Annotated in this window: 51 protein-coding genes, 1 tRNA gene and 1 pseudogene (1 of these 53 only partly in view); 24 read left to right on the forward strand and 29 right to left on the reverse strand. The window is 72.3% G+C overall.

Features of this window, described 5'->3' with window-relative positions:
* Positions 1-553: 553 nt before the first annotated feature.
* The 7 genes from AC1WTP_RS27590 (at position 554) to AC1WTP_RS27620 (ending at position 6640) form a co-directional block, all read left to right on the forward strand.
* A complete protein-coding gene (locus tag AC1WTP_RS27590) occupies positions 554-1138 on the forward strand; it encodes a hypothetical protein (protein WP_481652167.1) in 585 nt (194 codons plus the stop codon).
* A 184-nt stretch (positions 1139-1322) separates the two neighbouring features.
* Positions 1323-1559: a helix-turn-helix domain-containing protein gene (locus tag AC1WTP_RS27595; RefSeq protein WP_481652168.1), complete on the forward strand. Its 237-nt coding sequence runs from the start codon at positions 1323-1325 to the stop codon at positions 1557-1559.
* Positions 1559-2140: a Clp protease N-terminal domain-containing protein gene (locus AC1WTP_RS27600; protein ID WP_481652169.1), complete on the forward strand. Its 582-nt coding sequence runs from the start codon at positions 1559-1561 to the stop codon at positions 2138-2140. The genes AC1WTP_RS27595 and AC1WTP_RS27600 overlap by 1 nt, the downstream gene beginning before the upstream one ends.
* Before the next feature lie 127 nt (positions 2141-2267).
* Positions 2268-3272, forward strand: coding sequence for a diacylglycerol/lipid kinase family protein (locus tag AC1WTP_RS27605; protein ID WP_481652170.1), 1005 nt, complete (start codon positions 2268-2270; stop codon positions 3270-3272).
* A complete protein-coding gene (locus AC1WTP_RS27610; protein ID WP_481652171.1) occupies positions 3265-4266 on the forward strand; it encodes a YihY/virulence factor BrkB family protein in 1002 nt (333 codons plus the stop codon). Before AC1WTP_RS27605 ends, AC1WTP_RS27610 begins: the two co-directional genes overlap by 8 nt.
* Before the next feature lie 80 nt (positions 4267-4346).
* Complete coding sequence (locus AC1WTP_RS27615; RefSeq protein ID WP_481652172.1) at positions 4347-5837, forward strand: phosphatase PAP2 family protein; 1491 nt, start codon at positions 4347-4349, stop codon at positions 5835-5837.
* An 8-nt stretch (positions 5838-5845) separates the two neighbouring features.
* The gene (locus AC1WTP_RS27620; RefSeq protein WP_481652173.1) at positions 5846-6640 is read left to right on the forward strand and encodes an endonuclease/exonuclease/phosphatase family protein; all 795 of its coding nucleotides are present in this window, start codon (positions 5846-5848) and stop codon (positions 6638-6640) included.
* Between the two features lie 366 nt (positions 6641-7006).
* Here the strand turns inward: AC1WTP_RS27620 and AC1WTP_RS27625 are convergent, their stop codons facing one another.
* Both AC1WTP_RS27625 and AC1WTP_RS27630 read right to left on the reverse strand, forming a co-directional pair.
* Positions 7007-7900 carry an alpha/beta fold hydrolase gene (locus tag AC1WTP_RS27625; protein ID WP_481652174.1) on the reverse strand — a complete coding sequence of 298 codons (894 nt, stop codon included), beginning with the start codon at positions 7898-7900 and terminating at the stop codon, positions 7007-7009.
* An 89-nt stretch (positions 7901-7989) separates the two neighbouring features.
* On the reverse strand, positions 7990-8952 hold the full coding sequence (locus tag AC1WTP_RS27630; RefSeq protein ID WP_481652175.1) for a TIGR03557 family F420-dependent LLM class oxidoreductase: 963 nt from the start codon (positions 8950-8952) through the stop codon (positions 7990-7992).
* Positions 8953-9205: 253 nt separating this feature from the next.
* On the opposite strand from AC1WTP_RS27630, the gene AC1WTP_RS27635 reads away from it, so the two are divergent.
* Positions 9206-10576 carry a cellulase family glycosylhydrolase gene (locus tag AC1WTP_RS27635; RefSeq protein WP_481652176.1) on the forward strand — a complete coding sequence of 457 codons (1371 nt, stop codon included), beginning with the start codon at positions 9206-9208 and terminating at the stop codon, positions 10574-10576.
* A gap of 68 nt (positions 10577-10644) precedes the next feature.
* Here AC1WTP_RS27635 and AC1WTP_RS27640 read toward each other — a convergent pair whose 3' ends face one another.
* The 6 genes from AC1WTP_RS27640 to AC1WTP_RS27665 all read right to left on the reverse strand — a co-directional run bounded on the left by AC1WTP_RS27640 (position 10645) and on the right by AC1WTP_RS27665 (position 17771).
* Positions 10645-11913, reverse strand: coding sequence for an RNA polymerase sigma factor (locus tag AC1WTP_RS27640; protein WP_481652224.1), 1269 nt, complete (start codon positions 11911-11913; stop codon positions 10645-10647).
* A gap of 3 nt (positions 11914-11916) precedes the next feature.
* Positions 11917-12309 carry a YciI family protein gene (locus AC1WTP_RS27645; RefSeq protein WP_447139201.1) on the reverse strand — a complete coding sequence of 131 codons (393 nt, stop codon included), beginning with the start codon at positions 12307-12309 and terminating at the stop codon, positions 11917-11919.
* A gap of 114 nt (positions 12310-12423) precedes the next feature.
* Complete coding sequence (locus tag AC1WTP_RS27650) at positions 12424-14559, reverse strand: alpha-galactosidase (RefSeq protein WP_481652177.1); 2136 nt, start codon at positions 14557-14559, stop codon at positions 12424-12426.
* Positions 14556-15470 (reverse strand): carbohydrate ABC transporter permease, encoded by a 915-nt coding sequence (locus tag AC1WTP_RS27655; RefSeq protein ID WP_481652178.1) that lies wholly within the window; start codon positions 15468-15470, stop codon positions 14556-14558. The genes AC1WTP_RS27650 and AC1WTP_RS27655 overlap by 4 nt, the downstream gene beginning before the upstream one ends.
* Positions 15467-16420 carry a carbohydrate ABC transporter permease gene (locus AC1WTP_RS27660; RefSeq protein ID WP_481652179.1) on the reverse strand — a complete coding sequence of 318 codons (954 nt, stop codon included), beginning with the start codon at positions 16418-16420 and terminating at the stop codon, positions 15467-15469. The genes AC1WTP_RS27655 and AC1WTP_RS27660 overlap by 4 nt, the downstream gene beginning before the upstream one ends.
* 22 nt (positions 16421-16442) lie before the next feature.
* Entirely contained in the window at positions 16443-17771 is a 1329-nt protein-coding gene (locus AC1WTP_RS27665; RefSeq protein WP_481652180.1) for an ABC transporter substrate-binding protein, read from the reverse strand.
* Positions 17772-18051: 280 nt separating this feature from the next.
* Here AC1WTP_RS27665 and AC1WTP_RS27670 point away from each other — a divergent pair, with 280 nt between their 5' ends.
* From AC1WTP_RS27670 to AC1WTP_RS27680, 3 genes are all read left to right on the forward strand, one after another.
* A complete protein-coding gene (locus AC1WTP_RS27670) occupies positions 18052-20055 on the forward strand; it encodes a beta-galactosidase (protein WP_481652181.1) in 2004 nt (667 codons plus the stop codon).
* A 37-nt stretch (positions 20056-20092) separates the two neighbouring features.
* Entirely contained in the window at positions 20093-20869 is a 777-nt protein-coding gene (locus AC1WTP_RS27675; RefSeq protein WP_481652182.1) for a DeoR/GlpR family DNA-binding transcription regulator, read from the forward strand.
* Between the two features lie 102 nt (positions 20870-20971).
* The gene (locus tag AC1WTP_RS27680; protein ID WP_481652183.1) at positions 20972-21922 is read left to right on the forward strand and encodes a sporulation protein; all 951 of its coding nucleotides are present in this window, start codon (positions 20972-20974) and stop codon (positions 21920-21922) included.
* Positions 21923-21990: 68 nt separating this feature from the next.
* On the opposite strand, the gene AC1WTP_RS27685 is transcribed toward AC1WTP_RS27680, so the two are convergent.
* Positions 21991-22368: a hypothetical protein gene (locus AC1WTP_RS27685; RefSeq protein WP_481652184.1), complete on the reverse strand. Its 378-nt coding sequence runs from the start codon at positions 22366-22368 to the stop codon at positions 21991-21993.
* Positions 22369-22566: 198 nt separating this feature from the next.
* On the reverse strand, positions 22567-24609 hold the full coding sequence (locus AC1WTP_RS27690) for a glycerophosphodiester phosphodiesterase family protein (protein ID WP_481652185.1): 2043 nt from the start codon (positions 24607-24609) through the stop codon (positions 22567-22569).
* A 173-nt stretch (positions 24610-24782) separates the two neighbouring features.
* Here AC1WTP_RS27690 and AC1WTP_RS27695 point away from each other — a divergent pair, with 173 nt between their 5' ends.
* Positions 24783-25190, forward strand: coding sequence for a hypothetical protein (locus AC1WTP_RS27695; RefSeq protein ID WP_447139184.1), 408 nt, complete (start codon positions 24783-24785; stop codon positions 25188-25190).
* Between the two features lie 99 nt (positions 25191-25289).
* Here the strand turns inward: AC1WTP_RS27695 and AC1WTP_RS27700 are convergent, their stop codons facing one another.
* Together AC1WTP_RS27700 and AC1WTP_RS27705 are read right to left on the reverse strand one after the other, a co-directional pair.
* Positions 25290-27512 (reverse strand): HelD family protein, encoded by a 2223-nt coding sequence (locus tag AC1WTP_RS27700; RefSeq protein WP_481652225.1) that lies wholly within the window; start codon positions 27510-27512, stop codon positions 25290-25292.
* Positions 27513-27765: 253 nt separating this feature from the next.
* Positions 27766-28857, reverse strand: coding sequence for a LolA family protein (locus AC1WTP_RS27705; RefSeq protein WP_481652186.1), 1092 nt, complete (start codon positions 28855-28857; stop codon positions 27766-27768).
* Between the two features lie 96 nt (positions 28858-28953).
* Between AC1WTP_RS27705 and AC1WTP_RS27710 the strand changes: the two genes are divergently transcribed.
* Both AC1WTP_RS27710 and AC1WTP_RS27715 read left to right on the forward strand, forming a co-directional pair.
* Complete coding sequence (locus AC1WTP_RS27710; protein WP_481652187.1) at positions 28954-29610, forward strand: response regulator transcription factor; 657 nt, start codon at positions 28954-28956, stop codon at positions 29608-29610.
* 59 nt (positions 29611-29669) lie between these two features.
* On the forward strand, positions 29670-31079 hold the full coding sequence (locus tag AC1WTP_RS27715) for a sensor histidine kinase (RefSeq protein ID WP_481652226.1): 1410 nt from the start codon (positions 29670-29672) through the stop codon (positions 31077-31079).
* Between the two features lie 42 nt (positions 31080-31121).
* On the opposite strand, the gene AC1WTP_RS27720 is transcribed toward AC1WTP_RS27715, so the two are convergent.
* Complete coding sequence (locus tag AC1WTP_RS27720; protein ID WP_481652188.1) at positions 31122-32822, reverse strand: fibronectin type III domain-containing protein; 1701 nt, start codon at positions 32820-32822, stop codon at positions 31122-31124.
* A 57-nt stretch (positions 32823-32879) separates the two neighbouring features.
* The gene (locus AC1WTP_RS27725) at positions 32880-33341 is read right to left on the reverse strand and encodes a MarR family winged helix-turn-helix transcriptional regulator (protein WP_481652189.1); all 462 of its coding nucleotides are present in this window, start codon (positions 33339-33341) and stop codon (positions 32880-32882) included.
* A gap of 49 nt (positions 33342-33390) precedes the next feature.
* On the opposite strand from AC1WTP_RS27725, the gene AC1WTP_RS27730 reads away from it, so the two are divergent.
* Together AC1WTP_RS27730 and AC1WTP_RS27735 are read left to right on the forward strand one after the other, a co-directional pair.
* The gene (locus tag AC1WTP_RS27730) at positions 33391-33912 is read left to right on the forward strand and encodes a VOC family protein (RefSeq protein ID WP_481652190.1); all 522 of its coding nucleotides are present in this window, start codon (positions 33391-33393) and stop codon (positions 33910-33912) included.
* A 57-nt stretch (positions 33913-33969) separates the two neighbouring features.
* Complete coding sequence (locus tag AC1WTP_RS27735) at positions 33970-34857, forward strand: hypothetical protein (protein ID WP_481652191.1); 888 nt, start codon at positions 33970-33972, stop codon at positions 34855-34857.
* Between the two features lie 64 nt (positions 34858-34921).
* Here AC1WTP_RS27735 and AC1WTP_RS27740 read toward each other — a convergent pair whose 3' ends face one another.
* From AC1WTP_RS27740 to AC1WTP_RS27750, 3 genes are all read right to left on the reverse strand, one after another.
* Entirely contained in the window at positions 34922-35101 is a 180-nt protein-coding gene (locus AC1WTP_RS27740; protein ID WP_155333237.1) for a DUF4236 domain-containing protein, read from the reverse strand.
* A gap of 201 nt (positions 35102-35302) precedes the next feature.
* Complete coding sequence (locus tag AC1WTP_RS27745; protein WP_481652192.1) at positions 35303-35815, reverse strand: GNAT family N-acetyltransferase; 513 nt, start codon at positions 35813-35815, stop codon at positions 35303-35305.
* Positions 35816-35982: 167 nt separating this feature from the next.
* Complete coding sequence (locus AC1WTP_RS27750; RefSeq protein WP_481652193.1) at positions 35983-36885, reverse strand: helix-turn-helix transcriptional regulator; 903 nt, start codon at positions 36883-36885, stop codon at positions 35983-35985.
* A 197-nt stretch (positions 36886-37082) separates the two neighbouring features.
* On the opposite strand from AC1WTP_RS27750, the gene AC1WTP_RS27755 reads away from it, so the two are divergent.
* On the forward strand, positions 37083-37859 hold the full coding sequence (locus tag AC1WTP_RS27755; protein ID WP_481652194.1) for a RhlG family 3-oxoacyl-ACP reductase: 777 nt from the start codon (positions 37083-37085) through the stop codon (positions 37857-37859).
* A gap of 104 nt (positions 37860-37963) precedes the next feature.
* Here AC1WTP_RS27755 and AC1WTP_RS27760 read toward each other — a convergent pair whose 3' ends face one another.
* A complete protein-coding gene (locus tag AC1WTP_RS27760; RefSeq protein ID WP_007457244.1) occupies positions 37964-38395 on the reverse strand; it encodes an SsgA family sporulation/cell division regulator in 432 nt (143 codons plus the stop codon).
* Positions 38396-38669: 274 nt separating this feature from the next.
* Between AC1WTP_RS27760 and AC1WTP_RS27765 the strand changes: the two genes are divergently transcribed.
* From AC1WTP_RS27765 to AC1WTP_RS27775, 3 genes are all read left to right on the forward strand, one after another.
* Positions 38670-39254, forward strand: coding sequence for a TIGR02611 family protein (locus AC1WTP_RS27765; RefSeq protein WP_481652195.1), 585 nt, complete (start codon positions 38670-38672; stop codon positions 39252-39254).
* 50 nt (positions 39255-39304) lie between these two features.
* A tRNA-Val gene (locus AC1WTP_RS27770) sits at positions 39305-39376 on the forward strand.
* Positions 39377-39510: 134 nt separating this feature from the next.
* Positions 39511-40080 carry a hypothetical protein gene (locus AC1WTP_RS27775; protein WP_481652196.1) on the forward strand — a complete coding sequence of 190 codons (570 nt, stop codon included), beginning with the start codon at positions 39511-39513 and terminating at the stop codon, positions 40078-40080.
* A gap of 67 nt (positions 40081-40147) precedes the next feature.
* On the opposite strand, the gene AC1WTP_RS27780 is transcribed toward AC1WTP_RS27775, so the two are convergent.
* The 3 genes and pseudogenes from AC1WTP_RS27780 to AC1WTP_RS27790 all read right to left on the reverse strand — a co-directional run bounded on the left by AC1WTP_RS27780 (position 40148) and on the right by AC1WTP_RS27790 (position 43114).
* Entirely contained in the window at positions 40148-41365 is a 1218-nt protein-coding gene (locus AC1WTP_RS27780; protein ID WP_481652197.1) for a tyrosine-type recombinase/integrase, read from the reverse strand.
* Positions 41365-41562: an excisionase family DNA-binding protein gene (locus tag AC1WTP_RS27785; RefSeq protein WP_481652198.1), complete on the reverse strand. Its 198-nt coding sequence runs from the start codon at positions 41560-41562 to the stop codon at positions 41365-41367. Before AC1WTP_RS27785 ends, AC1WTP_RS27780 begins: the two co-directional genes overlap by 1 nt.
* Positions 41559-43114 (reverse strand): annotated as a pseudogene (locus AC1WTP_RS27790) (replication initiator). The gene AC1WTP_RS27785 and the pseudogene AC1WTP_RS27790 overlap by 4 nt, the downstream one beginning before the upstream one ends.
* Positions 43115-44281: 1167 nt before the next feature.
* Here AC1WTP_RS27790 and tcmP point away from each other — a divergent pair.
* Positions 44282-45406 carry a three-Cys-motif partner protein TcmP gene (tcmP, locus tag AC1WTP_RS27795; RefSeq protein WP_481652199.1) on the forward strand — a complete coding sequence of 375 codons (1125 nt, stop codon included), beginning with the start codon at positions 44282-44284 and terminating at the stop codon, positions 45404-45406.
* A gap of 12 nt (positions 45407-45418) precedes the next feature.
* On the opposite strand, the gene AC1WTP_RS27800 is transcribed toward tcmP, so the two are convergent.
* A complete protein-coding gene (locus AC1WTP_RS27800) occupies positions 45419-46183 on the reverse strand; it encodes a DUF5131 family protein (protein ID WP_481652200.1) in 765 nt (254 codons plus the stop codon).
* 723 nt (positions 46184-46906) lie between these two features.
* Here AC1WTP_RS27800 and AC1WTP_RS27805 point away from each other — a divergent pair.
* Positions 46907-47242, forward strand: coding sequence for a hypothetical protein (locus AC1WTP_RS27805; RefSeq protein ID WP_481652201.1), 336 nt, complete (start codon positions 46907-46909; stop codon positions 47240-47242).
* Positions 47243-47755: 513 nt separating this feature from the next.
* Complete coding sequence (locus AC1WTP_RS27810; protein WP_481652227.1) at positions 47756-47965, forward strand: tyrosine-type recombinase/integrase; 210 nt, start codon at positions 47756-47758, stop codon at positions 47963-47965.
* 325 nt (positions 47966-48290) lie between these two features.
* On the opposite strand, the gene AC1WTP_RS27815 is transcribed toward AC1WTP_RS27810, so the two are convergent.
* From AC1WTP_RS27815 to AC1WTP_RS27845, 7 genes are all read right to left on the reverse strand, one after another.
* Positions 48291-48860 carry a hypothetical protein gene (locus AC1WTP_RS27815; protein ID WP_481652202.1) on the reverse strand — a complete coding sequence of 190 codons (570 nt, stop codon included), beginning with the start codon at positions 48858-48860 and terminating at the stop codon, positions 48291-48293.
* Positions 48861-48868: 8 nt separating this feature from the next.
* Positions 48869-50080, reverse strand: coding sequence for an ABC transporter permease (locus AC1WTP_RS27820; RefSeq protein ID WP_481652203.1), 1212 nt, complete (start codon positions 50078-50080; stop codon positions 48869-48871).
* Entirely contained in the window at positions 50077-50799 is a 723-nt protein-coding gene (locus AC1WTP_RS27825; RefSeq protein WP_481652204.1) for an ABC transporter ATP-binding protein, read from the reverse strand. Before AC1WTP_RS27825 ends, AC1WTP_RS27820 begins: the two co-directional genes overlap by 4 nt.
* Positions 50796-52010, reverse strand: coding sequence for an efflux RND transporter periplasmic adaptor subunit (locus AC1WTP_RS27830; protein ID WP_481652205.1), 1215 nt, complete (start codon positions 52008-52010; stop codon positions 50796-50798). The genes AC1WTP_RS27825 and AC1WTP_RS27830 overlap by 4 nt, the downstream gene beginning before the upstream one ends.
* 67 nt (positions 52011-52077) lie before the next feature.
* Complete coding sequence (locus AC1WTP_RS27835) at positions 52078-53601, reverse strand: sensor histidine kinase (protein WP_481652206.1); 1524 nt, start codon at positions 53599-53601, stop codon at positions 52078-52080.
* A complete protein-coding gene (locus tag AC1WTP_RS27840) occupies positions 53598-54308 on the reverse strand; it encodes a response regulator transcription factor (protein ID WP_481652207.1) in 711 nt (236 codons plus the stop codon). The genes AC1WTP_RS27835 and AC1WTP_RS27840 overlap by 4 nt, the downstream gene beginning before the upstream one ends.
* A 106-nt stretch (positions 54309-54414) precedes the next feature.
* Positions 54415-55659 (reverse strand): efflux RND transporter periplasmic adaptor subunit, encoded by a 1245-nt coding sequence (locus AC1WTP_RS27845; protein WP_481652208.1) that lies wholly within the window; start codon positions 55657-55659, stop codon positions 54415-54417.
* Positions 55660-55825: 166 nt separating this feature from the next.
* On the opposite strand from AC1WTP_RS27845, the gene AC1WTP_RS27850 reads away from it, so the two are divergent.
* Positions 55826-55971: the start of a hypothetical protein gene (locus AC1WTP_RS27850; protein ID WP_481652209.1), read on the forward strand. The gene runs 412 nt beyond the window's last position; only the first 146 of its 558 coding nucleotides appear in the window; its start codon is at positions 55826-55828; its stop codon lies beyond the right edge, outside the window.

Consider the following 55971-nt stretch of genomic DNA (forward strand, 5'->3'; position numbering starts at 1 on the left):
ATGCTCAGCCTCGGCGGCCACCGACCCCAGCTACCCCACCGATGACCACCAACCCACACATCCGTCACAAGACCCATTTTTATGACTCTGAGGTATCACGCGTGTTCGTGGGGCCTACGTGGCGGAAGGCCGATGCCGTCTGGCCAGACCTGCTCAGAATCGGGCAGACACCCGAACCGGTGCGGTTTGCTGGCGCCGTATGTCCGGTACTGGGGTGGATGTCGGGTTTGTGGGTGTGACGCGGGGCATCCGGCTGGCGGAATCGGGGCCGGGCCGGGGGCGTTACATCATGCGGACGATCGAGCAAGAGCCCGCGCCGCCTGATCGGGTGCGGGGCCGAGCCGCGGAATGACGGTGGCCAGCCGGTCGTTACACACGGTCCCGGCGCCGCAAGGGCATCCCCGCCCCGCGGATATCGCGACCACGACGGGCGCCTCCTGCCCGCGGGCGTGTGCCGGACCTTTCCCCCCGAGTCATTGAGCGCCGGACGGTGCTTGCGCCGCCATGCCCTCCCCCTCCGGGCTGGTGGTGCCGACCCCCGAGGAGCTTTCTGATGAACACGATCATGCGTAAGAGCGTTCTCGGTATCGCTGGTCTGGCCTTCGCCGGTGGTGTGTTCGCCGGTCCGGCTACCGCGCAGGCTGCTCCGGTCGAGCAGGTCACGCCGGTCGCCGTGGTGCAGGCCGACAAGCCCGACAAGGCGAAGCTGATCCCGCACGGTGTGCAGGGCAAGCAGTCGCGGATCGACCTCTCCGACGAGCAGGTCCGCAACGTGAAGGCGATCATCGCGGCGACGAAGAAGTCCGACATGCGCGAGCGGGCCGCCGTGGTGGCCATCGCCACCGCGCTGCAGGAGTCGAAGCTGGAGAACCTGGGTCACCTGGGTGAGCGCAACGACCACGACTCGCTGGGCCTGTTCCAGCAGCGGCCGTCGAGCGGTTGGGGTACCCCGAAGCAGATCACCGACCCGGAGTACTCGACCAAGGCGTTCCTGAAGGGTCTCAAGCAGGTCGACGGGTGGCAGGACATGTCGCTGACCGAGGCCGCCCAGACGGTGCAGGTGTCGGCCTACCCGGACGCCTACGCCCAGTGGGAGAAGCAGGCCGCCGATCTGGTGGCCAAGTACTGGAACAGCTGACAACCGCACACGCACCTGACCGCTGGCCGGCACCCGTCACGGGTGCCGGCCAGCGGCGTATCCGCCACCGACCACGGCCGGGGTGGGCGGTCGGGGCGGCCGCAACACGGTGAGCAGTTCCAGCAGGCCGTCGCCGGTGTCAACGAGGGTTGACAGATCCGTGCTGTCAACGTAAGTTGACGACATGAGTCAGGCGACGGAACTCGCGGCGGCCGCCGGCAGCACCGACCCCCGGGTCGGCCTGCGTGCCGTCCACGCGCTGCGCCGGCTGCTCGAGCGGCTCGAGGTGGTCCAGGTGGACAACGCCCGTCGACAGGGCTGGTCCTGGCAGGAGATCGCCGACGCGCTCGAGGTCAGTCGGCAGGCGGTCCACAAGAAGCACGCCGGTCGACCGGCGGTCGGACGATCCTGGGAGGCGTGATGTTCGAGCGGTTCACCGACCGTGCCCGCACCGTGGTGCGGCAGGCCCGCGAGGAGGCCCGGACCGAGGGCCAGCGGCCGGTCGGCACCGAGCACCTGCTGCTCGCGCTGCTCGCCGACGGCGACAGCCTCGCCGCGCGGGTGCTCGCCGACGCCGGCGTCCGCGGCGACGACCTGCGGGAGCGGATCCACCGGCACACCGCGCACGGAGCCACCGGCCTCGCCGACGCCGACGCCGCCGCGCTGCGGGAGATCGGCATCGACCTGGCGGCCATCGTGGCCCGGATCGAGGCGTCGTTCGGCCCGGACGCGCTCCGCGAGGCGGTGCCGGCGCCGCGCCGCCGGTGGGGACGCCGCCGACGGTACGCGGGCGGCCCGTTCTCACCCCGGTCGAAGAAGGCGCTGGAGCTGTCGCTGCGCGAGGCGATCCGACTGCGGCACAACCACATCGGCACCGAGCACATCCTGCTCGGGCTGCTCCGCGAGGGGCAGGGGCTGGCCGCGCTGGTGCTGACCGAGGCCGGGCTCGACCTCGACGACCTGCGCCGCCGGGTGGAGGTCGCGCTGCGTACCGCGGCCTGACCCGCCGGGCGGCCGGGGTGCGGCCCGCGCGGGCCGTCCCGCCGCGTCCCCAAACCTGTCTGTGGCACTGCCAACGGCGGGTCCGTGTGGGCTCGCTGAACGCCCCCGGGTGCTGCACACTGGCGCCGTGGATGCTGGACAGGACAGCCGACCGGCGGCGGACGCCGGCGGGCTGCGCTCCGCCGTGGTGGTCAACCCGGTCAAGGTGGCCGACCTCGACGAGCTGCGCGGGACCGTCACCGACGCGCTCGCCGCCGCCGGCTGGCCGGAGCCGCTCTGGTACGAGACCACCGTCGAGGACCCGGGCCGGGGCCAGACCGAGCGGGCGGTCGAGGCGGGCGTCGAGGTGGTCTTCGCCTGCGGCGGCGACGGCACCGTGATGTCCTGCGTCCGCGGGCTGGTCGGCACCGACGTGGCCCTGGCGGTGCTGCCCCAGGGCACCGGCAACCTGCTCGCGGCCAACCTCGGCCTCTCCACCGACCTGGCCGCCGGCATCGAGGTCGCGGTCGAGCGTGGGCGGCGGCTGCTCGATGTCGGCGCGGTCGAGGACCACTACTTCACGGTGATGGCGGGCATGGGCTTCGACGCCCAGATGCTGGCCGCGACCAGCGAGACGACCAAGGCCCGGATCGGCTGGCCGGCGTACGTGGTGGGGGCCGTCCGGCACCTGCGGGACCGGCCGATGCGGGTCTCCATCAGCCTCGACGACCAGCCGCCGCTGCGACGGCGGGCCCGTTCGGTGCTGGTCGCCAACGTCGGCCGGCTCCAGGGTGGGCTGACCCTGCTGACCGAGGCCGAGCCGGACGACGGCTACCTCGACGTCGCCGTGCTCACCCCGAACACCCTGCGGCACTGGCTCGCGCTCGGCTGGGCCGTGCTGCGCCGGCAGGACCGCGTCCCGCGGATGGAGGTCTTCCGCTGCCGGCGGGTGGAGATCACCAGCAACCGGGCCCAGCCCCGGGAACTCGACGGCGACCTGATCACGCCCGGCCGCACGCTCAAGGCGGAGATCCGCCGGCGGGCGCTCTGGCTGTGCGTACCGCAGCCGGAGCGGGCGCGCGACCTGACCGTGGACGTGGACGCCGCGGCCGAGCGGGGCGAGCAGCTGATCGAGGAGGCCCGCCGTGAGTAGCACCCGGATCGTTCCGGAGACCCGGCTGATGGCCGACGAGGAACTATCCGCCGACGACGCCTGGCACACGCTGCGCCGGGAGGGCGGCTGGCACCTGCTGCGGGACGCCTTCATCCGGTTCCGCTACGGCGACGGGTTCAGCCACTCGCGCGCCTTCGCGCTGCAACTCTGCCTCGCCGTGGTGCCGTTCATGATCGCGCTGACCGGTCTGATCAGCGAGCTCGGCGTGGAGGAGGGCGGGCAGGTCGTCGCGGACACCGTGCTGGCGCTCACCCCCGGCGCCAGCGACCCGATGGTGGCCGAGCTGCTGGGGGAGCGGGAGAGCACCGAACGCGCCGGCGAGCTGGCGCTCACCCTCGGCCTGCTGACCGGGCTGGTGGCGCTGACCACCACGATGGCCCAGATCGAGCGCGGCGCCAACCGGATCTACGGCGTGGAGCGGGACCGCCCGGCGCTCTGGAAGTACCTGCGTGCGGCGATCCTCGCGTTGAGCGCGGGCGTGCCGGCGCTGGCCGGCTTCCTGATCCTCGTCGGTGGCGGCCCGATGGGCGACTCCGTGGAGCGGCACTACACCTGGGGCGGGTCCGTCCACGGCGTCTGGGACGTGGTCCGCTGGCCGCTCAGCCTCGGGCTGACGGTGCTGGCCGTGGCCGTGCTGTTCCGGCACGCCCCCCGGCGCAAGCAGCCGGGACTGTCCTGGCTGACCTTCGGAGCCGCCATCGCCACCGTGCTGTGGTGGCTGGCCAGCCTGCTGCTCGCCGGGTACGTGGCGTACAGCGACGAGTTCGGGCAGACCTACGGCGCGCTCACCGGGATGATGGCGTTGCTGCTCTGGGCCACCCTCACCGGGATGGCGCTCTTCGGCGGGCTGGCCTTCGCCGCCCAGCTGGAGGCGGTGCGGATCGGGGTGCAGGAGCCGGCCCAACCCGACCTCTGGGAGCCCGAGGCGGAGCGGGACGAGGCCTTCGACACCGGCGAGATGACCTCGCTGTAGCCCCGTCCCGGACCGCCCCGGTGTACGCGAACTCCCGATCGGGTACCAAGCGGCACGCCGGAGGCGAGAGGGAGGCTGCCGTGACCACGGTCAGAGAGGCGTTGCGACGACCCCTGGGTCACTTCACCGAACGCACCCTCGCCGGCCTGGCGCTGGTGCTCGGCGCCGGGGTGGGATTCGGGATCCTGCTCGTCCTGGTCCGGGTGCGGTGGACGCCGCTCTACGACGTCGACCACGGCGTGGCCGCCTGGCTCAACGATCTGGTCGCCCCGCACGGGCCGCTGGTGACCGTGCTCAACGCGCTCACCGACCTCGGCGGCCGGGCGGTGATCATCTGGCTGGTGTCGGTCGCCGTGATCGGCCTGCTGATCCGCCGGCAGGGCCGGCTCGCGGTCTTCCTGATCGTGACCGGCCTCGGCGCGCTGATCCTCGACCCGGCGCTGAAGACGCTGGTCGACCGGCTGCGTCCGGAGGTGGAGGTGCCGATCGGCAGCTACGCCGGGGACAGCTTCCCCAGCGGGCACGCGCTCGGCTCGATGGTCGCGTACGGGGCGCTGCTGCTGGTCTTCCTGCCGGCCATGTCGCGCCGTTGGCGCAAGCCCGCGATCGCCCTGGTCGCCGCCGTCGTCATCCTCATCGGCCTGACCCGGATCGCGCTCGGCGTGCACTTCGCCTCCGACGTGCTCGGCGCCTGGCTGCTCGGCGCCGCCTGGCTCGGCGTCACCGCATACGCCTTCCGGCTGTGGCGGCTGGAGCGCGGCCGGCCGGTGCCGCCGCTGACCGACGGGCTGGAGCCCGAGGCCGCGCACGACGTGGCGCCCGCCCCCGACGAGGCGCACCTGCTGCCGCACCCCCGGGCCGCCGTGTTCGAACTGATCGTCGGCTGGGTGCTGGTGCTCGGCGCGCTCTACGTCTTCGGCCTGTACGTCAGCTACCACGCCGGCGGGACCTTCTTCGCCACCCTCGACACCGACGTGCCGAGGTGGTTCGCCGAGCACCGCACCCCGGCCCGCGACGAGGTCAGCTGGTGGTGGAGCAAGGCCGGCGACACCCACGCCATCCTGCTCGTCTCGCTGGTCTTCTGCCCGCTGGTGCTGGCCGTGTGGCGGCGCTGGCGGCCGGTGCTCTTCGTGGCGCTGACCATGTTCGGCGAGCTGAGCCTCTTCCTCGCCTCGGCCGCCGCGGTGGACCGGCCGCGCCCGCCGGTGGGCAACCTGGACGGGCCGATGCCCACCTCGTCCTTCCCGTCCGGGCACATCGCGGCCACGCTCTGCGTCTGGATCGCGATCACGCTGATCGTCTTTCCGCGTACCGACCGCTGGTGGCGGTGGGTGTTCGTGGCGCTGGCGGTGATCATGCCGCTCGGTGTGGCGGTGTCCCGGATGTACCGCGGCATGCACCACCCGACCGACTTCATGGGCGCGATCCTGCTCACCACCGCGTGGATCGGGCTGCTCTACTGGGTCGTGCGCCCCAACGAGGACCTGCGCGAGGGCAACCGGCCGAGCATCGAGTCCGGGGACGTCCGCACCCTCGACGACGAGCTGGCCAAGGCCGCCCGGGTGGACTGACCGCGCCGATGCTGCGGGTGATGACCTGGAACATCCGTACCGGCGGTCGGGACCGGGGCGGTCCCGACCGGCGGGACCGGCTGGTCCGGGTCGTCACCGCGCAGCGGCCGGACGTGCTCGCCCTGCAGGAGCTGCGCGGTTTCGACGCCGGGGCGTTGGCCGGGTTCGCCGCGCGGCTCGGGATGCGCGGCCACCTGGCCCGCTCCTGCTTCGGCCAGCCGGTCGCGGTGCTGGTCCGCCCGCCGTGGCGCGTCGTCGGCGCCGCCCCGCTGCGCCGGCCGTTCCACCACGCCGCCCAGCGGGTGGTGCTGGCCACCGGCGCGGGCCCGCTCACCGTGCTGAGCACCCACCTGCATCCGTACTCGGGCACCCGGCGCCTGGTCGAGGCCGGCTGGGCGGCGACCGCGCTGCGCCGGGCGCCGGGGAAGCTGGCGTTGCTGGCCGGCGACCTCAACACCCTCGACCCGGGCGCCGACCACACCGACCGGATCGCCCGGCTCTCCCCGGCGTACCGCCGCCGGCACCTGCGCCGGGACGGGCGGACGGTGGACACCCGGGCGGTGGCCCGGCTGCTGGAAGCCGGCCTGGTCGACCTGTGCCCGGCCGAGCCGCCGGACGAGGGGTTGACCGTGCCCACCCGGCACGGCGGGGCCGAGTTCTCCGGGATGCGGCTGGACTACCTGCTCGGCACGCCCGACCTGGCCGCCCGGGTGCGGGACTGCCGGGTGCTCCGGGGCGGTGAGACGGAGTACGCCTCCGACCACTACCCGGTCGTCGCCGAGGTGGACCTGACCCCGGCCTGACCGGTCGGGAGATCCGGCCGCGACACCGTGCAACCCTTTCCGCTCCGGCGCTCATCGGTACGGGTGGAGTCGTGCGGACGGCAACGGGGAGTGGCCGGTGCAGGCGACGCAGCAGCAGGAGTACGTCGATATCCGGCGCACGCGCAGAGCGGATCGGATCTTGGTAAGAAACGGCCCCTACAGGGGCCATTTTCTACCAAGATCGCCCCGCGCCTCGCGCCCCGCGCCCCGCGTCACAGAGGGTCAGAGGAGCAGGTTGAGCAGGACGGTCAGCACGATCGAGGCGACCAGCGAGAAGAGGATCATCAGCAGGCAGCCGACGCCGCCGCCGGCCGGGCGGATCTCCACGTTTCCGAAGCGCATCGGTCACCTTTCCGTCGTCGAGGGGGTGAGGAAGTGGCGGATGGCGGTGGCGACCTGCACTGGCGCGGTGGTGGCGACGTTGTGCGCGGCGCCGGGCACCACCACTTCCCGGGCGTCCGGGACGAGCCGGGCCAGCTGGGTGCGCCAGGCGGCCGGCACGACCGGGTCCCGGGCGCCGGTGACCACCAGGGTCGGCGCGGCGATCCTCACCAGGTCCGCCTCGACCGCGTTGCGCACCGAGTGCGTCAGCGTGGCGGAGACCCGCCAGGGGCGGGCGTCCCAGACGTCGCGGAGCAGGATCGGCGCCTGCAGCGGAGCCTCCCGGAAGGTGTCGACCAGCCAGCGACCGAACTGGGCCCGCCGGGAGCGGGCGGTCGGGTCGGTGGTCGGCCCGGCGAGCACCACCGCGCGGACCGCGTCGGGGTGCCGGGCGGCGAGCGCGGCGGCGACCTCCGCGCCGAACGAGTGCCCGACCAGGCAGACCGGCGGCAGCCGGTACGTGGCCAGCCAGGCCGCCAGGTGCGCCGCGTGCCGGGGCACGTCGTACGCGGTGCCGGGGCGGGCGGAGAGGCCGAAGCCGGGCAGGTCCGGCACGTACACCGGATAGGTGGCGGCCAGGGCCAGCGCCAGCGGGGTGAGGTAGCGGTGCGACACGGCCAGCCCGTGCACCAGCACCACCGGTGCGGCGCCGGTGCCCGGGTCGCCGCCGCGGCGGGTGTGCGTGCGCAGCCCGTCGACCAGCCGCCACTCGCTGGTCAGCCCGGCCGCCGGGCGCGGCGCGGCGAACGCCAGGCGCAGGTCCGCCGGCCCGAACCGCCCCGCCGGCGCGCTCGCCGGTCGCCGCAACAGCTCGGTCGCCGGGTGGAGGGTGGTCGTGGGCCGTCGGGGTGAGCCCACCGCCCGCTGCGCCGGGCCGGGCTGCCCGCGTCCGCGACGCGAGCCCGTCGCGCTCCCGGCCGGGGTCGCCGCGGGGCGTCGGGCCGGTCTCACAGCTCGCGCAGCCGCGGCAGCAGCTGCTCCTGCGCCCAGTCCAGGAACATCGGCTGGCTGTCGGCGCCCACCTGCACGATCGCCACGTGGGTGAAGCCGGCGTCGACGAACTTCTTGAAAGCCTCGACGTGCCGGTCCACGTCCGGTCCGCAGGAGATGCCCGCCGCGACGTCCTCCTCGCGGACGAACTGGGTGGCCGCGGCGAACCCCTCCGGTCCGGGTAGTTCGGCGTTGACCTTCCAGCCCAGCCCGAACCAGCGGAACTGGTCGTGCACGATCTTGCGGCACTCGGCCTCGTCGGGGCCGTAGCAGATGGCCACCTGCCCGTACCGGGGCTGGCCGGCGCCGCCGGCCTCCTCGTACATCTCGACGATGTGCGGGTCCGGTTCGGTGGCGATGACGCCGTTGCCGTACTCGGCGGCGAGGGTGGCGGACTGCCGGCCGGAGGCGGCGACCGCCATCGGCACCGGCGTCTCCGGCCGGTCCCACAGGTACGCGTCCGGCACGTCGTAGTGGTTGCCGGAGAAGGTCAGCGTCTCCCCGTTGAGCAGCGGCCGGATGATCTGCAACGCCTCCTCGAACATCTCGTGCCGCTGCTGCACGTGCGGCCAGCCGCCCACCACGTGCTCGTTGAGGTTCTCCCCGGCGCCGAGGCCGAGGGTGAACCGGCCGTCCGAGAGCACCCCGACGGTGCTGGCCTTCTGCGCCACCACGGCCGGGTGGTAGCGGCGGATCGGGCAGGTGACGAAGGACATCAGCTCCGCCCGGGTGGTGGCGTGCGCGACCGCGCCGAGCACCGACCAGGCGTACGGGGAGTGCCCCTGGGAGTCCAGCCAGGGGTAGTAGTGGTCGGAGATGACGAGCTGGTCGAAGCCGGCCGCCTCGGCCCGTACCGCGTGGTCGACCAGTTGCTTGGGACCGGCCTGCTCGCACATCAGGGTGTATCCGACGCTGACCATGACGCCTCTCCTTCCGACCCGGGCGGATCATCCCCGGATACCCCGCCGGGCGTCGGCCAACCCTCCCGTCCGGTTCTCCGACTGCAGCCGGCGGAGCGCACCTTAACCGGTTCATTGCGTTCCCGAAGCCATCGGCCTACGCTGATCCCTGCGCCGCCGGGATCCGGGCGGCGGCTGTCGGGCTGCAGCCGCCTTCCCCTGTCAGTCCCCTCCCCACCCGGGCAGGTGGGGGTCCTCCCCTTTGAGGAAGGCCATGAAGACACGACTCATCGCCGCCGGCGCGGCCCTGCTCGCCCTCCTGGCCGCCGTGCTGGCGTTCGGGCAGCCGGCCCAGGCCGCGGCCGGCTTCACCGTCGCCAACGGCAAGCTCTACGACGCCAACGGCGCCGAGTTCGTCATGCGCGGCGTCAACCACCCGCACACCTGGTACCCGCAGCAGACCAGTTCGTTCGCCAACATCAAGGCGCTCGGCGCGAACACCGCCCGGGTGGTGCTGGCCAGCGGCGACCGGTGGACCCGCAACACCAACGCCGACGTCGCCAACGTCATCTCGCTGTGCAAGGCCAACCGGCTGATCTGCGTGCTGGAGGTGCACGACACCACCGGCTACGGCGAGCAGAGCGGTGCGGCGAGCCTGGACCGGGCGGTCGACTACTGGCTCGGCATCGCCGACGTGCTCACCGGCGAGGAGGAGTACGTCATCGTCAACATCGGCAACGAGCCGTACGGCAACCAGGGCTACGCCGCCTGGACCACCGACACGAGCAACGCCATCAGGCGGCTGCGCGCCGCCGGCTTCGACCACACGATCATGGTGGACGCCCCGAACTGGGGTCAGGACTGGTCGTTCACCATGCGCGACAACGCCGCGTCGGTGTTCGCCGCCGACCCGGACCGCAACACCGTCTTCTCGGTGCACATGTACGGCGTCTTCGACACGGCCGCCGAGATCAGCGACTACCTCGGCCGGTTCCGCACCGCCGGACTGCCCATCGTGGTCGGCGAGTTCGGGCACAACCACTCCGACGGCGACCCGGACGAGGAGGCCATCTTCTCCTACGCCCAGGCCAACGGGATCGGCTGGCTCGGCTGGTCGTGGAGCGGCAACGGCGGCGGTGTCGAGTACCTCGACATGGCCTCCAACTTCAACCCGGCCAGCCTGACCAGCTGGGGCCAGCGGATCTTCAACGGCGCCAACGGCATCCGGCAGACCGCCCGGGAGGCCACCGTCTTCGGCACCGCCCCGCCGACCACGCCGCCCCCGACCACGCCACCGCCCACCACGCCACCGCCCACCACGCCGCCGCCCACCACCCCGCCGCCGGGCGGGTGCACGGCCAGCTACACGGTGGTCAACCAGTGGCCGGGCGGCTTCCAGGGTGAGGTGAAGGTGACCGCCGGGACGGCCGCGATCACCGCCTGGACGACGAACTGGACGTTCGGCAACGGCCAGGCGGTCAGCCAGTCCTGGAACACCAGGCTGACCAGCAGCGGGTCGGCGGTCACCGCGCGCAACGTCGACTGGAACGGCCGGCTCGGCGCCGGCGCGAGCACCAGCTTCGGCTTCATCGCCAGCTGGAACGGCACCAACGCGGTGCCGGCGGTGAGCTGCACCGCGAGCTGACCGGCCACACCCCGACGCCGGGCCCGCTCCGCGCCCGGCGTCGGGGACGTCGTACCAGCGGGAGCGGATCAGGTCGGGGTGACGCCGCCGGCCGTGGCGATCCGGGCGGCCCGCATGGTGAGGTAGTGCTGCTCGGGCAGGCTGGTGGTCAGCCCGGCGGCGGCCCGGTAGTGGGCCACCGCGCGGTCCCGGTCGCCGGCCATCTCGTACAGGTGGGCGCGGGCCGCGTGCAGCCGGTGGTGCCCGGCCAGCCGCGGATCGTCGTCCAGGGCGGCGAGGGCGTCCAGCCCGGCGGCCGGGCCGTGCACCATGGCGGTGGCCACGGCCCGGTTCAGCGCGACCACCGGGCTGGCGGAGTGCCGCTCCAGCACCTGGTAGAGGGCGAGGATCTGCGGCCAGTCGGTCTGCTCGGCGGTGGGCGCCTCGTCGTGCAGCGCCGCGATGGCCGCCTGGAGCTGGTAGGGCCCGACCGGTCCGCGGGGCAGCGCCCGGGTGATCAGCTCGACGCCCTCGGCGATCGCCGCGGCGTTCCAGCGGCGCCGGTCCTGCTCGGCCAGGGAGATCAGCTCACCGGCGGGCCCGGTCCGGGCCGGGCTGCGGGCGTCGGTGAGCAGCATCAGCGCCAGCAGGCCGGTGACCTCGCTGTCGTCGGGCAGCAGCGCGTGCATCGCCCGGGTCAACCGGATGGCCTCCTCGGCCAGGTCCACCCGGCGCAGCTCGGCGCCGAGGCTGGCGGTGTGCCCCTCGGTGAAGATCAGGTAGAGCACGTGCAGCACGGCGGCCAGCCGGCGCTCCCGGTCCCGCTCGTCGGGCATCCGGAACGGCAGGCCGGAGCTGCGGATCCGCTGCTTGGCCCGGCTGATCCGCTGGGCCATGGTCGCCTCGGGCACGAGGAAGGCGCGGGCGATCTCGGCGGTGCTGAGCCCGCCCACCGCGCGCAGGGTCAGCGCGATCTGCGAGGCCGCCGAGAGGGCCGGGTGGCAGCAGAGGAAGAGCAGCACGAGGGTGTCGTCGCGGTCGGCCGTCAGCTGCTCGTCCGCCGCCGGCGCCAGCTGCCGCTCGTCCGGTTCGCGCCGGGCGGCGAGGTCCTCCCGGCGCCGCCGGGCCGCCTCGCCGCGGACCAGTTCGATCATCCGGCGGTACGCGACCTGGACCAGCCAGCCGCGCGGGTTGTCCGGCAGCCCGTCGACGGGCCACTGCGTCGCCGCCGCCAGCAGCGCCTCCTGCACCGCGTCCTCGGCGGTGGCGAAGTCGCCGAACCGGCGCGCGAGCACGCCGAGGACCTGCGGCGCCAGCTCGCGCAGCAGGTCCTCGACGGGTCCGTCCGGGGCGTCCAGCCGTCAGATCTCCTGTGGCGGTGCCGACATCACCGGGTGCACCTCGATCGGCATGTTCAGCGGGCGGCCGCCCGGGCCGGGCGCGGTGGAGATGTGCGCGGCGAGCTGCACGGCCCGCTCCGGGGTCTCGCAGTCCACGATCCAGTAGCCGGCGAGGAACTCCTTCGTCTCGGCGAACGGGCCCTCGGTGACCACCGGCGCCCCGCCCTCGCCGGCCCGGACGATCCGGGCCTGTGCCGGGCCGGCCAGGCCCTGGCCGTCGACCCATTCGCCGTCGGCGGTCAGCTTGGCGTTGACCTCCCCCATGAACGCGATGTGCGCCCGGATCTCCTCCGGGGTCCAGGTGTCGATCGTCGGGAAGTCCGTGCCCGCGGCGCTGAACTGCATCAGCAACATGTACTTCACGTCTCGCTCCTCACGCCTGCGCACCATCATCGGTGCTCTCACCCCGAGGTAGAAGCAGGCGCACCCGTCCTCGACATCCGCGTCGAAGAAATTTCCCGGCGATTCTCAGTCGAGCGCGGTGACCTCCAGCAGCAGCGCCTGCTCCGGGTGCAGCGCCGGCAGGTGCAGCCCCGCGGCGCCCAGCGCCGCCCCGGTCAGCGTCGCGCCGGCCGCCAGCCACGGCGGCGGCACCCGGTCCAGGGTGGCCGGCCCGGGCACCCCCGACGCCGCCCGGACGGTGTAGCGCCGCCGCCGGTCCAGCCCGGGCAGCCGGACCGGTCCGGGCACCTGGGCCACCGAGGTGGCCAGCCGGGCAACCGCGTACACCGCCTGCGAGCGGTCGTGGGCGACCACGCCGTGCGCCCAGACGGCCGGGTCCGGGTGGTCCACCCGGACCACCCGCCCGCTGTGCAGCAGCGGGCGGAGCCGCTTGTGCAGCGCCACCCAGGCGGCCAGCTCGGCCCGGTCGGCCGGGTCGATCGAGCCGATGTCCCACTCGATCCCGTGGTGGCCGAAGAGCGCGGTGGTGGCGCGGAAGCCGAGGTCGTGCACCCGGTTGGTGGTGTGCGAGCGGTCCGGCCCGATGTGGCTGCCGACCAGCTCGGGCGGGAGCAGCAGCCCGGTCCAGCGCTGGATGGCCAGCCGCTCCAGGGCGTCGTTGCAGTCGCTGGCCCAGACCCGGTCGGTGCGGGCCAGGATCTCCAGGTCGACCCGGGCGCCGCCGGAGGCGCAGCTCTCGATCTCCACGCCCGGGTGGCGGCGGCGCAGCTCGTCGAGGAGCCGGTAGACCGCCAGGGTCTGCTCGTGCACCCCGGGCCGACCGTGGTGGCCGGCGTCGGTGAGGTCCCGGTTGTGGTCCCACTTGAGGTAGCCGATCCCGGGATGCCCGGTGAGCAGCGCGTCGAGCCGGTCGAGCAGGTACCCGTACGCCTCCGGGTGGGCCAGGTCGAGCACCTGCTGGTGCCGCCACGGCGGGGGCAGCCGGCCGGGCACGCTGAGGACCCAGTCCGGGTGGGCGCGGAACAGGTCGGAGTCCGGGTTGACCATCTCCGGCTCGACCCAGAGCCCGAACTGCAGGCCGCGGGCGGTGACGTGCGCGATCAGCGGGTGCAGCCCGTCGGGCCAGACGCCGTCGTCGACGTACCAGTCGCCGAGCCCGGCGGTGTCGTCGCGCCGGCCGCGGAACCAGCCGTCGTCGAGCACGAACCGTTCCACCCCGACCTCGGCGGCGTGGTCGGCGAGCGCCTTCAGCCGGTCCAGGTCGTGGTCGAAGTAGACCGCCTCCCACACGTTGAGGGTCACCGGCCGGGGGGTGCGCGGGTGCTGCGGCCGGGCGCGCAGGTGGGTGTGCAGCACGTCGCTCAACCCGTCCAGGCCGGCGTCCGACCAGGCCGCGTAGAGCAGCGGGCTGGCGTACTCCGCGCCGGGGGCGAGCAGCACCTCGCCGGGGGCGAGCAGTTCGCCGCCGCCGAGGGTGGACTCCCCGGCCGGCCGGCGTTCGGCGTAGGTGACGTGGTCGCCGCTCCACGCGGTGTGCACCGCCCAGACCTCGCCGTGGCCGAAGCCGAACCCGGCCGTTCCGGCGACCAGCAGCAGCGTGGCGTCGTGCCCGGTCCGGCCGTGCCGGCCCTCGCGGACCCAGGCGCCCATCGGCCACGGGTGCCGCTGCGGGATGCGTTCCCGGCACCACCGGCCGGTCAGGTCGAGCAGCTCGGTGGCGACCGGTGGCACCGGCAGCACCGGGGTCAGCTCCCGCAGCTCGTACGGGGTGGCGCCGGTGTTGCGCAGCCGGTGCCGCAGCAGCAGCAGGCCGGTCGGATCCAGCTCGATCTCGACGGCCAGCGACAGCTCCGCGTCCGCGTCGACCGCGCGGACGGTGACCCGGGCGGCTCCCGCGCCGCTGTCGGCGACGTCGAGGCCGTCCAGCCGGAACGCGGTGGACCAGGCGGCCCGGTCCCGGTGCCCGGCCAGCGCCGGCCGGCCGCCCCAACCGGCGCTCGGCTCGGGCAGCAGGGACAGCACGGTGGGCGCGTCGAAGCTGCTCGGCACCACCGGCGCGACGGTCGCCGCGGCGAGGTGGCGCAGCCCGTCGTCGTCGAGGTCGCCCACGTCGCCGCCCCAGTGCACGACCCGGGGCAGCCCCGGGCCGCGCGCGTCGAGCACCAGGCTGGTCCGCGCACGGCGCAGGTGCAGGAGAGTCATCCCTTGCTCGCTCCCAACGTCAGGCCCCGGACGAAGTGCCGCTGGAGTAGGAAGAAGATCACCAGGGTCGGGACCGCGACCAGCACGCTGCCGGCCGAGACCAGGTTGTTGTCGGTGAAGAACTCGCCGCGCAGGTTGTTCAGCGAACTGGTCACCGGGAACTTGTCCCCGGTGCGCATCAGCACGGTGGCCCAGAAGAACTCGTTGTAGATCCAGGTCACCTCGAGGGTGGCCAGCGCGGCCAGGGCCGGCCGGCACAGCGGCATGGTGACCTGCCAGTACTGCCGCCAGATGCTCGCCCCGTCGACCATCGCCGCCTCGTACAGGTCGCGCGGCAGGGCCTTCATGTAGTTGCTCAGCACGAAGACGCAGAAGCCGCACTGGAAGGCGACGTTGATGAGGATCAGCCCCCAGTAGCTGTCGTACAGCAACTCCGAGTCGCTCATGAACGCCGGCAGCGGCACCTGGGTGAAGAGCCGGAACAGCGGGATGAGCAGGGCCTGCTGGGGCAGCAGGTTCGCCGCGGTGAACAGGCCGAGCAGCACCAGGTTGAGCTTCCAGCTGAACCGGGCTATCACGAACGCTACGCAGGAGGCGAGGAACAGCGTCAGCAGCACGGCCGGGACCGTGATGTAGACGGAGTTCAGGAAGTGCTTGCCGAACTCGGCGGTACGCCAGGCGGTGACGTAGTTGTCGATGGTCCAGCCACCGAACGAGACGTAGCCGTTGGTGGCGGTGTACTCGTAGGAGCGCAACGAGGTGAGCACCGCCCAGAGGATCGGGAAGAGCCAGCCGACCGCCACCGCGGCGAGGAAGACGTGCAGCGCCACCCGCTGCGGGGTGAGCCGGCGCTGGCGCCGCGGCGCCTCGTCGGTGGCCGGGGGGCGGTTCAGCGTCGCGGTGCCGGTCATCGGTCCTCCCGCATGACGGTGGCCAGGTAGACGGTGATGAAGACCAGCGAGACGACCAGCATGATGGTGGCCAGTGCCGAGCCGAAGCCGATCCGGCTGGCCTCGCCCACCACGTTCTGGGTGACCAGCGCGGAGAGCAGTTCGAGGCCGTTGCGTCCCTTGTTGACCACCCAGACGAGGTCGAACGCGCGCAGTGACTCGATGACCGTCACCACCAGCACGATGATGTTGATCGGGCGCATCACCGGGAACACCACCCGGAAGAACGCCTTCGGCTCCGAGGCGCCGTCGACGGCCGCGGCCTCCCGCAGCGCCGGGTCGACGCTCTTCAGCCCGGCCAGGTAGAGCAGCATGATGTAGCCGACGTGTCGCCAGCCGGAGGCGAGCATGACGGCCCAGATGTTCACGCCCGGGTCGCCGTACCAGTCGACGTTGCTGCCGAGGACGGCGTTGAGCAGGCCCTGGTCGCGGGAGTAGATGAGCTGCCAGACGAAGCCGATGAGCGCCAGCGAGAGCACCACGGGCAGGTAGAGCGCCGTCTGGTAGAACCGGCTGCCGCGCAGTTCCTTGTCGAGCAGGACGGCCAGGAACATGCCGAACGGCGTGGCCACCAGGAAGAGCACGGCGAGCCAGAGCAGGTTGTGCTGCACCGCGGGTACGAACGGCGGGTAGATGTTCACCACGTCGCTGTAGTTGCGGCCGCCGACGAAGTCGATGTCGGCCAGCGGCCCGATGCCGTCCCAGTTGGTCGTGGAGAGCACCACGGTGGTCAGGGCCGGCAGCCAGACGAGGCCGGTGACGAGCAGCAGCGGGACGAGCACCATCAGCGCGATCACCACGCGGTCGGTGCGGGACAGGAGCCGTAGCCGGCGGCCGCGGCCACCCGTCGGGGTGGCCGCGGCCGGCGACGGCACGGCGCGATCCGCTTGGATCAGGGGCAGGTCGGACACGGTTGTCCTCCCCCTCTCGCCGTCAGCTGGTGAAGATCGACTTTTTCTGGTTCTCGATGCTGGTCAGCAGGCCGCTGATGTCCTTCGGGTCCTTGATGAACTGCTGGAAGGCCGGAATGATCACCGTCGAGGCGAAGTCCGGGCGGGTGTCCCGGTCCAGGAACTGGGCGATCTCGGTGGCCGAGCCGACCAGCTCGGCCGCCTTCTTCTGCAGGGCGGTGTAGCCGCTGGTGTCCGCGCCGGTGTTGGCGACCAGGGTGCCGGGGTCGGTCTTCACGGCGATGTTCGCCGCGTCCACGCCGCCGATGTACTCCAGCAGCTTCTTGGCGTTGGCCTCGGACTTCGGCTTGCGGGCCAGCATGTAGCCGTCGATCGGCGCGTCGAGGGCCTTGGCCCCGATCGTCGAGTCGACCTCGGGGAAGGTGAAGAAGTCGATGTCGTCCTGCTCGTCGGCGTTGAACTGCTGCGCGACGAAGAGGCCGAGCAGGTACATGCCGCTCTTCTTCTGCTGCAGCGACTGGGCGGCCTCCTGCCAGGTGCGGCCCAGGGCGTCCGGCTGGTGCAGCGGCAGCAGCCCGGCCCAGGTGTCGAAGACCTTCTTCACCTTGTCCGAGGTCCACGCCTCCTTGCCGGCCATCAGGTCGACGTGGAACTGGTACCCGTTGATCCGCAGGTTGAGGATGTCGAAGGTGCCCATCGCCGGCCAGCCGTCCTTGTCGGCGAAGGCGATCGGGACCAGGCCGTCCTTCTTCATCTGCGCGCCGAGGTTGCTCAGGTCGTCCAGGGTCTTCGGCACCTGGTAGCCGTGCTGCTGCCAGACGGACTTGCGGTAGAAGACCGCCCACGGGTAGTAGGAGAACGGTACGAAGTACTGCTTGCCGTCGTCGCCGGTGGAGGCCTTCTTGAAGGCCTCGGAGAAGCCGGAGAGCTTGCCCCAGACGTCGGACACGTCGCCGGCCAGGCCGCGGGCGGCGAAGAACCGCATCCGGTAGCCGGCGAACCAGGTGAAGACGTCGTCCGGCTTGCCCTGCAGGTAGTTGTTGATGTTCTCCTGGAACGTGTTGTGGTCGACGGTGTTGATCGCGACCTCGACGCCCGAGGAGGTCTTGAAGGCCCCCGACACCTTGGCGAGGACGTCCTTCGGCGTCGGGTCGGACGCGTTCGAGCCCAGCGAGACCGTCTTGCCTCCGGACCCGCCGGAGTCGGAGTCGCCGCAGCCGGCGAGCAACCCCGTGCCGGCCAGCGCGCCCGCACCGGCCGCTCCGGCGAGCAGCGAGCGGCGGTTCAGGCCGGCGACCGAGGGCGGTACGAGACGGGCCAGGTACTCGGCGTGGGATCGGGGACGGGACATGGTGCCTCCTGCGGATGAGAAGGTGCGCTGCGCCCGAGGGCCGTCAGTGGTGGCGGGGGCCGGCCGTCGTGATCCCACATCCGGATCCACCGTGAATCCACATTGGCGAACACGAACTGCCAGTGGCGCCTCAAGCTACTCGCCGTTCCGGCCCTGTCAAGAGGGTGGTGAGGTGCCGATAACCCAGTCGTGACAAGCCCGTTACGAGGTAAACGTTGGAAATGCTGTCGATGTTGGAAACTGTTGACTTGGCGCCGCCACCGGGGCACGCTCTGCTCCCATGCGGCGATGGCAGGGTGACCACATCTATTTCGGCGCCGACTACAACCCCGAGCAGTGGCCCGAGCAGACCTGGGCCGAGGACGTCGAGCTGATGCGCCGCGCCGGGGTCAACCTGGTCTCGGTCGGCATCTTCTCCTGGGCCCTGCTGGAGCCGGAACCGGGCCGGTTCGAGTTCGGCTGGCTGGACCGGGCGCTGGACGCGCTGCACGCCGGCGGGATCCAGGTCGACCTGGCCACCGCCACCGCGAGCCCGCCGCCCTGGCTGGCCCACCGGCACCCGGAGACGCTGCCCCGCCGGGCCGACGGCGCGGTGCTCTGGCCGGGCGGCCGGCAGGCGTACTGCCCCAGCTCGCCGGTGTTCCGCGAGCGCTCGCTCGCGCTGGTCGAGGCCGTCGCCACCCGGTACGCCGAGCACCCGGCGGTGGTCATGTGGCACGTCTCCAACGAGCTGGGCTGCCACAACGTGCACTGCTACTGCGACGTCAGCGCCGAGGCGTTCCGCCGCTGGCTGCGCGAGCGCCACGGCGACCTGGACGGGCTCAACGACGCCTGGGCCACCGCCTTCTGGAGCCAGCGCTACGGCGACTGGGCCGAGGTGAACCCGCCGCGCGTCGCGCCCACCTTCGCCAACCCCACCCAGCAGCTGGACTTCCTGCGCTTCTCCTCCGACGAGCAGCGTGCCCAGCTGCGTGCCGAACGCGCCGTGCTGGGTCGGCTGGTGCGCCAGCCGGTCACCACCAACTTCATGATCGGCACCGGGGTGAAGTACCTCGACTACCACTCCTGGGCGTCCGACGTGGACGTGGTCGCCAACGACCACTACCTGACCGCCGCCGACCCGGACGCCCACGTCGGGCTGGCGCTCTCGGCCGACCACACCCGCGGGGTCGCCGGCGGCGAGCCGTGGCTGCTCATGGAGCACTCCACCAGCGCGGTCAACTGGCAGCCCCGCAACGTGGCCAAGACGCCGGGGCAGCTGCGCCGCAACAGCCTGGCGTACGTCGCCCGCGGCGCCGACGGGGTGCTGTTCTTCCAGTGGCGGGCCTCCCGGGCCGGCGCGGAGAAGTTCCACTCGGCGCTGGTCCCGCACGCCGGGCCGGAGACCAAGGTGTTCCGCGAGGTGTGCCGGCTCGGCGCCGACCTGGCGAACCTGGCCGAGGTACGCGGCAGCCGGGTGGACGCCGAGGTGGCGATCCTGTTCGACTACGAGGCGTGGTGGGGCGCCGAGCTGGACTCCCACCCCAGCGTCGACGTCAGCTACGCCGACCGGCTCCGCGCGCTCTACGACGCGCTCTGGCGGCAGGGGATCACCGCCGACATCGTGCACCCGTCGGCCGACCTGTCCGGCTACCGCCTGGTGCTGGTGCCCACGCTCTACCTGGTCCGCGACGCGCCCGCCGCGGCGCTGCGCGCCTTCGTCACCGGCGGCGGCACCGCCCTGGTCACCTACTTCAGCGGCATCGTCGACGAGCACGACCACATCCGGCTCGGCGGCTATCCCGGGGCGTTCCGGGACCTGCTCGGGGTGCGCACCGAGGAGTTCTTCCCGCTGCGCGAAGGCGAGCGGGTCCACCTGGACGACGGTTCGGTGGCCGACGTGTGGACCGAGTGGCTGCACGCCGAGCGGGCGGAGGTGCTCGCCGCGTACGCCGACGGGCCGCTGCCGGGGGTGCCGGCGCTGACCCGGCACCCGGTCGGCGCGGGGGCCGCCTGGTACCTGGGCACCCGGCTCGACCAGCCGGCCACCGACCGGCTGGTGGCCCGGCTGGTGGCCGAGTCCGGCGTCCGCCCGGCGGCGGTCGCCCCGGCCGGGGTGGAGGTGGTCCGCCGCCGCGACGGCGAGCGCAGCTGGCTCTTCGTGCTCAACCACACCGGCGTGGACGCCCGGCTCGACGCCACCGGCACCGAGCTGTTGACGGGCGGGCGGTGCGCCGGTGAGCTGGTCGTACCCGCCGGGGAGGTGGCCGTGGTGCGCGAGGACCGGGCCGCCCGGCCGGCGTGAGGGCCGTACAGTGACGGCCGCGAAGGAGGCTACCCAGATGCTGGCCCAACAGCGGCAGACCGCCATCCTGGAGCTGATCCGCCAGCGCGGCGGCGTACGGGTCAGCCACCTGGTGAGCCGGTTCGGCGTCTCGGACATGACCATCCGGCGCGACCTGGAGGTGCTGGCCGAGCGGGGCCTGGTCGACAAGGTGCACGGCGGGGCGACGCTGGCCGGCCCCGGCTCCGCCGAGGAGCCCGGCTTCGCCGCCAAGTCGATCCGCCAGCAGGCCGAGAAGCGAGCCATCGCCGAGCGGGCCGCCACCCTGGTCGAGCCCGGCATGGCGATCGCGCTCTCCGCCGGCACCACCACCGCCGCGCTGGCCACCCTGCTCGCCGACGTGCGCGGCCTGACCGTGGTGACCAACTCGATCCCAGTCGCCGACGCGCTCTACCAGAACCCCCGCGCCGACCAGACCGTCGTGCTGACCGGCGGCATCCGCACCCCGTCCGACGCGCTGACCGGCCCGGTCGCCGAGGCGGCGATCGGCGCCCTCAACGTCGACCTGCTCTTCCTCGGCGTGCACGGGATGAGCCCCCGCACCGGCTTCACCACCCCCAACCTGCTGGAGGCGGGGGTCAACCGGTGCCTGATCAACGCCTCGCGCCGGCTGGTGGTGCTGGCCGACCACACCAAGTGGGAGACCATCGGCATCGCCACCATCGCCCCGCTGGAGGACGCCGACGTGCTCATCACCGACGGCAGGCTGCCGCCGGAGGCGCGGGCCGCGATCGGTGAACAGGTCGGTGAGCTGGTCGTCGTCGAGGTGGACTGACCCGGGCGCGGCTCACAGGCACCTCACAGGGCCGGCGGCTAGGGTGCCCGCGTGAGCGTCCCGTTCCAGGGTGGAGCGGGGACCGGTCGCACGGGAGTTCCGATGGTCTTCAAGAAGATGTTGAGCGCGCTCGGCGTGGGCGGTCCCAGCGTGGACACCGTCCTGACGAACCCGAACACCCGTCCGGGCCTGACCCTGGAGGGTCAGGTGAACCTGCTCGGCGGGGACGCCCCGGCGAACATCGAGCAGGTCGTGATCGGGCTGGTCACCCGGGTCGAGATCGAGGGCGGCGACACCGAGTACGCCGGCATCATGGAGTTCCACCGGATGCCGGTCAGCGGGCCGCTCCAGCTGGCCCCGAAGCAGCAGCTCGCCATCCCGTTCCAGTTGCCGGTGCCGTGGGAGACCCCGATCACCGACGTCTACGGCCAGCGGCTGCGCGGCATGACGATGGGGCTGCGTACCGAGCTGGCGGTGGCCCGGGCGGTGGACAAGAGCGACCTGGACCAGGTCAACGTGCACCCGCTGCCGGTGCACGAGCGGATCCTGGAGGCGTTCCAGCGGCTCGGGTTCCGGTTCAAGCACGCCGACCTGGAGCGTGGCCGGATCCACGGGGTGCAGCAGACGCTCCCCTTCTACCAGGAGATCGAGTTCTTCGCCGCGCCGCAGTACGCGCGGACCGTCACCGAGGTGGAGCTGACCTTCGTCACCAGCCGGGACGGGGTGGACGTGATCCTGGAGTGCGACAAGCGCGGCGGCTTCCTCAGCGCCGGGCACGACGCCTTCGGCCGCTACCGGGTCCCGCACGCCGACGCCGACCGGGTCGACTGGGCGCAGGTGGTCGACGGCTGGCTGCGGGAGACCACCTCCCGCTACGGCAGCCTGCGCGGCCAGGGCTTCGGCGTGCCGCACGCGCGCGGTCGGGGGCACGGGATGGGCGGCATGGTCGCCGGGGCGGCGCTCGGCGTGGCCGGCGGCATGATCGCCGGCGAGATGATCGAGGACGCCGTCGAGGGCGACTTCGGCGCGGACTTCGGCGGTTTCGAGGAGTAGCACCACACACGACGGTGGCCTCCGGGACGGATCCCGGAGGCCACCGAGTGGTGTGACAAGGTACCCGGTCAGTGCCGGGCCTTGCGCTCCTCGGCGCTGCGCCAGTTGCTACCGGCCTTGGCCAGACCGCGGCTACCGAGGTAACCCAGGGTCAGCAGCGTGATCAGGAACCAGGCGTTGTCGGCCCGGAAGATGTCCACCCCGGCCGAGTTCTTCCCGGCCAGCTGCGAGGCGGCCAGCACACCGATCACCGCCGCGATGTAGACCCAGAACTCGGTGGTCCGCAGCGACGGCTTGGTCTCCGTGCCGGGCGCCTGCATGGCCTCCCGCCGTCCGTCCGGAATCGCCGGCATAGGACGGGTGGGCGTCTCCTGCATCGACGGGCGATTCTGCACGTCCGCCTGCGGCCGGTTCACCGGCCTGGTGGATGCAGCCTGCGTGCTCATCTTGTCCTCCTCGGATGCGATGAGTCGTTACCTGCATTCCCTCGCCCCGCTACCGCGTTTCGGCCACGGCACGGTTTCGCGTTCCTGGCGGGGGCACCCCCCGACTACCCGACCCTCCGGGGGCAGTAACACCGGGACATCGGCCGAAATCCGGGATCCGCCGGTGGCGCCGGGACCGGGCGCCACCGGCGGGGTAGGTCAGCGCAGGCCGTTGCGGATGGCCACGCCGACCAGCAGGTCCGGATCGTCGGTGATCACGCCGTCGACGCCGAGGTCGATCACCCGCTGCATCACCCGGGCGTCGTTGACGGTGTACGGGACCACCTTGAGGCCGTACCGGCTCTGCAGGGTCCGCACGTCCGGTCCGTGGAAGTATGCCGGGTTCTCCCGCAGGTACCAGTCGGCGTCCGCCACCGTGCCCTGAGCCGGGTCGTGCACCTGCCAGTTCGCCGACACGGTGCCGGCGCCCACCGCCCGGGTCAGCCGGCCCAGGTCCTGGTACCTCCACCAGTCCAGCCCGCCGGTCCACGGGCTGCGCACCGACGGGTCGCCGTACGCGGCCTGGAGCGAGCACTCGTCGGCGAGGCTGGCGCACTCGGCCGGGCCGTACTGCCAGACCAGGGCGACCGTGCCGATCCGCCGGTTCAGCTTCCGGGCGTAGGTGATGGTCCGCCAGTCGAAGGACTGGATGGTGGCGCGGTCGGTGAAGCCGGCCCGCTCGATCGCGGTGACCAGCTTGCGGGTGAAGCTGGCGTACGGCTCGGTGTCGTCGACCAGCGGGCTGAGCTTCGTCTCGATGTTCAGCCGGACGTCGTCCCGGCCGCTCGCCCTCACCAGCGCGAAGACCTCGTCCAGGGTCGGGATCCGGGCGCCCGGGGCGGGCACCTGCGCGGGCAGTTCGGGCAGGGTCCTGGTGCCGCAGTCGACGGTCCGCAGCTGCGCCAGGGTCAGCTGGTGCACCGGCCTGCCGACGTAGGGGAACTCGGGGTCACCCGGGCGCGCCGGGGCGGTGTCGACACAGTGCGAGCCGTTGACCGTCCGGTCGTGCAGCACCACCAGCGCGCCGTCCTCGGTCACCCCGGTGTCCAGCTCCAGAGTGGAGATCGCCCGGTTCTCCAGCGCGTGCCCGAAGGCGGGCAGGGTGTTCTCCGGCCGGGTCGCCCGGCCGCCCCGGTGCGCCTGGACGTCGAACGGCGAGGCGTACGCCTTCGGCAGCCGGTGGCCGCGCTGCGCGAGCAGGCCGCGCAGCCGGTCCGGGTAGTCGGTGATGATCCCGTCCACGCCGTCGTCGACGAGCTTCGCCATGGTCGGCACGTCGTCCACCGTCCACGGGATCACCTTGATGCCGTAGCGGTGCGCCCGCGCCACCAGCTCCCGGGTGACGTACGGACGGTAGCCGGGGTCGGTGACCGTGCCGTTCTGCGGGAAGCCGTGCACCGGGGAGAACGCGTCGGCGCCGAAGCTGCGGACCGCCCGGATCGGGTCGCCCCCGAAGTCGTCGATGTCCAGCCCGCCCAGCCACGGCGAGGCGCCCGCCCGGCCGGTCTGCAGGAAGTCGTAGTTGGTCAGCGCGACCAGCGGCAGCCGCGGCTCGACCTGGCGCATCCGCATCAGCGCGCCCCAGTCGAAGCTCTGCACGGTCACCTGCCGCAGCAGCCCGGCGCGCCGGATCTCGGCCGCGGTGACCTGCACGAACTGCTCCCGCGGGGCGGTCTCGGCCGGCGCGCCGGCCTCCACCTTGGTCTCCACGTTGAGCGTCACGTCGTCCGCCCGGTAGCGCTTGACCAGCGCGAAGACCTCGCGCAGCAGCGGCATCCGGGCGCCCGGCACGGCGAGCTGGCCGGGCTTGTCGGGCAGCGTCCTCGACCCGCAGTCCAGGGTCCGCACCTGGGCCAGGGTGAGCGTGTTGACGTACCTGCCGACGTACGGGAACTCCGGGTCGCCCGGCGTCACCGGTGCGGTGTCCAGGCACTTGGCGCCGCTGACCTTCCGGTCGTGGGTGACCACGGCCTGCCCGTCCTCGGTGATCTGCACGTCCAGTTCCAGGGTGCTCACCCCGAGCTGGAGGGCGTTGCCGAAGGAGGCGAGGGTGTTCTCCACCCGTAATCCCAGGCCGCCGCGGTGGGCCTGCACGTCGAATGTCCGGTCCGGTCGCGGTTTCGCCTCCGCGGGCACCGCGAGACCGGTCGCCACGGTCGCCGCCGCCAGGGCCGCGACGGCGGTACGGCGTACTGTGCGCACGCTGTCCTCTCTCCCTCCGGCGGGGATCTCCCGCCGGTCCGCCGGTCAGCATGGGCAGCCGGGACGGCCGGGAGGCGAGCGGCGGGAGACACCCCGGTGAACCGGCGGTGGGGGTTTGGCCGGCGGGTCGTCGGGCACGCAGAAAGACCGACGTTTCTGCGAGGTGATGGATCGTGCGTGAGGACGACATGCGACAGGACGCCGCCCGGCGGGCCGAGGAGCGGATCGCCGGCGGGGTGTACGGCGAGGGCGCTCTGGACGAGGTGACGGTGCCCCCCACCGACGTGCAGCGGGTGATCCAGGACGAGGACCCGGACGACCCGGCGCACGCGCCGGTGGACGCCAACGTGCTGCGCGACGGCGGTCCCACCCGCGGTCAGGGCGCGGTCACCACGACCGGCGGCACCGCCGGCCCGGCGAGCGTGCGACGGCTGGCCCGCCAGCCGGAGCGGCACCCGGGCAAGGTCGCCCCGACCACCACCGGCGACGCCACCACGGGCGGCCTGAGCACCCCGACCGGCGGCTCCACCAGCGACCAGTCCACCATCGCCACCGGGCCCGGCAACTCCACCACCGAATAGCCGCGGTAAGCCCGTTGATCATGAGGTTGGCGGCAGTGGACGAGATCCACATCGCCGCCAACCTCATGATCAACACGCCGGACGGGCCGGATGGCGAGGTTAGGGGGTGGGGCGGAGGATGTTTAGGCGTTGGGTGGCGCGGGTGAGGGCTACGTAGAGGTCGCTGCGGCCGCGGGGGGACTCGGCGACGATGCGGTCGGGGTCCACCACCAGGACGCAGTCGAACTCCAGGCCCTTGGCCTGGGCGACGGTCAGCACCACCACCCGGCTCTCCAGCTCCGGGTGCTCGCCCACGGCCGCCTCCGGCAGCGCGGCGGTGACCGCGGCGCCGAGTTCGGCCACCCGGCCGGCCGGCACGATCACCCCGAGCCGGCCGTCGGCCAGCCCGGCGGCCTCCCGGCCCGCCGCGTCGACCAGCTCCGCCGCCAGCCGCGCCGGCGGCACCGCCCGGTCCCACGGCGGGTGCCCGCTCTCCCGTACGGAGCGGGGTGGGCGCAGCGCCGGATCGATCTCGGCCAGCACGTCCGCGGCGACCGCCATGATCTCGGCCGGGGTGCGGTAGCTGACGGTCAGCTCCTCCAGCCGCCAGCGCTGCGCCACGTACGGCTCCAGCGCGTCGGCCCAGGACGGCGTGCCGGCCAGCGCGCCGGTCTGCGCCACGTCCCCGACGATGGTCATCGACCGGCTCGGGCAGCGACGCATCAGCAGCCGCCACGCCATCGGCGACAGCTCCTGCGCCTCGTCCACGATGACGTGCCCGAACGCCCAGCTCCGGTCGGCGGCGGCCCGCTGCGCGGTGGTCAGCCGGTCGACCTCCTCCTGCCGCTCCAGCAGCCGGTCGGCGTCCAGCAGGTCGGTCACGCCGAGGATCTCACCGCCCTCGGCCTCGTCCTCCACGTCGATCGACCGGGAACCCCGGGCGATCTCCAGCACGCCCTCGGCGTACTCGCGTTGCAGCGCCCGGATCCGCTCCCGGCGCGCCGTCGCGGCCCGCTCGTCCTCGCCGAGCAGCTCGGCCGCCTCGTCCAGCAGCGGCACGTCGGCCGGCGTCCAGCCGCCCGGCTCCCGGTGCAGCAGGGCCCGCTCGGCGTCGGTGAGCATCGGCGCGGCGGTGGCGATCCGCTCGGTCGAGGCGTACAGGTCGGCGAGCAGCCGCTGCGGGGTGAGCACCGGCCAGAGCCGGTCCAGCACGGCTCGCACCTCGGGCTCCTCGCGCAGCTCCCGGCGGATCTCCGCGACGTCGGCCTCGTCGAGCAGGTTCTCCCCGCCGAGCGGGTCGGCGCCGATCCGCTCGGCGACCTGGTCGGCCAGCGCGTGCACGATCTCGATGTCGAAGAGCGCCCGAGCCAGGTTGTGCGGCCGCCCGGAACGGCGGGCCCGCTCCCGGGCGGCGCGGACGGTCTCCGGGTCGAGCCGGAGGACCTCCTGCTGCGGAAGCTCGATCTCCAGCGGCTCGTCGGGCACCCACTGCCGGTCCCGCACCGCGGCGGCGAGCACCTCGGTCATCACCAGCCGGCCCTTGAGCGCGGCGGCCTCGGCGCTCTCGGCGCGCCGGGCGCTCACCCCGGGAAAGAGGTCGCCCTGGGTGCGCAGCAGCACGCCGGTCTCGGCCAACGCGGGCAGCACCTGGGAGATGTAGCGCAGGAACGTCGCGTTCGGGCCGACCAGCAGCACGCCGCGGGTGGAGAGTTCCCGGCGGTGGGTGTAGAGCAGGTACGCGGCCCGGTGCAGCGCGACCGCGGTCTTGCCGGTGCCCGGCCCGCCCTGGACCACCAGCACGCCGGGCAGGTCGGCCCGGATGATCCGGTCCTGCTCGGCCTGGATGGTCTCCACGATGTCGCGCATCCGCCCGGTCCGGCCGGCGTTGAGCGCGGCGAGCAGCGAGGCCTCCCCGGTCAGCTCCTCGTGCGCGGTGGGGGAGGCGGTGGCCAGGTCGAGCACCTCGTCGTTGAGCGCGGTCACCTTGCGCTCCCGGGTGCGCAGGTGCCGGCGCCGCCGTACGCCCTGGGGGTTGGCGGCGGTGGCGAGGTAGAAGGCGCGGGCGGCCGGCGCCCGCCAGTCCATCAGCAGCGGGTCGTAGTCACCGCTGGTGTCGAAGATGCCGATCCGGCCGATGTAGTGCCGGGCGCCGTCGTCGGTGTCCAGCCGGCCGAAGCAGAGGCCGTTCTCCACCGCGGAGAACTGCTCCACCTGTTCGGCGTACATCCGCACCGCGCCGTCGCGCTGGGAACGGGCCTGCAACGTGCCGCCGGTCGCGCGCAGTTCCTCGGTCAGCCGCCGGGAGGCCTGCTCGCGCAGCCCGTCCAGCCGGCGGTAGAGCATCGAGACGTACTCCTGCTCGCGACCGATCTCGTCGTCGGGCTGCAATTCACCGGAATCGCCGGAGTGCCTTGACAAGCCGTCTCCCAATTAGTTAGTATCTTCCCCGGAACGGCTTTCTGAGCCGTTCTTTTTGTGTTTGAACTGAGAAAGATACCGCGCGCCGGTCCGCCGGACCAAGCGCTTCGGGCCCGCGCCGCCGTTCCGGTCAGGCCGGTCGGGGGCCCGCGACCGCGAGCCCCCGACCGGCGCCGGTTCAGCCCTTCGCCACCTGGTAGAGCCGTTCCGGGGTGACCGCGCCGGCGAGCAGCCGGCCGTCGTCGGTGAGCAGCACGCTGAACAGCTTCCCGGTCAGCAGCCGCCCGCTGCCCCAGTCGCCGCTGACCTTCTCCAGCGCGTCCAGCACGCCGGCGACCTCGCCCGCCGGGGCCGCGTCCGGCTTGCCGGCGCCGCCCCTGGCCGGGCCGTCGAGCCGGGCGACCACCACGGTGGTCCAGCCCTCGCCGACCGTACGCACCTGCGGCCGCTCGCCCGCGGGCCGCTCGTCCCGGTGCGCGCCCTTCGGCCGCTCCGCCGACTCCTCGGTGACCTTCACCCCGGGCGGCGGGTTGAACGCGAACTGGTCCGGGTCGGGCCGGGCGTAGTCCACCTGGGTGAACGCCATCTCGAACGCCGGCTGGTCGCTGCCGTCGGCGAAGACCTCGAAGCGCAGCGGCACGTGCTCCCGGGCGTCGATGGCGATCCGCACCTGGTGCACCAGCGACGCCGCGTCCCGCGGCGCGAGCACCAGCTCGTACGCGTCCCGCCCGGCCACCGTGGCGGAGCGGCCGACGCTCACCTCGGTGCTCGGGTCGATCGCCGCCAGGGCCCGGTCGGCCGCCTCCTGCGGGGTGGCCGGCAGCTCGGGCGCCGCCGGCTCGTCGGTGCCCTCGGGCAGGGTCCGGTGGGTGGCGGTGTTGCTCCGGCTGTCCCAGGTCCAGACGTCCCGGCCGTTGCGGATGACGTCCTTCTCGCCGAGGGTGTCCAGCAGCGCGACCCGCTGCCGGTCCGGCCCGGAGTGCCAGACCCGCAGCGTGTGGGTGCCGGTCAGCAGGCTGCCCAGCTCGCCGCCGGCCAGGCCGGCCAGCGCGGGCAGGCCCAGGTCGGCGCGCTGCACCACCGTGCCGGACAGCCCCTCCAGGCGGGAGGTCTGCAGGTCGACGAGGAGTTCGGCGGCCGTGCGCGGCGGCAGGCTCGGCTCGGCCTGGGCGGCGAACGTGCCGATCGCGGCACCGCCGCCGATGACGGTCGCGGCGGCGGTCACCGGGACCAGCCAGCGCAGAACGGGACGGCTCTTCAGGACGGACATGTGTGGCACCTCCTGGGCACATCCTGCCCGGTCGACGCTGAGAGGGCGCTGAGGACGGCGGTACGGCCCCTCGTGCGAGGGTGGCACCCTTGACCCGTGCGGTTGCTGGTGGTGGAGGACGAGTCGCGGCTGGCCTCCGCGCTGCAACGGGGGTTGCAGGCCGAGGGGTTCGTGGTGGACGTGGCGGCGACCGGCCCGGCCGGGCTGGACGCGGCGCGGCACGGCGGCTACGACGCGATGATCCTCGACGTCATGCTGCCCGGCCTCTCCGGCTACGAGGTGGTCCGCCGGCTGCGTGCCGAGGAGCGGTGGCTGCCGGTGCTCATGCTCTCGGCCAAGGACGGCGAGTACGACCAGGCCGACGGGCTGGACTGCGGCGCCGACGACTACCTCACCAAGCCGTTCTCGTACGTCGTGCTGCTGGCCCGGCTGCGGGCGCTTCTGCGCCGCGGCGCCCCGGAACGCCCGACGGTGCTCGCGGTGGGCGACCTCACCCTCGACCCGGCCCGGCGCCGGGTGACCCGGGCCGACGCCGAGGTGGAGCTGACCGCCCGGGAGTTCGCGCTGCTGGCCTACCTGATGCGCCGCCCCGGCGAGGTGGTCTCCAAGACCGAACTGCTCGACCACGTCTGGGACGCCGGCATGGAGACCGCGCCGAACGTGGTCGAGGTCTACGTCGGCTACCTGCGGCGCAAGATCGGGCGGGAGCGGCTGGAGACCGTCCGCGGCGCCGGCTACCGGCTCGCCACGTGAGCGACCCCGGACGGCTGCGCGGCCGGCTGCGGGCGGCGTTCGGGCTGCGCGGCCGGCTCATGGTGATCGGCGTGCTCGGCCTCTCGGTCGGGCTGGCGATCGGCGGGCTGGTCCTGCTCGGGGTGCTCCGCTTCGTCCTGCAACGCTCCGTCGACGCCGAGGCGTTCCGCACCGCCGACGCGGTCGCGCTGCTCGCCGCGGAGGACGCGCTGCCCGACCCGCTGCCGGTGGCCGCCGGTCAGACCCGGGTGCAGGTGGTCGACGCCGACGGCCGGGTCCGGGCCGCCTCGATCGACGCCGACCGGCTGGTGCCGATGCTCCGGCCGGAGCGGATCGACCGGGACGCCCGGCAGCGGCTGACCGTGCCGGGGGACCGGGTCGGGCTGCCCGGGCCGGTCCGGGTGGTGGCCGTGCCGGCCGGCACCGCCGCCGACCCGCGCACCGTGCTGGTCGCCCGGTCGATGGCGGACGTGCGGCACAGCACGCACGTGGTCCGCACCATCCTGCTGATCGGCTTCCCGCTGCTGGTGGGCGGCCTCGCCGTGGTCGCCTGGCGGGTGGTCGGCGCGACCCTGCGGCCGGTGGAGGCGCTGCGCCGGGGCGCCGAGGAGATCACCGGACGCGACGGCGGCGGCCGGCTGCCCGTGCCCGCGTCCCGGGACGAGATCCACCGGCTCGCGGTCACCCTCAACGGCATGCTCGGCCGGCTGGAGTCGGCCCGGAACCGGCAGCGCGCCTTCGTCGCGGACGCGGCGCACGAGCTGCGCAGCCCGCTGGCCAACATCCGCACCGAACTGGAGGTGGCGCAACGGCTGGCCGGGCGCACCGACTGGACGGCGGTGTCGACGAACCTGCTCGCCGACACCGAGCGGCTCAGCCGGCTCGTCGACGACCTGCTGCTGCTGGCCCGGCTGGACGAGGCGCCACCGGCGCGGGCCACCGGGCCGGTGGAGCTGGGCGCGCTGCTGGCCGCGGTGGCCGCCCGGTACCCGTTTCCGCCGGTGCGGGTGGCCGCGCCGGCGGCGCCGGTCTGGACGGTCGGCGACCCGGACGAGCTGCACCGGATCCTGGCCAACCTGGTCGACAACGCCGTCCGGCACGCCCGCGCCGAGGTGGTGCTCGCCGCCGGCCCCGCCCCGCCGGCCGACCGGTCCGCGCCGGGCCGCCCGGTGCCGACCCCGGGACTGGACCGGGCCGGCGCGGTCTCCGCGTCGGGCGCGTACCACCTGGTCACGGTGACCGACGACGGGCCGGGCATCCCGGTCGCGGACCGGGAGCGGGTCTTCGACCGGTTCACCCGGCTCGACGACGCCCGGGCCCGCGACGCCGGCGGCACCGGGCTGGGGCTGGCCATCGTCCGCGAACTGGTCCGCCGGGCCGGCGGCACGGTCGAGCTGGCCGACGCCGAGCCGGGGCCCGGGCTGTGCGTGCGGCTGCGGCTACCCGCCCTGCCGGACGAGCCGGCCTGAGCCGGTGCGCGCGGGACCCGGCCGGCCGGAGCCGGAGCGCCGTCAGCGGCGGCGGGTGCAGACCTGTTCGGCCCGGGCCACCGTGTCGGTGGACCAGACCACCGCGACCGTGAAGCAGTAGTCGGTGCTGCGGTTCAGGCCGTAGACGACGAAGGTGGTGGTGCCGGCGGGCAGGTCGGCGAAGGCGGTCTGGGCCTGGCCGGCCCGGCCACCGGAGATCACCACCGGTCCCTCCCCGCCGGCCGGGTAGGTCCAGCTCAACGCGACGTTGTCCCGGTTGTCCCGCAGGGTCACCGCGCCGGGCGGGGTGCCCGGCGGGGCCGCCGCGACCGGGGACGGCGCGGTGGCGGCCGGCGCGGCTCCGGTGGTGGGCGGGGCGGTCGACCCGCCGGTGGCGGCCGGGGGAGCGGGGTCGCCGCCGCCGTCCACCCGGGACACCCCGGCGATGACCGCCGCCGTGCCGAGCAGCACCACGACCACGCCCGCGACGACGAGCAGCAGCAGCCGGTCGGTGCGCCGGCCCGGTTGCCGGTGCACCGGCACGGGCAGCAACCGTGACGGCGGGTACGCCGGATCGGGCCCGGTGTGCCGGGGCACCCGGTGCACCCCGTCGGCCTCGTCGGCCTCGTCGACCTCGTCGACCGGACCGTCGGCCAGCGAGACCACCGACGGGGGCACCGCGCTGCCCGGCCCGTCGTCCAGGGTCTGCTCGGGCGGCCACCAGCCCTGGTCCGCCGCGGCGGTCGGGCCGTCCACCGGCTGCCGGGGCGTCGGCACCGGCGGGTCGGCGGCGTCCGCCGGCGGGGTGGGCCCCTCCGCCGGGTGGTGGCCCGTCGACGGGTGGTAGCCGGTGGAGGGGTGGTAGCCGGTCGAGGGGTGGTAGCCCTCGGGCGGGTGGTAGCCGGTCGAGGGGTGCCAGTCCTCCGGCGGATGCTGGTCGGACGGGTGCCAGTCCTCCGGCGGGTGCGGTTCGGCCGGCCCGTCGCCGGGCGGCGGGGTGCGCGCCGACGGCACCACCGGCCCCTCCCGGCTCACCGGGGCCGCCTCGGCGCAGACGTGGTCGGGGTTCGCCGCCGCCCGGGCCAGCGTGGCCACCTGCGCGGCCAGCGGATCGTCCGCGGGCAGGTGCTGCCGGCACAGCTCCCGGGCCAGCGCCAGGTTGTCGTGCGCCTCGGCGAACTGCCCGCAGTCGCGCTGCATGGCGCCGAGCCGGGCGAGCATCTTGATGCCGCTGGGGTGCCCGTCGCCGTACACCTCGCGGTGCAGCTCCCAGGCGTCCTGGAGCCGGTCCCGGGCCACCTGGCACTGGCCGCGGGCGTACTCCACCGTGGCCAGGTCGGCGTGCGCGGCGAGCACCCGCAGCGACTCCGGCCCGTCCAGGGCGGTCAGCTCGATGATGACCTCCTGGTAGAGCCGGGCGGCCCGGGACCAGCTGCCGACCCGGTGCAGCACCGCCGCCAGGGTCGCCGCCGCGGCCACCGTGCGCTGGTCGGAGCGGCCGTGCAGCCGGGTGGTGGCGGCGTACGCGAAGGCGGCCCAGCCCCGGGCGGAGCGCGGCTCGCCGAGGGCGACCAGCACGCGGGCCTGCAGGCTGGCCGCCTCGGCCAGCTCGGGCGTGGCGTTGGCCGGTCGCGGGTCGGCGTCGGTCAGCGCGTCGGCGAGCAGCCGCTGGGCGCCGGCGAGGTCGCCGGCGGACACCAGGTGGTGCGCCTGATCAGTCAGTTCACCGAAGCCGGAGGGCACGCCCCATCGTGCTCAACCGACGACGGTAAGTACAAGTCCCGCGCCGGAGCGGTTCGGTCAGGATCCGGTCAGGTTCTCGACCAGCGTCTCGCTGATCCGGCGCAGCTGGTCGACCTGGGCCGGGGTCAGCGCGTCGAACAGGTGCTGGCGCACCCCCTCGACGTGCCCGGGCGCGGCGGCGGCGAGGGTGGCGAAGCCCTCCTCGGTGAGCAACGCGACCTGCCCGCGCCGGTCGGTCGGGCACTCCTCGCGGCGGACCCAACCGGCGGCCTCCATCCGGGAGACCGCGTGCGAGAGCCGGCTGCGCGACGAGCCGCTGGCCTCGGCCAGCTCGCTCATCCGCAGCCGCCGCTGGGGCGCCTCGGAGAGCCGGACCAGGATCTCGTAGTACGCGTGCGGCATCCCGGCGTCGCGTTGCAGCTCGCGGTCGAGGGTCTCCATCAGCGCCCGGGAGGCGGTCAGGAAGGCACGCCAGGTGCGCTGCTCGTCCGGGTGCAGCCAGCGGGTCATGGCGGCCATCATACCCCGTTTAGTTGAACGCTCAACCAAATCGCGCTAGCGTCGGGGCATGGGAATCCACCGGCTCAACCACGCCGTCCTCTACGTCAGTGACCTGGCCCGCAGCGTCGCCTTCTACCGCGACGTGCTGGGCTTCCGCCCGGTGGCGATGACCCCGGACGGCTTCCGGGGCGCCACCTTCCTCCAGGCGCCCGACTCCACCAACGACCACGACCTCGGCCTGTTCGAGATCGGCGCCGGCGCCGGCCGCTCCGCCGCGGGCCGCGGCACCGTCGGCCTCTACCACCTGGCCTGGGAGGTGGACACGCTCGACGAGCTGGCCGCCACCGCGCAGCGGCTCGCCGCCGCCGGCGCCCTGGTCGGCAGCTCCGACCACGGCACCACCAAGAGCCTCTACGGGCAGGACCCGGACGGCCTGGAGTTCGAGATCGTCTGGCTGGTGCCGGCCGACCGGCTCGACGACGCCGCGCTGGCCGCCCGGAAGCGGATCGGCCGGCTCGACCTGGACGCCGAGCGGCAGCGCTACGGCGGCCAGACCCGCGGCGGGGTGGGCATCTCCGTCCCCGCCTGAGGTCACCCGGTGGCCCACCGGCCGCGCCGGCCCGCCCCGGTGCGGTAGAACGTCAGCATGCCGACCGACGCCGTCCTGCGCGAGCTGCTCGTCCGACACCTGGAGCACTGGCTGCCGGGGGCGCTGCACCGCGCCCGCCGGGCCACCGTCGCGTACGCGGCGGACGACGCGGGAGGCGCCGAGGCCGCGCTGCGGGTGGTCGCCGAGTACGCCGACCGGCTGCGCGGCCGCCGGCTCACCGTGCTGGTGCTGGCCGCGGGGAGCGGGGACCTGCCGGCCCGGCTCGGCGCCGCCGAGGCGGAGCTGCCGGCCGAGGTGGCCGTGCACCTGGTGCCCGGCACACCCGACCGGCTGCCGGTCGCGCTGAAGGCGGCCGGGGCGGCCGGCGCGCCGACGCTGTCGTTCGTGGACGACCCCACCCCGCCGGATCCGGCCGTGCTGGCCGCCGCGGCGCTCGGACGCCCGGCCGAGCTGCTGCTGCGTACCGCCGCCGACGCCCCGACCCGGGCCGCGCTCGGCGCCGCCGGGTTCCCGCTGGTGACCGAGGTGGACCTGGTCCCGGCCGACGGCTCACCGGCGCGGCGGCTGGCCTTCGCCACCGGTTCGGACAAGAGCCTGGAGGCGTTCAAGGAGGCGCTCTGGGCGGTCGACGAGTACGCCGGGGTCCGCTACCGCGACCCGGCCGACCCCGCCGGGCGGCTGCTGGACATCGCGCTGGACCCCGAGCCCGGCCCGCTGCGCCGGGAACTGCTGGCCGAGCTGCACCGCGCCGGCCCCCGTACGGTCACCGAACTGCGCCGGCACGCGCTCACCTCGACCGTCTACCGCTCCGCCGACGCCGTCCGGGCGCTGACCGGCCTGCTCCACTCCGGAGCGGTCCGCCGCGACCCGGAACACGGCCGGCTCGGCGGCGACGTGGTCGTCACCGCCGTCGAGCCGGCCTGAACCGGCCCTGGACGCCGAGCGGGGTGCCGGTGGTCGCACCGGCACCCCGCTCGACGCCCGGACGTCAGGTCCGGGACTTGTCCTGCTTCCAGGACAGCGGGCCCGGCAGGTCGACGCGGTGCGCCCTGGCCCGCGAGTTCCAGGACCAGCGACCGATCTTGATGCTCCAGGACGAGAAGCCGTTCTCGGTGAAGTTGAGGATGATCGGCCCGTACTTCTTGCGCTTGCGGAACATCAGACCCATCGCGGCGCTCCCTTCGTCACCATTCCCTGCCGTGTCGGAACCGAACATGCCCGCAAGGGCGATTCGCAAAACCCGGCCCGGACGCGGCCGGAGGGCCGGGACCGTCCCTGTTCGACAGAGCCGGACGCGGACGGTTCACCCGTGGGCGAGGCGGGCGGAGGCGGCGGAGGTGACCAGCCCGCCGCGACGGGCGCCGGTGGGTCAGCCGGCCGGGCGGTCGAGCGCCAGGACCCGGGTGACGCTGCCGTCGTCCTCGGCGATGTCCCGCTCGTGGGTGAAGCCGAGCTTGGCCAGCAGCGCCAGCGAGGCGTGGTTGGCGTCGGCGACCGTCGCGTACACCCGGGACAGGCCGAGGGTGTCGAAGCCGTACCCGACCAGGGCCCGGGCCACCTCGGTGCCGAGGCCCGCCCCCCACGCCGGCCTGGCCAGCGCGTAGATGATCTCGTGCCCCGCCACCTGGTCGGTCCGCTTGATCTCGGCGTGCCCGACGTAGCGGCCGTCGCGGCGCACCGCCCAGACGTCGAACAGGTCCGCGGCGTACACCTTGCTGAACACCCGGCCGAAGAGCGCGCCGGCCTCGTCGGCGGTGAGCGGGCCGTCGCCCATGAACCGGGCCGCCTCCGGGTCGGTGAACAGGGCGACGAAGGCCGCGGCGTCGTCGGGTCGGTAGCGCTCCAGCAGCAGCCGGTCGGTGTGCAGGGTGGCGGTGGGCATCAGCGTGGCTCCCGGGCGTCGGGCGGGGCGCTCAACCTACGAACGTGGGCGGGAAGCGGCCACCGGTTATCCCGGGCCGGGACACCTCGTGAACCGTCCGGTGCACCGCGGCGGCGAGGCTCAGCGCCGCCGGGTGGTCGCCGCGTGCGGAGATCCGCACCCGGACATCATGCCCGGCGGGTGCTCGTGAGCGGGTCGGCGGGCGGGCGGGGCCGCACGACCGGCCCGGGGACGGGCTGCTCGCGGGCGGCCCGGAAGGCGCCCGGGCTCACCCCGACCTCGCGGGTGAAGAAGCGGCCGAAGTTCGTCGGCTCGGAGAAGCCGAGGCGGCGGCCGATCCGGGCGATCGGCTCGTCGGTGGCGGCCAGCAGCCGGCTGGCCTGCAGGGCCACCCGCTCGTCGACCACCTGCTTGGCGCTGCGCCCGGTGACCGCGAGGCAGGCCCGGGTGAGCGTCCGCACCGAGCAGCCGACCCGGGCGGCGTAGTCCTCGACCCGGCGGGTGTGCTGGTAGCCGCGCTCGATCTCCCGACAGAGCCGGTGGAAGGTGGCGGTCTCGGCGCGCGGCGCCGGTCGGCCGCCGCTGGGCAGCAGCGCCAGCCGGAGCAGCAGTACGGCGAGCTCGTGGCGGAGCAGGGCGCGGGCGGCCGGCACCCCGCAGTGCCGCTGGCAGTCCACCATGAGCTGGCTGACCTCGGTGATCACCGCGTCCTCGTCCTCGCCGGCCAGTTGCAGCCAGGTCGGCACCGCGTCCGGGTCGATGTCCAGCCCGCGCAGCGCGTCGGCCTCCCAGCGCACCACCGTGGCGTCCAGGTGCGGGCCGGCGCAGCGCAGCACCTGCCCGGCGTGTATCCGCAGCAGGGTGCCGGGCCGGCAGGGCAGCGCCCGGAAGTCCACCTCCGCGGTGCCGTGTCCGCCTGTGGTCAGCACGAGCAGCTCCCGCTCGAGCAGCACCGGGCGCCGCCAGCCGGGGCCCGGGGCGAGGTCACCCAGGGTGAGGGTGTCGATCTCGGCGGGATCGGACGCGCCGGTGGGGTACGACGCCGGGGAGAGCTGACCGGAAGGGACCATCGCCTGCGACGGTAGCCCGAGGCGCCGGCCGGCGCACCTCGACAGCGTCGAGTGCCGTCACACCCGTCGGGTCCCCGACATTCCCCGCGTGAGATCCGTGCCGTGCGGTCAGCCGTGCGAGGTGGGGCGGGGGTTGTCCGGATCCCGGGGGCGGGCTACGTTACCGAGCGGTAGGGCCGACTCGCGATGGGATGGGCATGACGGATCTGTTCTCGGTCGAAGGCAAGACGGTCCTGGTCACCGGTGGCTCGCGGGGGATCGGCCTGATGATCGCCCAGGGCTTCGTCCGGGCCGGCGCACGGGTGATCATCTCGTCCCGCAAGGCCGACGTCTGCGAGCAGGTGGCCAAGGAGCTCTCCGCCGAGGGGCGTTGCGAGGCGATCCCCGCCGACCTGGGCCACGACGCCGGCGCCGAGGGCCTCGCCGCGGCCGTCCGGGACCGGGTCGACCGGCTCGACGTGCTGGTCAACAACGCCGGGGCGACCTGGGGCGCGCCGCTGGAGTCGTACCCGGAGAGCGCGTTCGACAAGCTCTGGGCGGTCAACGTGAAGGCCGTCTTCCGGCTCACCACCGCGCTGCTGCCCGCGCTGCGCGCGTCGGCCAGTGCCGACGACCCGGCCCGGGTGATCAACATCGGCTCGATCGACGGCATCCGGGTGCCCTGGATGGAGGTGTACGCGTACTCCGCCACCAAGGCGGCCGTGCACATGCTCACCCGCAGCCTGGCCCACCAGCTGGCCGGCGAGCAGATCACCGTCAACGCGATCGCGCCGGGGCCGTTCGAGAGCAAGATGATGGCGTTCGCGCTGGACGACCCGGAGTCGCGGGCCGCCATCGAGTCGCAGGTGCCGCTGGGCCGCATCGGCCGGCCGGAGGACATGGCGGGCACCGCGATCTACCTGTCGTCCCGGGCCGGCGCGTACCTGACCGGCGCGGTGATCCCGGTCGACGGCGGCATCACCACCCACGGCTGAGCCCGGCCCGCGGCGGGAGGCCGCCCGCGTACGGCCGGGTGAGCCGGAGCCGCGCGGACTCGGCAGATCCGCGCGGCCCCGTCTGGCCGGTTTGCTCCGGTTTGTCAGCGGCCGGCGAGCAGCCGGTTCACCGCCGTGTCGACGTCCAGGTGCTCGGCCTCCCGGCCGCGCGGGACGACGACGTAGGTCCGCCGCAGGAAGCGCACCAGGACGCTGCGCGGCACCTCGAAGAGGGCGTTGCCGTCGGGTGACGACAGCGCCAGCGCGACGAAGTCCCCGCGCGGGGTGGCCCACGGCCAAACCCGCACGTCGCCGATGCCGGCCGGCTCGTCGAGGCCGGTGACCAGCAGTTCGCGGGCGAAGGACCAGCTCACCGCCTCGCCGCCGGCCGATTCGGCGTGGAACAGGACATGGACCGCATACGGGTCAGCAGGGTCGTAGCGCAGGCTGGCACGCACCGGCAAGGCGGTGGCGTCAGGCGCGACGAGCCTTAGCGACGTCTCGACCTCTACGGTCGTCGGTCGGATGACACTCATGGACGTTCTCCCCCCGGCACCGCTGCGGAACGCGCGTGTCCCGCTTTTTCCCATACTCAGGTGCTACTCCTGGCTACGCTCCGCCATACGCTGACTTCACCCAGTGGTGGGAAGGGGGTCGGAAAGGCCGCCAGAATGTGAGAATTCATGTAGGATTTCCGGTTCTGCCCAGTGCGTGATCCCGCCCGGCATCGGGTGGTTCAGTCGTCGACTTACTCCGGTAACGTCCAGTCGTCGGAAGGGGTGACGGTTCCGCGCGACACTGGGGGTGGAAATGGTCACGAAACGATCCTCAGTGGATCCGATGGCCGCGTCGCGGCCGCCGAACGTCGCGGTCCGAGCAGCCGAAAAGCGGGGGTACGGGGTGCCGATGGAACAGCACGACCGGCACGGTCGGCCGGAGGCCGGGCGCGGGGCGTCCGAGCGCGCCGGCGGCACCGCCGTGGCCGACCGCCGGCCCCGGCCGGGTTGGCGGCAGCGGGTCAGCATGACGCTGGACCTGATCCGCGCGAACCCGACCGGCCGGGTCGCCCTCAAGATCTTCATCGCCGTCGCCGGCGCCCTCGTGGTCACCATCGGCATCGCCCTCATCCCGCTGCCCGGGCCCGGCTGGCTGCTGGTGATCGCCGGGCTGGGCATCTGGGCCGTGGAGTTCCACTGGGCCCGCCGGCTGCTCGGCTTCACCCGGCGACACGTGCACAACTGGACGCAGTGGGTGAAGGACCGGTCACTGGGCGTGCGCTTCCTGCTCGGCTCGGTGGGCCTGGTCTTCGTCGCCACGGTGGTCTGGCTGTCGCTCAAGTACAGCCTCGGCATCGACCTCGTCGCTCGGGCGCTGCACTACCTCGCGACGCACTGACCCCGGATTCGCGGCAGGGGGAGAGGATCAGGTACAGTCATCCGCGCTGAGGGCGATTAGCTCAGCGGGAGAGCGCTTCGTTCACACCGAAGAGGTCACTGGTTCGATCCCAGTATCGCCCACGCAGGTCAAAGGCCATTCCCGGTCGTCGGGGATGGCCTTTTTGCTGCCCGTACAGCAGCGAGGTACAGCAGCGGTCAGCGGGCGGTGACGACCAGGCGAGGTGATGTCGGCCTGTGCTGTTACTTTGCCGGCCGTGAACGATCAGCTGTCGTGGATCGACCGGATCATCGACGTGACCGGATGGCACCACGAGCCTGAGGGCGGGGCCGGCTGGGAGCAGGCGGAGGCCGAGCTCGGCGTCACGCTGCCTAGCGACTTCAAGGAGTTGTGCCGGCGGTTCGTGCCGGGCCTGTTCATGGGGGTCCTTGACCTGCTGCGACCGACCGACGATCACGATTCGACTTCGCTGCTCGGGTGGTGGAACTCCAGCCGGCGTTGGGTGAGCGAGCAGGACGATCCTGCCGCGCGCTTGTACGCCCCGCACGATCTGTACGGGCCCGACAAGGGGTCCGGGCTGATCGAATGGGGTCACGACTCGTCCGGGGGTCAGTACTTCTGGCTGGCGGACCGTTCGGTGGAGTCTGATCGTTGGCCCGTGGTCGCCCGGCACGACCCGCCCCACCCGTGGCACCGGTTCGACATGTCCATGACGGAGTTCGTATACCGCATGCTCGCGGACCCGGAGCTGGAGTCCTTTTCGATGGCCACTTCGACGTGGCGACCGTTCTATCTGCCGTACTGGCAGCCGTTTCCCAGCACCTGAGGAGTGGGACGTTCTCGGCGACCCGAACCGCGAGAACTGAACCAGTACCCGTCTCTGTCCGTCTCGGTCAGATGCCGAGCGAGTCGCCGAGGCGCTTGAGGGCATCCCGCGTCGCCTTGGACGAGACCTGGGTGTAGATCTCCATCGTTACCGAGAAGCGGGCGTGCCGGAGGACCTGCATGGCGACTCTCGGATGCACGTCCAGGTCGGCCAGGAGAGTCGCGCAGGTGCGCCTTGCGTCGTGGACGGTAATCGGGCGGACCCCTGCTCTGTCGCACCGCGTTTGCCAGGACCGCTGGAAGTTGCGCGGCTCGATCGGTGTGCCGTAGCGCGTGGTGAATACGAGATCGTTTTCGTGCCATGCCCCGGCGGCTGCTCGTGCCTCGTCGCGTTGTTCGCTGCGTAGCTTGAGGGCCGTCAGGCAGATGTCGGGCAGGGGAAGGGTGGCGTCGGACGCCTGAGTCTTGGTGTCGCGGTGAAGGAGCTGCCCGCGGACGCGTTGCAGTTGGCGGCCGACGGTCAGCTCTCCGGCGTCGAGGTCGATGTCCTCCCAGGTGAGTCCCAGCGCCTCGCCCTTGCGTAGCCCGACGACGAGGACCAGGGCGTAGGCCGCGTAGAGCGGGTCCTCGTCGGCCCGGGCCGATTCGAGGAACTTGCGGGCCTCGTCACTTGACCACGACCTGCCCCGGCGGCGACGGACCGTGGCCAGGGTGACCGGCACGGCCGGGTTCTTGGCGATGAGGTCTTCGGCCTGGGCATGGGTGAGGGCGGCTCTCAGCGCGGCCCGGATGTCGCTGACCGTGCGCGTCGACGGGATCGCATGGCAGCAGCGACCGACAGCGCAGCAGCGCCTCTTGTCCTTCGGCCGGGCCGCGTCCTTGCCCTGGGCGCAGCACTGGCAGGTCCGGGCCACCTGGTTGATCCACGTCTGCACGTCCCGCGACTGGAGCCGGTCGAGTCGCTTGGCCCCGAGGCCGGGGGCGATGTACCGCCGGACGAACGTCTCATAGGTGGCGTAGGTCAACGGTGCCCGGTTCGGCTGAATGATCTCGGCCAGCCACCAGTCGAGGAAGCTGCCGACCGTGGGGACGCTGGTCGCCACCGGTCCCTGCTTCGCCTGCTGGTGCAGCTTGATCCACTTGTCGTGGACCGCATCCCGGGTCTTGCCGTAGACGTACTTACGGGTGCGCTTGCCGTCCGGCTTGGTGACCCAGACGTAGCCGGCGAAGCCGTTGCGGTAGGGGAAGATGGAGCCTTCGCCGTTGGCTCGTGCGCGTCCGGGCATCAGGCGGCCTCCTCACGTTCGATCTGGTCGCGGATGTAGTCGTCGACCCATTCGGGGAGGATGCGGCGGTACTTGCCGTCCTTGATGGAGCGCAGCTCACCGGTGGCGATCTTCATCTTGACCTTGGAGATGCCGAAGCCGAGCAGCACGGCGACCTCTGCGGGCGAGTACCAGCGGGGGCGGAGGTCGTGGGTCATGCGGCGGCTCCGGTGAGCCAGGCTTCATGGGCCAGTTCTTCCCGGCCGATGCGTCTGCTCTCGCGTCGCTGCCGGGCGGCGGTGTTGGCGAGCAGGGCGTCGCCGCCCGTGAGCCAGCCGGACCCGATGTAGGTGAGGGTGCCGACGGTGATCGTGTCGGCCTGGTCGTCCTCGGTACGGCGGTGGGTGGCGCGGGTGTCCCGGAGCAGGCCGAAGGTGACGGAGTAGCGGCGGGCTTTGGTGAGGAAGTGGCCGCCGAAGCCGAGCATGTGTGCCCAGCGGCGCAGGCCGCCGTAGACGTTGGGTTTGACGTCAAGGCTGTCTTGACGGTCGTTGGCGGTTGCGGCGCCTCTACTGGTGTCGGTGGGGGCGGGGCGGCCGAGGTGCCAGCAGGCGCCGATGAGGCGGGCGAGGTGGTCACCTTCGGGATCGGCGTTGTCGTCGATCGTGGCAGGGGTGAGCCGGGCGGACGAGTGGCCCGTGGCTTCGGTGGCCTTGGTGGCGTACTTGGCGAGGTAGGCGGCCACCTTGCCTCACCGCCAGCGGTGTTGATGCGCCGCACGTCGACCTGCTCACCCCAGGCGATCAGCCAGCCTTCGGGCTGGTCGGGGTGCGGGGACGTGGTGACGGTGATCTGCCGGGCGGCGACGTGGATCGCGTCTTCCAGGTCGTCGACGGTGATTCCGGCCGGTGGCGGCACGAGCGCGTCCGGGTCGTCGGGGTCGACGCCGTCGAGGCGCAGCAGGACGTGGAAGTGCACGGCGGCCCGGCGCTGCATCTCGGCGACCTTGCCGTGCGACACCCGCACGGGCGGCACCCAGCGGACGTTGCCCGAGGCGGTGACGACCTGGACGAAGGGGATGCCGCGCTTGCGGCAGACGGCGGCGAGGCGGCGGTCGGCGGCCTGTTTGGTGCGCCGCCACAGCTCGCCGGAGAAGTAGTTCCAGACGACCTGGTGGGCGTGGTCGTAGCAGTCGAGGCACAACGGGCGGCCGAGCCGCGGATCGTCGGCGTCGTGACGGGCGAAGCACCCTGCGGGCTGCCCGTGCGGGCAGGTGCCGGCGTTGCTGCGGGCGCGGCAGGGCGCGGGGCGGCAGTCGCAGCGCTGCCGGTTGCGGCAGGTGTGGCGCGGGATGTGCCGGTGGTGGACCGGGCCGAAGGACGGGGCGGTGAAGGTGGCAAAAACAACGGGGTGTCGGCCGACCGAGGCGGGGACGCCCTTGCCGCCGGTCAGACCGCGACAGACGACTTGGTAGGCGTCGCCCTGGTAGACCCAGGCGCAGTCCGTGCACACCGATTCGCGGCGGTTGCCACACGCCTTGTACAGCGTGCGGTCGGGCAGCTCGTCGGTGTGCAGCCGCCCGGTGATGCGGCCGGTGTTCCGGTCGACGGCGGCGATGGTGCCGGTGAGGCGGATCGGGCGAGCACAGCCGCCGGCGGGGCGGGTGTGCTCCAGCCAGCCGGAGAACTCCGGCGAGGCAGCGCGGTACAGGACCTGGGCGTCACGGCCGACGGCGAGACCGGGGCGGTACAGGTCGAGCGGGGTGGACAGGACTTCCTCCTCAGCAGGTGGCAGGGACGGAAGACGAAGCACCACCAGCCGTGGACGCATGTCCGCTGGTGGTGTTCGTCGTGTCTCCTGGCACCGCCGAGAGGGCGGCTGACGCCGGAGGGCGGAGTCGTGGTCGTGCCACTTCCCGCCGATGGGTCATGTCCTTTCGCACTCGTGGACTCATGGGGCCGGCACGGGTGGGGAGCCTGGAATATCGGCGTCCGGCGGGTTGCCGCAGGCTGCCCCCACCCGTGGAGGTAGGCGAATCCGGGCCATCGTGGACGGCAGGGAAGGCCGTACTGGGCCGCTCAGCGGATTCGGAAGACCGGCATGGTGACCGGTGCGAGTGAGAGCCGGCGGGACGGGGCCCGCATCAGCGACAGGAAGGCCGCTCGACATCTCTGAAGCCGAGTCCAGCGATCCGGCAGGAAGGCAGCGCTGGCGTGCTCGACGAGCGCCAGAGTAGCACCGCGCACCGACACGTCAACCCGCCGTGACCCGCGAGGCTGTGACGGGACGGCCGGCTGCCGGCCGGTGTGGGAGGACTTTCTGTACGTCTATCAAGGCGGCCCTGAGCGGGCCGCACGCGCCGCCGCCTGGGCGCGTGTCCGTCGCTCCGCTGGCGCTCCGACTCCGGCCACGCAACACGCCCGGCGGCTGGCGCGGAAAGCGGGGAGCCCGGAGGGCCGCCGCAGAACGACAGACCGTTGACCGGTGGTGGGTGGAGCCGGCAGCCGGCGGGGCCGCGCGGCCACGAGCCCGCGCGGCGTAGGGGAGCGCACGCCGGCCGCGTCGGCGAGGTGCGGCGGGTCGAGGGGTTGCGGTTACTGCGCCTCCAGCGGGGGCGCTCCGGCTCCAGGATGGCCGGGGCTCCGTCGGCGGGTCGCGGTCCGTGGGTGGTTGCGGTAGGCCATCCCGCCTGCCTTCGACCCGGGCGAGCCGAGCAGACCACCGCCCGGCCCGCCAGCGTCCGTACGAGCCGTCAAGGTCCGCTTGACGTGGCGGGCCGGGCGGCGGCCCGCTCCCCATGCGGGCGGGTCGATGGCAGACGGGATGGCTAAGCGGGTCCATGTCTCCGGCAGTCGAGCAGTTGGTCAACTTACTGATTCCGAAAACTTTCTGTAACGAGTAGGCTGCGCTCTGCCGACAAAGGATGGGAGCAGGTAGATGGCCTTCTTCAACTCCAAGAAGTCAGCAGCGATCTTGAAGCACGCAATCCTTTCGCGGTACCTCGTCCCGTTCGCTGCGAAGACGGGATCCACGTCCCCGCAGGGACGGGTGGTCTTCGTCGATGGGTATGCGGGCGAAGGGCGGTACGAAGACGGCACCGCCGGTTCTCCTGCCTTGGTACTCCAAACCGCGAAAGACTTGCAGCGGATGCCGCGTCGCCTTGACTCCTTCTTTGTCGAGAAGGATGAGAATGCCTTCCAGAGGCTTAAGGCAATGGTTGAGGCGGAAGCAGGAGGTGCGGAGGCGCAAGCTATACGTGGAGAGATTGAGCAGCATTTGGACTACGTATTGGACGCAGCGAAAATTGTGCCCCTGCTCATTTTCCTCGACCCGTACGGCTTGATGATTCCGTTCGAGTCTGCCAAGAAGCCATGGGCGCGCCCTGGTGGGATCGGCGCGGCGGCAACGGAAGTGCTAATCAACTTCAACGCTGGAGCCATCCGTCGCATTGGTGGAATGCTTGTCAGTGGCAACGGGCCGGACGCAACTCTGAGGCGAATGGATGCCGTCTGCGGCGGCACTTGGTGGCGTGACCTGTGGCAGCAGCTGATGCCGGACAGGGACGCTGCCGAGGAAGCGGTGGTCGAAGAGTACGCGCGACGCCTAGCAAGGGAAGGAGGGTGCGGTTTTTGGATCACCGAGGTGCGGAACAAGCCTCACCTCAAGCCCGTCTACTATCTGATCTTCCTGACGCGGCACCCTGCTGGGATGTACGTATACGGCGAGGCCGCGTCAAAGGGTCTCGAAGAATGGCGCCACGTGGTCACGCTTGCGGACTATGACGAGACGATGCTTTTCGACCCCGAAGAAATCTTTAAGAACGATGAGAAGGCCCTGAAGCAAGCTTGGGTCAAGGAGATCGAAGCGAACCTGGCTGCATTGCTACTCGAAGGTTCCTCCTTCCGCGTCATCGACAAGTACTCGGAGGTCTTCGGTAGTACGGTCGGCTTGGCCCGTGAGCTGCACCTCCGCCAAGCATGGAAGAACCTCTACAAGGATGGCAAAACGAAAACGCCGTCTACCGGTTCGCCGCTTATCCAGAAGCTGATCGAGCCCGCTTAGCTGCCGCGTACCTTATATCCCCGCAGTTACGAGCCCCGATCTCAGCGCTGGCATTTCATCCCAGGTGCGTCCGTCAAGTGTTCTGCCGCCTGCCTTTGGCGTGCGGCCACCCCATTGCTTGAAAAAGAACGCCGTTCCGGCGGATACGCACTGATCTCGAAGAGTCCTAACCCATTGTGGGTCCATTGGGCGACTGCCCTGGCCCGACTCGCCGCCGGCAATAACCCAGTCAACATTGTGAAGGTTTAATTCGCCGAGGGGTCCGAGCAAGGGTTCTGCCGAGACGAACCGCACTGCGGCGGGCACCTTGCGTAGGTGGTCGATCCTATCTGTATGGTCTCGGTCTTCGACGGAGACTCCCATCCATACATTGTCCGGCCAACTGAGGTTAGGTGCCAACCTAGCCAAACGTGAGGCCCGCTTAGTAAGGAGCTGATAGGTGTGCCGGGGAGTGTCGGCCATCACCTGGAACACTTGCTGGACATATTCGAGCGGGATGCGCGCGTGGAAGAGGTCGGACATAGAGTTGACGAAGACCAGTTTTGGTTCGCGCCACCGCTTCGGCATCTCCAAGGCGTCGGGATGGACGGTGACGCCGAATCCAGGTCCCGAAGTGCGGGGATCGCCGTCGTTTTGGTACTTTGCCGAGCCCATTGCCTTGAGTCGGCGAGCCAGCGTGAGGGCGTAGCAGTTGTCGCACCCCGTCGAGATGCGGTCGCAACCAGTGGTCGGATTCCAAGTGGCCTCAGTCCACTCGATCGCGCTGTTCGTAGCCACCGCAACCTCCTTCCGTAGCTAGTCCCATCCTGTCGAACATACGTACGGATGTGAAGGGTTTCGGCAAAGACTCCTGAAGTCGCCAGTAGACCATGAGACCCCGGGGAGCAGGCGAGCGGCGCACCGTCTCCCAGCTCCGTGCCCCATCCGTGCCCGATACAAGGGCCAACATGGGCCAACGGCGGTTGTCACACAGCCTGCCCGACCCGCCTCCTGTACCGACTACCAGCCAGGGCCACGCCCAACGCAGTGAATCAATCCGATTCCCAAGCTGAGGGTAGGCACCGCCAGCACCGGCCCGGCCCTCGGCCTGCTGTCGACCTCCGGCCGGCATCGGCCGAGCCGGCCGGCACGCTGGCGGACGACCAAGACAAGGCGGACCGCCCTGGGCGACCAACTGGGTGACGACCGGGACGGCCGACGCTGGACGCCCATGGACGATGTTGGACTGTTCTGGCAGTTCACCTCGGCTGCTCGCCCAGCTCATCGACGGTTGATCATTCTTTCGGGACGAAGCGGTCAAGCCCGGTCAGCAGACTGCTGCCGGCGCTTGACATCCATAGGAGCATCAGACCGACAGCGGCAGCGCCTGTCGTGCGAGATGCTTCTGCGGCACGGGAACACCCGAGTTCGATTCGGTGCCACCCTTCGCCGTCCGGGCCAGCGGCGGGATGTCATGCTCTGATGCGTTCTACCTCTTCCACTACTGACCGGTGGCCTGCTGTGGACTATGAGCGAGCAAGATCAGAGCTTCGGGCCGGTGGGCGCTGGCGGGCGGCCGTCCTCGGGCTACGGACGGCACTGCTGGGCTTCCTGCTGCTGCTCACGTTGATCCTGGTGGTGCGCTTCGTGGGCGGCAAAGAGGTGATCGTGCCGATCATCTTCGTGGTCCTCGCGGTCACCATCGGGTCGATCTTGACCGGTTGGCTCGCCGCTCTGCTCCTGGTCCGCGACACCGGCCGGTACACCGGGGCGAGTTCGGGCCGGATCAACCCCGCCCGGCTCGCGGAACTCCTGCGGGCGGTCGGGTCGGATCTGACCGATCTGCGGCGGTGGTAGCGACACGCGCGGGATGACGGGAGCGATCCGTGCACGGTGTCGAGCCGCCACGCCATCGCTCGCGGGGCGCTGCGGGTCTACGGCCGAAGGTCGAGGGGCTGCCAGTGGGGCAGCCAGGAGGCAGCGAAAGGAACAGCAACGAACGGCGGTCGACGACACGGGACAGCAAAGTATCCGTGCTCGGCACGACAGAGCGGCGTCCGATAGCACCCAACGGTGGGCCGCATCCGCGTTCACACCGAAGAGGTCACTGGTTCGATCCCAGTATCGCCCACCATGAATATAAGCAGGTAGGAAGCCCGTCACCGGAACCACCGGTAACGGGCTTTCGCGCTCTAGCCCCTTAAATTGGGAGCAGATTGGGAGCAGGCCGACCGGCTCGTGACCGAGGGGTCGGAGCACCATCCGTGGCGGCCGCGACGATCCATCGGTCCCAAGGAAGCACTTGCGGAGCCGCGTCGGCCGGTTGTCGGCACTCGCGGCTTACTCGTTTGTAGCGGACTGGGCTCCAGCGTGTTTTATGCGCGTGGACGTCCGGTGCGTTCGGACTGGTTGACGCGCCGGTTCGCGAAGCTGGTCAGGCAGTTGGGGCTGCCGCCGGTGCAGTTGCACGACCTGCGGCACGCGGCTGCGGGGCTGGCGTCGGCGGCCGGGGTGGACCTGAAGATGATCCAGCACGACATGGGTCACGCCAGCCTGGTCATCACTGGCTCTCAGCCGTGATTCGGGTGGCCGTCATCGCCGCGCTCGATGTTGGTTGTCCGTCGTCGCGGCGCAGTCCCGCTTCAGGAGACGAGCGCAATCCCCCTAAGCGGAACTGGTGGCAGGGGGACCTCGGAGAGGTTGAGCTGGCCCCGATCTCGGGTGGCGGTCACGCCGGACGAGCACGGTGAGGGCGGCGTGGAAGTCAAACGGTGGTGAGGGCGCGCCTTCGATCTGGCTGGTGGGGATGTCACGCGGGCGGTGACCACACCGCCCACAGGGTCGCGACGCGGGAGCTGCACGACCTGCCTGTGCAGGAAGTCAGCGGCTGCTGCCGGATGTGGACCTAGCGTTCCTTCGTGACCGTCGTGGCGTTCATTGTGCCTTCCTCGCCGGTGGCACCTTGCACGCTGACCGTGTCACCCGCTTTGACGTCCGTCAGTTTGCCGGCGGTCGCGGTACGCACGGCTGTGCCGTCGGTGGTCCGTACGGTGACCACCGTGCCGTCGGGGGTCTCGACGTAGATTGTCGTGCCGTCCACGAGCTTGACCTTGCCTGTGGTTGGACTGGCGGTGGACGCCGTGGAAGCCGGTCCTGGCGCCGCGTCGGCGCCCGGGCCTTGTCCTCGGCCGAAGGAACCGGGGTTCCCGGCGGCCCGGGGGTCTTGGGCACCGCCGGGCCGGGCGGTCGCCGTGGTAGCACTCGTTCCCCAGCGCTGCTGAGCTTGGAGGCCGCCGAGGAAGCCGGCGAGTAGCAGCGCCGCAGTGCCCAGGGCGATGGTGCCGCGGTTCCACCAGCGCCGCGGTGCCGCCTTGGCGATTTCCGCCGCCAGGCCGTCGTCGCCCTGGGTGGCGTCGTCGTGAGCCGGGTCGCCCTGCAACCTCGGCAGGACGGCGGTGTTGTCGATGTGGGTCACAGTGGTCCTCACTCGTAGCGCAGCGCGTCTATGGGGCGCAGCCGGGCGGCCCGGCCGGCGGGCAGGCCGCCGAAGAACAGTCCGATGGCGATGGACACGCCTAGGGCGAGCCCGATGGAACTCGGCACGATGATCGGTTTGACGCCGACGATCTCGAAGCTGCTGCCGATGAGCGCGGCCGCCACGCCCAGCGCCCCGCCGAGGGCGCTGAGCAGCGTCGCCTCGATGAGGAACTGGGTGAGGATCACCCGACGGGGCGCGCCCAATGCCTTGCGGATGCCGATCTCGCGGGTCCGCTCGGTGACCGTGACCAGCATGATGTTCGTGATGCCGATGCCGCCGACGAGCAGGCTGATGGCGGCGACCGCGCCGAGCAGCGTGGTGAAGGTTTCCGCGGTTTCGGTCTGCGTCTGCAGCAACTGGGAGGCGTTCTGGATGCGGTACGGCGCCGACGCGCTTCCGCTGCCACCGTTCCCGCTGACGTCCAGGCGCTGGTTCAGGATGGTTGACACCTCGGACTGCACCGCGTCGACCTTGTCCGGGCTGGTCGCCTCTACCAGGATCGATGTGAGTGCGCCGTAGCCGGTGAGCACCTGGCGGACGGCCGTCAGCGGCGCCACCGCGGTGTCGTTGGCGTCCTGGAAGCCGGTGGAGCTCTTTTCCGCGAGCACGCCGACCACGGTGAACAGTGCTCCGCCGACGGTGACCTGCTTGCCGACCGGGTCGGTGCCCGCGAACAGCTCCTCGGCGACCGTACGGCCGATCACCACCACCCGGCGTCCCTGCGCCTCGTCGTCGGCGGTGAAGCCGGAGCCGGCGCCGATGGGGGTGTTGGATGCGGCGAACCAGCCGGGCGTGGTGCCGACGAAGCTGCTCACCTCGTGGTCGGTGCCCTCGTACGTGAGCGTGGCCGCGGAGCTGACCACCGGCGACACCGAGGCGACGTTCGGTGCTAGCACGGGATCGGTCAGCGCATCGGCGATCCCGGTCGTGAGCGCGGTGCTCGACGAGCCGCCCCGGCCGGCGCTCATCACGGTGACGGTGTTGGTGCCCAGCGCCTCGATCCGGTCGCTGACGGCCTTGGCCGAGCCGTTGCCGACGGCGACAAGCAGGATCACTGCGGCGACGCCGATGAGGATGCCGAGCATGGTCAGGGCCGAGCGAAGCTTGTTCGCCGCCAGCCCGCGTAGGGCGAAGCGGATGATCTCGTGGAAGCTCATGCGGTGTGCCGTCCCATCGGTGCGAGGGCCGGCTGCTGGCAGCGGTCGGTCACGATGCGCCCGTCGACCAGGCGGATCAGGCGTTTCGCCCGGTCGCCCACCTCAGGTTCGTGGGTGATCAGCACGATGGTGCGCCCGGCGTTGCTGAGCTGGTCGAAGACCTCGAGCACGTCCCCGGTGGACCGGCTGTCGAGGTTGCCCGTCGGCTCGTCGGCGAGCAGCAGCGCCGGCTCGGTGACCAGCGCCCGGGCCACGGCGACCCGTTGTTGCTGGCCGCCGGAGAGCTGGTTGGGCTCGTGCCGGGCCCGGTCGGCTAGGCCGACGACCTCCAGCGCGGCCATCGCCCGCAGTCGACGCTCGCGGGGACGCACTCCGGCGTAGGCGAGCGGCAACTCCACGTTGGCCACGGCCGTCATCCTCGGAATGAGGTTGAACGCCTGGAAGATGAAGCCGATGAGCCGGTTGCGAGCCAGGGCGAGCTGCCGGTCGACGAGGCGGCTGACGTCCACGCCGTCCAGCAGGTACGTTCCCGAGGTGGGTACGTCGAGCGCGCCGAGGATGTTCATCAGGGTGGACTTGCCGGACCCGGATGACCCCATGATCGCCACATAGTCGCCGCGGCCGACGGTGAGGGACACGCCGCGCAGGGCGTGCACGGTGGCTTCGCCCGAACCGTAGACCTTGGTCAGCTCGCGCACGTCGAGCACCGGCCGGGTCATCGGCCGGCCCGTCCAGCGCCACCCTGGGGGCCGCCTCCGGGTCGGGCGCCGCCGCCGGTCAGGCCCCCGAACCCGCCGCCGGCGGGGAGCCCGCCCTGAGGGCCACCGCCGGTCGTGGTGGTTGTCCGGAGCACCACCTGTTCGCCGGGGCTGAGCCCGGAGGTGACCTGCGTGGCCTGGTCGCCCTCAAGGCCGATCTCGACCGGTCGGCTTTCCTGGATCCCGCCGGCCAGCACCGTCACGGTGTGCCGGTTGCCGACCGTGGTCAACGCCGCCGGGTTGACGTACACCGCATCGGCGACCTCGCCGGTGACGACGGAGACGGAGACGGTCTGGCCGGGCTTTGCGCCGGCCGGCACCTTGTCCAGGCTCAGCGTCACGGCATACGTGACGACGTTGCCGGTGGTGGTGGCCTGCGGGTCGACAGCGACCACCTTCGCGCTCTGCCGGGTACCGCTCAGGGCGTTCCACGTGACCGTGGCGGCCTGCTTCTCCTTGAGCTTCGTGGCGTCCGCCTCCGAGAAGGCGGCCCTGACCTGCAACTTGGTCAGATCCGCAATGTCGATGAAGCCGGAATCGCCGCTCGACGTGGCGGAACCTTGCGCCCCGTTCTGCGCCTGCCCCCCGCCGTTCGACGACGGGGCTGACGTCGAGCCCGTCCCGCTGGACGAGCTGCCGACGGTGCCGTTGACGGCGACGACCGTGCCGGCCATCGGCGCCTCGAGGACAGTGCCGTCCACACCCGCCTGCGCCTCGTCGACGGCGAGCTGCGCCTGGGTGACCGCGTTCTGCGAACTGGAGGTATCCGAGCCGGCGTCCTCGGCGCGATCAAGGGCGTCCTGAGCGGCGTCGAGGTCGGCCTCCGCGGCGGCGAGGGTCCGCTGCGCCGGCGCGGGGTCGACCTTCGCGAGAGCCTGACCCTTCTTCACCTTGTCGCCGACGCGCACCGAGACGCTCGTCACGGTCCCGCCGGTGACGAAGCTGGCGCTGGCCGAGTTCGCGCTCTCCAGTGAACCGTCGGCGGTCACGGTCGCAGTGACGGTTCCCTGCTGGACGGGCACGGAGCGCACTGACGCGTTCACCGCGGCACCGCTCTCGGGGCCGGACAGCGTCTCGTACGCCCAGAAGGCCCCGCTAGCGAGCAGGAGCCCGAGGACGGCGTTGACCGCCGCCGAGGGACGGCGCAGTGATTCCAGGCGGGCAGCAAGCATGACGGACACTGTGACCGATCGGCCTAGGAGGACCTTTGGCGTAACCTCGGAGCCACCTCGGAGCCTGTCACGCCGGGTCGCCGGTGATCGGCAGCAGTACCCGGAAGGTGGCGCCGCGCCCGCTCGGGGGGTCCAGCTCGACCCACCCGCCGTGCCCGTGCACGATCGCCGCGACGATGGACAGGCCCAGCCCCGAGCCACCCCCTCGGCCCCGAGTGCGGCTGGAGTCGGCCCGGTATAGCCGTTCGAAAACCCGGGGCGTGTGCTCCGCTGACACGCCCGGGCCGTCGTCGCTGACTTCCAGGACCGCGAGGGGTACGCCGGAAGAAACCGTCCCGGATCGAACCGCGCCCGGCCGTGGCACGTGGCCGTCGACCCGCCCGATCCGCACCGTGACCCGGGCGGGCCGGGTGGTGTGCTGCAGCGCGTTGGCCACGAGGTTCGTGGCGACCTGCCGCAGCCCGTGCTCGTCGCCCAGCACGGTGGGTGGCTCGAAGGTGTCGCTGTCGTCGTCGAGGGTGGCCAGGCGCACGGGCCGGTCCGGTATTCGCGCGTGTGCGTCGCGGATCGTGTCGGCGGCGATCTCCAGCAGGTCCACCGGGCGCAGCACCGGCGGGCGTTGCCGGTCCAGCCGCGCCAGCAGCAGCAGATCCTCGACCAGGACGCCCATGCGCCCGGCCTCGCCCTCGATCCGGCTCATCGTCTCGTCGAGCAACGGGCCGGGCGGGGCGCCGCCGCGGCGGTACAGCTCGGCGAAGCCGCGGATCGAGGTGAGGGGGGTCCGCAGCTCGTGGGAGGCGTCCGCCACGAACTGCCGCAACCGCTGCTCGGAGGACCTACGCGCGGACACCTCCTCCTCGATGCGTGACAGCATCAGGTTGAGCGCGCCGCCGAGCCGGCCGGGCTCGGTGTGCGGGTCAGTATCGGCGACCCGCTCGGACAGGTTGCCCGCGGAGATCGCGGCGGCCAGCCGTTCCATCTCGGTGAGCGGGCGCAGACCCAGCCGCACCACGAAAGCCGCCCCGGCGCCCAGCAGGACCAGCACGAGCACGCTGACCCCGATGTCGATGAGCAGCAGCCGGTCGCCGGTCTGCTCCACCTCCGACAGCGACGAGCCGATGACGGCCGCGCCGCCCGTACCGGCGACCGGCACGGCCAGCAGCCGCCAGTCGGTGCTGCCGTCGGCCGCCGCCATCGTGTACGGGCGCGCCTCGGCCACCCGGGCGAGCACCTCGGTGAAGGGCTGCACGGGCGGACGGGTGGCATCCGCGGTGGACGAGCGGTCCGGGTCGAGCGTGCCGTCGGCGGTGTAGACGTACACCGTCTGGTCAGGGCCCAGGCGCAACGTCCGCCGCGCCGGGAAGGCACCGGGCGTGGGCTCCTCCAAGCGCTGGGTGCCGGCGAAGGGCCGGGTCATGCCGATCAGCTGCTCGTCGACGCGGTCCCGCATGTAGCCGCGGATCAGCACCAGCCCGGCGGTGTTGACCGCCAGCAGGGCCAGTGCCGCGAGCGCGCCGACAAACAGGACGAGGCGCGCCCGCAGGGTCCAGTGGCTCCACCGCCGCGGACGCCAGTGGAGCCGCTTGCTCATTCGTCACCGCCGCGCGGTAGGCGCAGGGCGTACCCGACCCCCCGAACGGTGTGGATCAGCGGCGCCCCGGTCTTGTCGATCTTGCGGCGCAGGTAGTAGATGTACGACTCCACGATGCGCCCGTCGCCGCCGAAGTCATACTTCCAGACCCGGTCCAGAATCTGGGCCTTGCTGACCACCCGTCCCGCGTTGAGAAGCAGGTAACTGAGCAGGTTGAACTCGGTCGGCGACAGGTCGATGAGGCGTCCGGCCCGGCGTACCTCGTGGGCGTCCTCGTCCAGCTCCAGGTCGGCGTAGCGCAGCACGCCCGCGTCGGCCGGCGCCCCCGGCTCCGGCTGGATGCGCCGCAGGATCGCCCGGATCCTCAGCACGACCTCCTCGAGGCTGAACGGCTTGGTCACGTAGTCGTCCGCGCCCGCGGTCAGCCCGGCCACCCGGTCCTCGACGGTGTCACGAGCGGTCAGGAACAGCACCGGCGTTCCACGGCCGGCCGAGCGCATGCGCCGGGCAACGTCGAAGCCGTCCAGGTCGGGCAGCATCACGTCCAGAACGACCAGATCGGGGTCGAACTCCTCGATCGCGATCAGCGCACCGTGGCCCGACTCGGCGACCCGGACGTCGAACGCGACCAGGCGCAGCGTGGCCGAGAGCAGGGCCGAGATGTTCGGCTCGTCATCGACGACCAGGATCCGGGTGGTTCGGCCCACCGGGGGCTCACCGAAGGCGGCGGGGCCACGAGTAGCGGAGTTCACCGCAAATAACTATCAGCGTTGCCTTTGAAATTCCCATGAAACACGTGGGAGTACGCTGTGATCACCACGAGCGGGCGACGGTATCACCCGCCGCCAACCCCGAGGTCACTTCGGTGTACTGGTCGCCGCGCAGTCCGACGCCGACCTGCACCTGGGCGCCGTCGCGCAGCACCGTCCCGGTGGTTCCGGCGACGTCGTGCACCGCGGTGCTCGGCACCCGCAGCACGTCCTCCTTCGTGCCGGTGATGACCCGTACGGCCGCGCTCTGCCCGACCAACAGATCCTCAGGCGCGTCGTCGAAGGAGAGCACGACACCGTAGGTAACCATCGCGTCGTCGCTGGTGCCGACCGGGTTGACCTGCACGACGGTCGCGCCGAACGTTGTGCCGTCCCGGCCGGCGAGGGTGACGGTGGCCTTCTGCCGTTCGGCCAGCCGGTCGGCGTCGGCCTCCGGGAAGTCGGCGCTGATCTGCATGTCGAAGACGTCGGCGAGGGTGATGAAGGCGGACCCGGCGCCGACCCGGCTGCCGACCTTGCCGGAGACCGACAGGATCCGCCCGGCGATCGGGGCGGTGATCGTCGTGCCCTCAAGGTTGTCCTCGGCGTTCGCCACCGCCACCTCGGCCTGGTTGACGCGCTGCTCGGCGCTCAGCACGGAATCACCCCCGGCACCGCTCCGATCACCCTGCTGACCGCCGTCGGCGCACGCCGCCGCCGTCTGGACCGGCGCGGAGCTACGGCTGGGAGCGGACGTCCTGGTGGGCGACGGGGTCGCGGCGGGCGGACCGGTCGGTGTCGACGACGGGGTCGCGGCGGGCGCACCGGTTGGTGTCGGCGCCGGGACCGCGCTCGTGGGGGGAGACTCGTAGCCGGCCGGCACGACTGCGCAGCCGGCGCTCGGCGTGTCCGCTGCCTCGTAGGCGTCAGCGAGAGCGTCCTGGGCGTCAGCGAGGGTCTGACGCGCGGAACTCACCGCCTCGGCGGCGCTAGAGTCGTCGATGCTCGCGAGTTCCTGACCGGCGGTGACGACGGTGCCCGGGCGAACCTTCACGCTGTCGACCGTGCCGCCGACGGCGAAGGACAGGCTGCGCGTCTGCGCGGGCTCCACCGTGCCCGTCGTCGCCACCTCGGTGGTCACCACACCTCGATCCGCCGCCACGGTAGTCACCGTGGCCGGTGTCTCGTCCGCCCCGGCCGTCAGCACCCGTACGGCACCCGTGGCGAGCAGCACAACCACCACGACGCCGGCCATGAGCCACGCCCACCGCCGCCGTCCCCCGCGCCCCGCCGTCGCGCCGATACCCATGGCGGACAGTGTCGCGGCCTGTCCTCGCCGCCGGCTCAGTCCCGGCTCGGAGTTACCTCGGAGCCGTCGGCCCGCGCTCCTAGCTGATTCCGAGCATCGTCCGACGTCGTGGCGAGGTGGGCAGGCTTCCCTGGGACAGTCGTGTCCGCACACATGAGGAGAGACCGTGCCGCTGAAGACCAGACCGTCCCTGGGCCGAATCACCACCCTGACCATCGCCGCAGCAGCGCTGCTGGTCTCGGCCGTGGCCTGTGGGGGCGGCTCGGACGGGCCGACCGAAGACGGCGGCGGCAACGTCGGCGGCAATGTCCG

This window comes from Micromonospora sp. R311, assembly GCF_056780015.1.

Coding starts and splice junctions, on each gene's coding strand:
- AC1WTP_RS27590 (WP_481652167.1), top strand. CDS start 554: ATGAACACGATCATGCGTAAGAGCGTTCTCGGTATCGCTGGTCTGGCC.
- AC1WTP_RS27595 (WP_481652168.1), top strand. CDS start 1,323: ATGAGTCAGGCGACGGAACTCGCGGCGGCCGCCGGCAGCACCGACCCC.
- AC1WTP_RS27600 (WP_481652169.1), top strand. CDS start 1,559: ATGTTCGAGCGGTTCACCGACCGTGCCCGCACCGTGGTGCGGCAGGCC.
- AC1WTP_RS27620 (WP_481652173.1), top strand. CDS start 5,846: ATGCTGCGGGTGATGACCTGGAACATCCGTACCGGCGGTCGGGACCGG.
- AC1WTP_RS27630 (WP_481652175.1), bottom strand. CDS start 8,952: ATGGTCAGCGTCGGATACACCCTGATGTGCGAGCAGGCCGGTCCCAAG.
- AC1WTP_RS27635 (WP_481652176.1), top strand. CDS start 9,206: ATGAAGACACGACTCATCGCCGCCGGCGCGGCCCTGCTCGCCCTCCTG.
- AC1WTP_RS27645 (WP_447139201.1), bottom strand. CDS start 12,309: ATGTTGCTGATGCAGTTCAGCGCCGCGGGCACGGACTTCCCGACGATC.
- AC1WTP_RS27650 (WP_481652177.1), bottom strand. CDS start 14,559: ATGACTCTCCTGCACCTGCGCCGTGCGCGGACCAGCCTGGTGCTCGAC.
- AC1WTP_RS27655 (WP_481652178.1), bottom strand. CDS start 15,470: ATGACCGGCACCGCGACGCTGAACCGCCCCCCGGCCACCGACGAGGCG.
- AC1WTP_RS27665 (WP_481652180.1), bottom strand. CDS start 17,771: ATGTCCCGTCCCCGATCCCACGCCGAGTACCTGGCCCGTCTCGTACCG.
- AC1WTP_RS27670 (WP_481652181.1), top strand. CDS start 18,052: ATGCGGCGATGGCAGGGTGACCACATCTATTTCGGCGCCGACTACAAC.
- AC1WTP_RS27675 (WP_481652182.1), top strand. CDS start 20,093: ATGCTGGCCCAACAGCGGCAGACCGCCATCCTGGAGCTGATCCGCCAG.
- AC1WTP_RS27680 (WP_481652183.1), top strand. CDS start 20,972: ATGGTCTTCAAGAAGATGTTGAGCGCGCTCGGCGTGGGCGGTCCCAGC.
- AC1WTP_RS27685 (WP_481652184.1), bottom strand. CDS start 22,368: ATGAGCACGCAGGCTGCATCCACCAGGCCGGTGAACCGGCCGCAGGCG.
- AC1WTP_RS27700 (WP_481652225.1), bottom strand. CDS start 27,512: ATGCTCTACCGCCGGCTGGACGGGCTGCGCGAGCAGGCCTCCCGGCGG.
- AC1WTP_RS27705 (WP_481652186.1), bottom strand. CDS start 28,857: ATGTCCGTCCTGAAGAGCCGTCCCGTTCTGCGCTGGCTGGTCCCGGTG.
- AC1WTP_RS27715 (WP_481652226.1), top strand. CDS start 29,670: ATGGTGATCGGCGTGCTCGGCCTCTCGGTCGGGCTGGCGATCGGCGGG.
- AC1WTP_RS27725 (WP_481652189.1), bottom strand. CDS start 33,341: ATGGCCGCCATGACCCGCTGGCTGCACCCGGACGAGCAGCGCACCTGG.
- AC1WTP_RS27730 (WP_481652190.1), top strand. CDS start 33,391: ATGGGAATCCACCGGCTCAACCACGCCGTCCTCTACGTCAGTGACCTG.
- AC1WTP_RS27735 (WP_481652191.1), top strand. CDS start 33,970: ATGCCGACCGACGCCGTCCTGCGCGAGCTGCTCGTCCGACACCTGGAG.
- AC1WTP_RS27740 (WP_155333237.1), bottom strand. CDS start 35,101: ATGGGTCTGATGTTCCGCAAGCGCAAGAAGTACGGGCCGATCATCCTC.
- AC1WTP_RS27745 (WP_481652192.1), bottom strand. CDS start 35,815: ATGCCCACCGCCACCCTGCACACCGACCGGCTGCTGCTGGAGCGCTAC.
- AC1WTP_RS27750 (WP_481652193.1), bottom strand. CDS start 36,885: ATGGTCCCTTCCGGTCAGCTCTCCCCGGCGTCGTACCCCACCGGCGCG.
- AC1WTP_RS27755 (WP_481652194.1), top strand. CDS start 37,083: ATGACGGATCTGTTCTCGGTCGAAGGCAAGACGGTCCTGGTCACCGGT.
- AC1WTP_RS27760 (WP_007457244.1), bottom strand. CDS start 38,395: ATGAGTGTCATCCGACCGACGACCGTAGAGGTCGAGACGTCGCTAAGG.
- AC1WTP_RS27765 (WP_481652195.1), top strand. CDS start 38,670: ATGGTCACGAAACGATCCTCAGTGGATCCGATGGCCGCGTCGCGGCCG.
- AC1WTP_RS27780 (WP_481652197.1), bottom strand. CDS start 41,365: ATGCCCGGACGCGCACGAGCCAACGGCGAAGGCTCCATCTTCCCCTAC.
- AC1WTP_RS27785 (WP_481652198.1), bottom strand. CDS start 41,562: ATGACCCACGACCTCCGCCCCCGCTGGTACTCGCCCGCAGAGGTCGCC.
- tcmP (WP_481652199.1), top strand. CDS start 44,282: ATGGCCTTCTTCAACTCCAAGAAGTCAGCAGCGATCTTGAAGCACGCA.
- AC1WTP_RS27820 (WP_481652203.1), bottom strand. CDS start 50,080: ATGAGCTTCCACGAGATCATCCGCTTCGCCCTACGCGGGCTGGCGGCG.
- AC1WTP_RS27825 (WP_481652204.1), bottom strand. CDS start 50,799: ATGACCCGGCCGGTGCTCGACGTGCGCGAGCTGACCAAGGTCTACGGT.
- AC1WTP_RS27830 (WP_481652205.1), bottom strand. CDS start 52,010: ATGCTTGCTGCCCGCCTGGAATCACTGCGCCGTCCCTCGGCGGCGGTC.
- AC1WTP_RS27835 (WP_481652206.1), bottom strand. CDS start 53,601: ATGAGCAAGCGGCTCCACTGGCGTCCGCGGCGGTGGAGCCACTGGACC.
- AC1WTP_RS27845 (WP_481652208.1), bottom strand. CDS start 55,659: ATGGGTATCGGCGCGACGGCGGGGCGCGGGGGACGGCGGCGGTGGGCG.